The organism is Longimicrobium sp. (assembly GCF_036388275.1).
Lineage (GTDB): Bacteria > Gemmatimonadota > Gemmatimonadetes > Longimicrobiales > Longimicrobiaceae > Longimicrobium.
In genome coordinates this window covers 1-54,492 of record NZ_DASVSF010000013.1, presented here as the reverse complement: position 1 = coordinate 54,492, position 54,492 = coordinate 1, and the positions used below count along the sequence as shown (strand labels likewise).

Genomic DNA, 54,492 nt, shown 5'->3' with positions numbered 1-54,492 from the left:
TGCGCCAAAACAAATGAGAAAGCCGCGCCAAGAAAACTCTTGACGCGGCAGGCTCCTGCGTGGACTGTGAGGTTTGTCGAGGACCACACACCCCCACAGGGAGGCCTGCCGTATGTGTATACGCGATCGGCTCCTTTTGCAACTGCTGCGTCTGGTGGACTCGATCCCTGAGCCGCCCCCGCCGTCGAAGCGACAGCGGGGGCGTCCTCTTGTCTACTCCGAGCGGCTGTTCCTCAAGCTGCTCGTGATCATGGTTCTGCGACGCCTGTATCGCGTCCACGAACTCTTCAGTGTCCTTTCAGAGCCGAGCGCGGAGATCGCAGAGATCCGCGCTCTTCTCTTTCCGGACGGGAAGATGCCTGCTCGGCGTACGTTCGAGCGGCGTCTCAAGCGGCTCCCCACGACCCTGCCAGCCCTGATCGCCTGCCTGGGACACCACCTGGTCCAACTCTACCAGCCTTGGGAGCGGTGCGCCCGCGCGGTCGCGGCGGACAGCACGACCCTGCGCGCATGCGGGGCTCCCTGGCACATGAATGACCGTAAAGCAGGTGTGGTCCCCAACACCAGCATCGACACGGAGGCGCACTGGACCCGTTCCGGCTGGCACGGGTGGGTCTACGGATGGAAGCTCCACGTCGTCATCACCGTCGCGAGCGTCTGGATCCCCCTCTCGGCCCGGCTCCGCCCAGCCAACGAGGCCGACAACGTGGTCGTGCTGCCGATGCTCGACGAACTCCCGCCGGAAGTCCGCTTCGTCATGGCGGATTCGCAGTACAACTGCAAGCAACTGCACTCGGCCTGCAACCAGGCCGGTCGCCACTTGGTGGCGGGTAGTCGCAGCAAACGGCCGCGAACCGACGACGGCGCCATCGTGCGGCAGATGCTGCACTCCATCCGTCACCACAGCATCGAGAACTTCAACGGCCTCTTCAAGAACATCTTCGACTTCCGGCGCCCGGTCACCACCCGGGGGCTGGCCAACACCGCACGGCTGGCACTCGGCGCACTACTGCTCTACCAACTCGCCCTCCTGCACCGCTATCAGACGGGCGACCTGAACCAGATCGGGATCAAGGCCTTTCTTCGCAGCGCATAAGCGCGGCGGCCACATCAGGACACGAGAAATCGAAGAATTCTGTAGGGCCCTGACACTACACGAGATACATTTATGACCAACCCTCAATGAATTCGCTGCAACAAACACACGAAATCCACCTTCGTGGATTGGCTTGTTGGGGTGCAGCCGTGGGTGTGTGGCACGCCCGAGTTCGATTGAGCGGCATCCTGTCATCCGTGAGGCCCAGGCGCGCCGGACTCGCCCGCGCACCATCCCTCGCGGGCCGGAGGATCTTGCCGCGGACACGTAACAGCCCGGGCGCGGCAGCGGTCACCGGTGCCGAGGCCTTGGGTGCCGTGGGGCCCTCACCCGTCCTCGCCTAGGCTCGTCCACCCTCTCCCACAAACAGCGTGGGAGAGGGGGTACACTTCAGGGTTGAGCGCGAGGCCAAGCCATTGGTGCGCAACAATTTGTCATCCTGAGGCCCAGGCGCGCCGGACTCGCCCGCGCACCATCCCTCGCGGGCCGAAGGATCTTGCCTGGGGCACTTCTCAGCCCGGGCGCGGCAGCGGCATGGAAGCCGGCCAGAGCGGTGTGTGCCGGGGCTGGCTCGGCGCACCTCGCGTGGTGTGTGGCGGATCCCTCGGTCGCTGCGGTCTACGGTGTCAGGTCAGCTTTCACCGTGGCCGCTCCGTCGGGATGACACCGCGGCGGGGGCGCGCCACACTGCTGCGGAGTGCATCCGCGGCAGGGTAGTCCGCGAAGGCGGACATCGTGGGGTTGTTGCAGCGAATTCATTCGCCCGTGCAGGGCCGGGGACTCACCCAAGCTGGGACACTCCCCTGGATCCACAGGGCCTCACCCCGGGATGACCCGCCCTCAGTGCCGCGCGCGCCTGCGTCCCTTCGGCCCGCCCTTGCCCCCGCGGCCGCCTCTCGCGCCCTTGCGCTGACCGGACCGCCGCGGGCCGCGTCCGCCCTCGTCGCGGCCGCCGCCTCCGCCGCGGCGTCCTCCCCCCCCACCGCGCGGGCGGTCGCCGTCCTCCGCGTCGCGGGCGCGGGCGCGCGTGGCGGGAGAGGTGTCGCGCACCAACACCCGCGCCTCGTCCAGCGAGGTTGCGCGGATCGCCTCGTGCTTGCCGCGCGTCACCGTCCAGTGCAGCGGCCGGTCGAAGACGGGAAGCTCGTCCTCGTCCGCGTAGGTGAGCGCCTTCGCGGGGATCCGCGCGCGCACCACCGCCTGGCCGTCCTCGAAGGCGTAGTCCAGCGGGTACACGCGCTCCGCGATGACGATGGTGCTGGGCAGCGCCAGCCACCGCGCGCGCTCCTCCGCCGGCACCAGGTCGTCGGGGTTGATCTGCAGCGGCGTTTCCAGGAACTCGGAGTACGAGTTGACGCCCGCCAGCCGCTGCATCAGGTACTCCGTCAACTCCTTTTCCCCGACGGACGCCGTGGATCCCGCGGAGCGGCGGAAGATTTCGCGTAGCTCGCGGAGCGCCTCGCGGCTGGCGTTCAGGTCGCGGTGCTGCGCCTGTCCGCTGGCCACCGCCTCGGCCAGCACGCGGCGGCACGGGTCCGCAAGCTCCTCCGGAAAGCGGTCGATCGGCTTCTCGTCGCTGTCCAGCACGAAGCCGTGGAACTCGCGAGTGCGGATGGCGCGCAGGGGCGCGCGGCGGTGCGCCGGATCGTACGTGACCTGCGCCTCGCCAGGCTGCGCGTTCTCCCAGATCAGGTCGTACGGAAGCTGGCTCCCCGAGATGCTGCCGCGCGCGCGCCCGAACTTGTCGGCGAAGTAGTTGATCTGCCCCGCCACCACGCCGTGGCTGCTGCAGTAGCTGGTCTTAGAGACGTTCACCTCCTCGCCCCAGCTGGTCTCTTCGTCGATCACCAGGTCGAACGGCATCACCCGCGCGAGCAGCGCCTGCCACTCGCGCTCGATGCGCCCGCTCATCTTGGGCAGGGTGCGCGGCAGCGTCAGGTCCAGCCCGCGGAAGATGGAGGCGATGGCCAGGGCCGCGTCCTCGATGGAGCGCATCATCACACCGCGCTCCTCGGCCCACTCTTCCAGCGCCTGCGGATCGAAGACGTGGCGTGGCAGGCCGTAGACGGCGCCCATCGACCCGGTCTGCTCCAGCGCGTCGCGGTAGATGGCGTACGACGTCAGGTGGTCACTGCCGGGCACCACGTACTGGCCGATGTCGTTGTCCTGCTGGCGCAGCATGCGGTGAAGCGACTCGATGGACGCGCAGACCGCCACGACGGGCACCAGGTGCTCCTCGGCGTTCACCAGCAGCTCGCCCCAGGAGCGGTCTACCGGCAGCACCTCGACGGAGCGGCCGTACGGCGTCAGCCGGCCGTTGGCGATGATGCCGCGGCGCTGCAGCGTGTCCATCGCCCGGCGGTAGGCGATGCGGTCCAGCGGCACGGGAAGGTCCAGCTCGTCGGCGCGGACGCCCATGTCGGCGCAGGTCATCGCCACGCGCTCGGGGTCGCCCGCCAATTGGAAGTGCGGCTCCGTGGGCCGCAGCGCGTAGAAGTCGATCTGCCGGTCCGACAGGATCCACACCTCGCCGCCCGGCACGCGGCCGTGCACCCGTCCCGCCATCTGCAGGATCTCGTTGGCGCCCAGCGGCATCCGCGTGAGCACCGTCTTCCCCTTGTTGACGATGGTGGTGAACTGCGCGTCCTCGATGACCACCGTGTCGAGCCCGCGGATGTTCAGCGCGCTCTGCCCCGCCGCCGTCATCGACAGGACGAACGGGTGTTCCGCGCCTTCGTCCTCCAGGAACGGGCGCAGCTTGGCGACCGGCTCGCCGCCGTGGTAGAACTCGGTGAGCACGTGCCTCCACTTTTCGCTCACCTCCTTGGCCACCATCTCCGTTCCCGCGCGCGTGGGGACGAATACCGCCACGCCGCGCTTGTCCTTCACCACGTGGCGCATGAAGCGCTCGCCCAGGAAGGCGACAGGGTTGCTGGTGTTCGACACCCGCACGTCGGCTGCCATCTTGGGATCGAACGCGCTGGACTCGATGACCGCGGCGCTGCCCAGGTACTCGGCGTAGAAGCGGGGATCGACGGTGGCGGAGAGCCAGATGAAGCGGCAGCCGGCGCGCTTGGCCAGCGCCAGGCACAGCTCCAGCTCGGCGCTGGTCTGGTGGATCTCGTCGACGATCACCACGTCCGACTTGTCGATCATGTCGTCCTGCAGCCACCGCCGCGCGATGCCCGTTGTGACGATCACCACGTTCCAGGTGGGCGTCTCGGGCGTGGCCTCGCGCTCGCGGTTCACCACGCCCACGCGCAGCTCTTCGCCCACGATGGCCTGCGCGATGGGGCGGATCGCCAGCGTCTTGCCCGTGCCCGTCCCCGCCATGATCCCAAAGCCGCGGCCCGAGCGCGCCAGCTCGGCGATCTCGGCTCCGTGCTCGCGCTGCATGATCGTCTCGACGCCCGTCAGCTGCACGCCGAGTTCGATGGTCTCGCACGCTGCCCGCGTGGGCGCGATGACGACGACGCGGCCCTCGGCGGGCCGGCCGGGGTAACGCTCGCTGGGAGGTGTGGTCGGGACCTGGACCATGCGGCTTCGCTTCTCTGTCGGTGTGGCGTGTGGACCCGCGTCTCACGGCAGCAAACCGCCCGCCGCGCAACGTACGCGGCGGGCGGAAGGGCAGGAAGCAGGCCAAGGGGTTGTGCGGTTTCGACGGAGATGACAAGGCGGTTGACTCCCTCACGGCGGCAGGCATCTCTTAACATTCACCCTCGACACATTCACCCTCGACGCGGGCCGAGAACTCGCGATCGCAAGGAGATCAATCCAACTGATACTCTGCGCCCACCGTGTTCGCGTCCTTTTTACTTAAACGGTTGGTTGGCTTGAACCGCTTTTAATTGTGCCTCATACGCTTTCCTTAGCTCACGATCTCCTTCCTGACTCATGCCTTCCACCAAATTTGCTAAGCACGTAATGATCTGTTCGCGCCGTTGAGAAGAATGGGGATAGTTCAGTGCCCAATCAGCGTATGCCACTGTATGTTGAATAAAAGCTGGCCAACGGTCCTGATTAGGTTCAAGTGTGGATTGTAGGGCTTTGAGGCCATCAAGCTGGTTACGCAAAGCAGAAAAATCCTTGTCGCCGGCGGTAACCACTTGGTAATACAACCGGTTGTTAGCGATCTGCGCCTTCAACAATAAATCGTCGCCCACTACTTCATCTGCCTTGTCAAGTAGCATAAGCGCGTAGTCAGACGAAAGCTCCGGAACTAGTGGGTCAGAAGAACGGAAATGTGTATTCAGCAGCAGAATCTGTACAGCACGCTCATTCAGATAACGCGGATCATCTCGGTCGAGCTCACCCCGAAGAATGTTCCACTCCCGCTTCTGCTGTGAAGCGGTTTGAAGCAGATCGATGCCAACGTGCAGGCGTTCGACAGTAGCCATAAATTTGCGATGACAAACAGCCAACAAGAATATTGCTTCATGAGGCGAGACATCGCCGGCATCGACCCGTACAGGTGTGAGATCGCGAGCGGTCTCGATAGCACCCTTGCAGTACTGCTCCGCCAAATCCCACTCATTAACCGTTGCTATAACACAAGCCATTATCAACAAACCTTCATAGCGATCCGCGAGCATTTCAGACTCACCCGTCCTCCAGAAGAAATCGACCATCTCTCTCCATGAAAGTAGACTCACAGGATCTAAACAAAGCATTTCAGCGAAAGTAGCTCCCGTATCCGAGTACAGATGCAGGGTATACGGAAACCGCCTCAGCTTCGTACGAAGCAACGACATGCCTCCGTTTCTCTCCGCGTGCAATACATCATTTAGACGGTCCCGGTTGTTCTCATTGAGTACGCGAGCCAGCCCCCCAAGAATTCGATGCTCATGATCAACGATATCCGCGATCGCTTGGATCCTCGAATAAATAGCCTGCTTCAATTGCTCACTGTCGCGGAGCAGTGCGATAATCTCTTTTACACTACGAGGTATAACATCTATCTCGCCCGTGCGGTGTCTTCCGCCTGGTTCGCCTGATGCCGCTACTGCGAGTTGCTCCGAGGCAGCCCAGTGCTTGCGGAGTTTCGCGATGTAGGAGTCGTATACGTCGCGACCCAAACCAAAACCGGACTTCGCGAGTCCGTGCCGGATGAGGGTGCTGAAATCTGAAAGCGTCCGAAGCGTCGATTGCAACTGTTCGCGGGCATCGCCGTAATCACGACCTTCCACAGAGGCCAAGACGCTCAACACACGAGGATGCCGTAGCAAGAGCCCGCGGTTCCACAGTCCGCTATCGTGCTCTGCTTCGAACAAATTGTGCATCGTATCGCTGCGCGTAACGAGAAGCAGTCGCACTCCTTCTCGTTCGAGTTTCCTGTGGGACGACTCCAGAGTAGCCATTGCCAAAGCGTCGATTCTACAGCCACTGATCGAGCGCTTCCCACCTGATGCTCCTCGAAGCGCAGCGAACCACCGATCCACAATACGGGAGTCGAGATTTGGCGGTTCGTTCAGCAGAGCTTCCAAATTGTCGAGCCGGGAAGCTTGGAACAGCGATCGGATGCGGCGAATAGGCTGGGGTTCCGTATCCAGAAGCGAGGCACGCAACCAGCTACCATGCGTTTCCAGAAACGTGGTAAACATCCTCTCTTCATCGACAGTGGGAGCTCGATGCTCCTGTGCAATCCTTTCAGCCAACGCAGCCGCCGCTTGGAATTCTTGGCCAGTAACGTAAGTGCTAAAGCTCGGGAAAATACGCAGAGAAGAGTTGAGTGCCTCCCGCTGCTGCTCAACTACAAACGTTTGAAGCTCAAGGGCGTACGGCGCTAATAAAACAGGTTTCTCGGTCCCAGTAAAAAAGAGCCGGTCTAGTGCGATCCGCTGAGCGTACTCTGCCGTCTCTTCGGAATCATCCAGGAACAGGAATTCTCTGGCTGTTTTTGCCGGTTGTGCGTAAGCATAAATCTCAGAAAAATCGACCGCATAGCGAATTTTTTTCTTTTGAACATGCATAAACTCGAGATCTTCCAGCGCGTGGTTTACGGCTCGACCTAGACGTTCACAGTCCCGCACGTAGTTCTTCAACTCTATTCTTTCCACTTGGACCTCAGGGTCGTGAGTTCAAAATGCAACTGTAGCCAGGAACCGTTCCTCGTTTAGGAACAAGGCCTTTTCACTCCACCGCCCCGCCGTACTCAGTTGCGATTGTCTCGCACTGGAGATCCAATAACCTGACAAGTGAATTTTCCGGAAGTCGGAGTGGAATCGGAGCATGAGACTCATACTGAAGTTTGATACCTGAATCGGTGGGCAAAAGTACAACCTCGCTTACATTTGCTTTAATGAGGTGGAGCATCTCCAATTGATCGTCGCTAGTTAGTTCACCTAACTCTCTACAGAAAATCTCGATTGTAACTTGATCAACGAACTCTCCCAAGATAAGGTCCAACCGAGGAAAGTTCTCCGGAGTCTCACGAACGAACTGCAGCAACCGGGGCACATAAAACGTATAGTTATCAGGGTCGCAACAACAAAGAGCAACAAAGATCTGTCCTGTGAACCTAGGAACAAGTTCGTCGCCGCAATACAGCTTCTCCAACAGCTTCTTAACCTCAGCATCAGGAGCAAAACCGTGGAGTACGCCCAAGATACTTCCTACACCCTCGTTTATGGAATCCGAATTATAAACACCCCTCGCCGCATAGGTTTCTAGAAGCGTCCTTAATGGCGCTACAGCATCAGAAGCTTTGATATATCCGGCGAGAAAAACAACCGGCTCCAACTGCTGAATTGGATCATCAACCACCCACTCGCGGATTATACGAACAACAGCCGACTTGAATTTGGCTCGCAGGGCTGGGGGAAGTTTGTTGTGAATATCGGCAAGCTGACGCTGTGGACTAGGATCGTCGAGAATTCGGATCGGACCGAAGTCCCCACCATTGATTGCTGAGACAATCGCCAGCGCAAAATCTGGCTCTGACAGACTCGCAATAAATTCTTCAGCGGTCTGATGGACGTAGATACCCAATGATTTCCTCCGTGGCTGAAGGGCTCCAACGATCAGGCATGGTCGCCAAGAAAGCATCGGGAGACGCGTTTCTTGGGGGGGTTAATACAAGTCCAAGGTCAGCAACCGCAAAGTGATCACTAAACGGCACTCCCTCGTGAACAGCCTCCGGCGCACCTTCGTCAAGTGCTTCTGCGCCGAGATCCACTGATCGACCCCACCCATCGGCAGAAACAGTAGACCGGTATATCAGTGACGGACACCCTTCAATGAACGTGGGAGAGCACAGTCTTACTTGTTCCAAGGATCCCTCCGGATATCTCACTTCGATTATGTGCTGGTGCTGTTGTACGTGAGTCAATCCTAGCAGATCTCGGGCCTTTGTAGCATCTCGAGCGCTGCGAACTGATTCCAAAACGTCCTCGCGAGTTATCCATGCGAAACCACGCCTATTCCCGAAAGTACTAGGTTTCACCACGCCCGCAAGCCCTGCCTTCTCTAATCGCCGAAGCGCCCTCATACCGATCTTCCCCGTCACTGGAAGTCCTGCAACGCGCGGCAGAAGGTGGCGGTCACGAAAATCAAGAGCGTCCATTACGCGGCTGCTCTTTGTTGAACTCGCAGGAACTTGGTACCCGTGACAGTAGTGTCGGGCTAATACCTGCTTGAACACCTCGCAGGGATTCGCATCAGGTGCGCGATTACACCACGCGTCTTCCAACTCGCCCGCGAATGCACGCACCTCATGGACACGCTCAAATCGGTTCTTCCGGAAGTCGTGCAACAAATTCGAAAGAGTGGCAAGCCCTTCGTCCGATAAGCTCATCTGCTCCAGCCAATCGCGCAATTGATGGTACGTCTGCGTTGGCCTGCGGCTATGCTCCACCGATCTAAGTGCTATCCGACGCAGCAACCCTTTCTCGTAACGCATGTCCCTATCCACGGAAGCAGTTCGATGTAAGGCAAGCCCGAATTTCTAAATAGTCACGAAATACACTTTACGCAAGGGTGATCTGCACATCTCCTCTGGTGTTTCCTGACCAACCCGTTTTCGAGTTGCGGGTCGATCAACAGAAGGAGCTGATTGACCTCTTATCTATCGGAATGTCTGAAGGTCTCCTAATCCCGAGATCGTGACTTAGAATCGACTGTCGCGTGTAGCGCACTTCCAGCAGAAGCCCTGTAGAGTTACAGGGACAAGTGCCTTTCAGATCATATCAACACTCGGGTTCCATGGCTCTCCGATCGAGAGCTAATGCTGTCACTGAGGGCGGGGTCCGCTCTCAAGCTCATCCTTCAGAGTGAGCAACTCGCGCGCACGCTCTTCGGCAAGTCGAGCTACGGCCCTCTCCCATCCTTCTGGTGGCCGGCGGTAGGAACGCGAATCTGACGCCATGCGTGCTTGGCGGATGAGCCCGTACGATGCTTTTAACTCTCGCGCAAGGTCGGCCAGACTAACGTTCTTGGTGAGTGTGTCCGTCGCTTCGGTAAAATCCATTGCTCAACCGCTAACAGTGAGGCTGACAGCACCCCTGCCGCTAACTACATTGCTAGCGGCAGGAGCAAAAGCAAGCTGGCCGCTCCTCCGCCAAGAAGACACGGCCAGCCTCACACACGGAACGACCCGAAGGCCGCCCGCTCGCCAAAGCTACCCCTGCTGCGCGGCCAGGGTCAAGAGGATTGGAGATCGCCATGCGCAACGTCAGGAACTCCGCCGTATCCTCGCCCACCCTCCAGCCGCGGCGGCAGGCACGCACATGATGCTGACGAGCGATGCTGGCGCCCGCCCCTCGCCCATTGCGGCTGCTGGAGATGCTTTCGGACCGGTTCGGGCTGTTCGAGGCGCTGGCCTACTCCACGATCAAGCTCAATCGCTGCACCCAAGCGGACGAGCTCGCGATGGACCCGCTGGTCGCCGAAGCCGTCCTGGAATTTGGGGACGACCTGCGCAACGCCCGCGCCGCCGCGGACGAGTGGGCGGAGACCAAGGGCCTCGTGCATCCCTAAGTTCGACGGGTAGCCACAGATAAGAGGGGAATAGTCACAGCCGCGGAGCCATCATCAGCCCGCGGCTGCCTTGTCCATCGGAAACTTAGCGACGCGGCCAAGGATCCGGCGGGTCGATTGCGGGAACTGGTACCCGATCAGGGCCTGTGCCGGGGCCTTCACGGCGAGCGGGCGGTCTGGGCTGGTCACGGGGGCTCGGACGATCCTGCGGGCCAGGCGGCTCTGGACGGTTGGGCGGCCCGGGCCTGCCGGGTCGATCGCGCTCCCATTGCGCGAAAATCTTGCTCATTGGACCTCCTGTGGTGGAACGTAGAACTTCGCAGCCGGCATCTCGCGATTTACTGCATCAGCGCACTTCCTCCGCAACTTCTCATTAACTGAAGGCTCTATGGTCTTAATGTCGAGATCGTGTGCCTTGTCCAATGTCGCATCGAAGGCACGTTCCAGTTTCTGCGTGAACGCTTTAGACCGTCGAATTCCCCGGACGATGCGGTAAAGATCGTATTCTAGACTCCGCCACTTCGCCACCGCTTCCTCAAGATGCGCCACTCGGTCGGTCAGCTTCAACAGCGGCTTCAGTACAGCCAAGAAAGCAGAGACCACGATTAACGTTTTCCACACCGTTTGACCCAAAGGGGTATTCCAGATCCATAGAGCAGCAGCAGAAGAAGAAGTCGTCAATGCCAGCGCAAACTCAATCACGAAGTTGCAACGGCGGTTGAAGCTGAGCTTCGCGCAAAGATACTTGAAGTTCAGGCGGGCGGTGCGGTAAGCATCATAGACTTCCCACACCGGATGCTGGCTATTGTCTTCTGCAGTCATCGGTGGATAGAGGGCTCTGCAGTGAAAAAAACGGACTAGGATTCATATAATGACGACAACGAACCGGGATGCCAAGGCTTTCGCTTCGCGACCGCGGCCGAACACGTCGATTTGTTGGGCGGCCTACTCCACAATCGATCAGCCGCTGCACGCAGGCGGACGAGCTCGCGATGGACCCGCTGGTTGCCGAAGCCGTTCTGGAGTTCGGGGATGACCTGCGCAGCGCCCGCGCCGCCGCGGAGGAGTGGGCCACGTCGAAAGGCATCGCGCGGAGGGCAGATGCGGAAGGGGCCGATTGAGCAAAGTCGCCCCAATCCAGATAGGAACAGCCGCCGGGGACATCCCCCTGCGGCTGTTCCACATCTTGCTAGACGTTTCACCTGCTGCGGGCGGGACACACTTCGCCACGTGAGACGTATGCCGTCCCCGGACGCTCTACAGCCGACCGTACTCCTCCGGCTCGACATGGGGCCCCTTCGCCACGGATGCGGCCTGCGCCTGCCGGAGGCCGGGGGACAACCCGTCCGGCTCGTCGCCGTCCACTGAATTCAGGCGCGCCGTGATATCCGCGTCCCGGGCCGTCGTGAGAAGCCGCGCCTTGACCTCGGGCCAGGAGTGACCGAGGCTTGGATTCGCCTCCTGATCATCCAAACGGCGATCCAGCTCTTCGCGCATTTCGTCCGACAGCGCGACTGCGCTCGCCTCGGCCGCGATGCTGTCCCAGATGTCCTCAACGAGCTGAATGCGTTCCGCGACGCTCAGCTTCAGAAGCTCGGGAAGATGATTCATGCTCATCTTTCGACAGTATCCACGTAGGGTCGCGAGAACAACCCTCGTGCGATTACCTCTTTACGGGGGAGTGGCGTGGATCTCGACCGCCCGCCAGCGTTCCCGACGCGGCTCTGTGAGCGCAACGAAGTTGAAGGTCACTGCACCGAGTCCCGCGCCTACGAGCACGGACCTGCTGACAACGGGGTTGCCGATCAGCCAATCCAGGGCCATCCAGCCCACCGCACCGACTGCGGCACCCTCGATCCCCTCCCTCAATAGGACCGAAGAGAGCTCGGGCCGCCCCAGGCTTACTTCCGCGAGGGTGATGGTCCGCGTCGCAACAGGAAGTGGAACCGGTTCCCAGGACGGCTGCAGGAAAAGGGTGTCGGCCGATCTCGCGACCAGGATGCCCACGATGCTGCGTCCGGCATCGGACTGCACGCGCATCCGCGAGCCCAGTTCCAGCTCCGGCGTAGCCTGTGCTTGTACCCGGCCCGACAAGAGGACCACGAGGAAGAGCCCGAGAGGTGGGATCGTTCGCGGGCCCAGCCGAAGCGCCAGGTGAATGGAGTTGAGACGAGAAACTCGGGCGAAAAGGCGCATCAGGTGGCTCACGGATCAGGGGTGACGACGACTTCGATGCTCACCTCGATCCTGCGAGGCACATCTCTGGGAGTCAGGAAGGCGCACGCACCTGGTCAGGCCTGACGTTCACCTGACCTTGGTCGAGCGCACGCAAGACGTTCTCCCGAGAACGCGGTGCTCACCGGACACTCGGCGGTGACGGGCCTCGTCCACCCCGGCGCGCTCGGGCCTCAGCCGGCGGCGTCGTAGGCGCGGCGCAGCACGGAGAGCACCTCGTTGTCGAGCTCATCCGGCGTGGCGAGGGCAACGACGTACTGGCACATGCCCCCGGGCTTCTGCGCGACCACGCGTTCGCTCGCCACGTCGTCCTTGAGGTTGATGCCCAGTTCGGCACGGGTGGCGGTCTTGGGGCCGAGCATGGCGAACTGCTTCTTGCGGCGCAGTGCCACGTAGCCCTTCTTGGGCGCAACTTCGAAGTCGCCCCAGGGCTGGATGGCGCTCAGCACGGCGTCGTGAATGGGACGCAGGTGCGCCTTCTTGCCCGTATAGATGTCGTCCAGCGGGTCGGCGGCGCCTTGTTCGGACGACGGGGCGGCGCCCTTGCTCCCCGCCGCGGCGTGGGCGAGGGTGTTGGCATCGCCGTAGCCGAGTCCGTATGTCTCCATCAGCCACGCGCGGACTTCGCCGTGCTTCTGCTTGCCGGATACGGCGATGGCGGCGCGGTGCGCGGCGAGATCGTGGCCCGTCTTTGCTTCGATGTTGCGCAACTGCGAGGCGAGCGCCTGTTCGGGACTGCTCATGTGCACCTCTCGAGGCCGGGGGGATTGCATCGAACATCGCCAGAAACGGCGGTGCTAGCAAGCGTTTGGAGAGGACTTGATCGGAGCGGCACGCCCCAGCCGGACGCAGAGTTCTGCGGGTACGGGCTCCGCTGCACGGGCGTGCCGTACATGAACGATGCGCGCCGCGCGCTTGGCCGGCAGAAGTTTCGGGCGATCTGCGTTATCTTTATGCGCTGCTGTCCCTTCCGCGCGTCCGCCCACTCACCGATACCCGCAAGCACACCATGCGCCGCCTCACCCTGGTTCTCGCCTGCGCCGCAACGATGCTGCCCGGTGCGCTCGCCGCGCAGACGCGGAGCGCTCCCGCTCGGGCGGAGCGCAGCACGCAGCTCGAGGCGATCCGGGTGGGGCCACCCGACCGCGGTTGCGTGGTCAACCCGCGGACCGGGCTGCGTACGGCCGCCGTGTGGGAAGCGGCGCGCCAGGTGCTCATGGAGACCCAGGCCGCGGAGGCGCGGGGCGGCCTGTTCACCATCCGCCGCTTTCACCGCGAGCTGGACCGCTCCACCGCCTTCGTGCGCTCGGCACGGGAAGACAGCACCACCGAGCGCCGGGTGACTCCCTTCCGCAGCCTTCCGGCAGCCGAGCTCGCGCGCAACGGGTACGTACGGCGCGAGGGGAATGACCACGTTTTCATCGCGCCCGACGCCACCGTGCTCCTTTCCGAGGAGTTCCTGGACGGCCACTGCTTTCGCGTGGTTCCGGGGCGCCGGGCCGAAGCCGGGCTGGTGGGGCTGGAGTTCGAGCCGGTGCGCGGCAGGCGCCTCCCCGACGTGAGCGGAACGCTGTGGCTGGACCCCGCGAGCGCAGATCTGCGTTCCATGGAGTTCGCGTACACCGGGCTGCCCGGCTACGCCTACGACGAGGGCGAGGTGTGGGGCGGCCGCATGGAGTTCGCCCGCACCGCCGCGGGCGCATGGATGGTGAACCGCTGGACGCTCCGCCTTCCGTCCATGGGCGTGCCTACCGGCCTGTACGCGCGGGGGATGGGCGGCGGGAGGCTTCGCGTGGCCGTGTTCTCGGAAATCGGGGGCGAGGTTCTGCGGGCGGACGGGAGCGAGCGGGCCGCGGCGCCCGCGGGGGTAGTCGCGGGCGTGGTCTTCGACAGCGCCCAGGGCGCCCCCCTGCCGGGAGCGACCGTGGCGCTGGTGGGCACTCCGTACTCGGCCCACACGGACTCGGCGGGCGCCTTTCGCATCGCGGGGGTGCCCGCCGGCCGCTACGAGGTGGCGTTCACCCACCCGCGGGTGGATTCGGTGGGCCGGCGGGTGGCGGCGGTTCCGGTGCAGGTGGGTGCGTCCGGAGAGAGCCGGGTGAGCCTGGCCCTCCCCGCCATCCCCGCCAGCGCGCAGGTTGCCACGCGCCGCTCCGTGCAGTCGGACACGGTGCAGCTGGCCGAGGTGGTGGTCACCGCGGAAGCGCGCGACCGCAACCTGGAGGGCCGAGGCTTCTACGAACGCGAGCGAAGAGGGATGGGAGTGCACTGGTCGGGTGACGAGTTCCGGGCCAACGGCAGGGGGCGCATCACCGACCACATCTCCGGAACGCGGCGCATCTTTGCGCGGCCGGTGCGCGACGGCGACTTCGCGTTCGTTCAGAGCAACGGAGGAAAGGAGTGCTGGGTGCCCGTGTTCCTGGACGGGGTGCGGGTTCCGGCCCGTCGGCTGAACGACTTGCAGCGCGACGATGTCGTGGGCGTGGAGATCTACGAGGAAAGCGACGTGCCAGGTGAGTTCATGGTCGCGGGCCACTACGCCGCAGGTGGCGGCGGGGCGTGTGGCGCCATCGTGGTGTGGACGGTGCTGGCGCGGTAGCCGCTGGAGGTCGTAGGGCTCGCTGGGCTACTCGGTCGTGAACAACGCCCTCGTTTTCGCTTGGCCGGGTGGAGGGGTGCAGGATATCATTCATTCACACGATGAAAGGAGAGCGACATGACCATCATGAACGGTGCGTACATCAACGGCCTGGACGACGCCGGGAACAACGCGAAGACCACGGCCCAAGCGGCCGGCACGGTTACCACGGACTACATCCTGTTCAGCCTGACGGTCCTGGACACGACAGGCGACATCTGTTATGGCCTTGGCGGCACCGTCGTAGCCACCAACGGAGCCGTTACGCCGGCCGCGGCCACAATCCTCTACCCTGTCGTGAGCGCTGGCGTAACGAGTGGGCAATGCACGAGAATCTGGCTCTCTCTCGGCGGAGCCGGGTCGTGGACGCTTCCGAACCCGACGTTTACGAACATCGCTAAGATCCTCGCGGCCGGCGGCACGGCAGCCACCAACCTCGTCAGCAACCTGGCGGCACTTGCGACCAGGCTCAAGGAACTCAGCGGCAGGATCACGGCCGTGGGTTTCGACCTGGACAACGAAGACGCAGCGGTTTCAGCCGTGGTTCCCCTGGTCGTCACGCTCTACAACTACGGCATCAGCCAGTCGCCAAGGGTCGCATACCCGTTCACATTCTGCGCGTTCGGGAACGATACCGCTTGGTTCGACGCGCTCGCCAGCGTGTATTCCGGGCTCGATGGCGTTCAGCCGGTCGTCGGCATCACCCTGCAGACGTATGCCGGCGGGAGCCGCCAAGATCCAGCGGCGTGGACGCAAGCGCTGGCGACGTATCTGCAGATGCACTCCACGGGGCTGCCCAGCGCACAGGGCTTCATTCTGCCGATTCTGTCCATGGACAATACGGCAGGCCCCACGTACACACCGGCAGCGATGACCTCCAAGCTGAAATCGTGGCAGTCGGCCGGCGGGTCCTTCTGGGCCACCCAGGCTCTGTTCCAGTCGCCGCCGCCCGATAAATGGTCCGACTTCGCTTCCGCCATCGCCAGCGGCATCTCGTCCTGATGCACCTGGCCGCCCCCGGCCCGCCTTGCTGACGTACAATAAAAGCTGGGGTCGGGCGCTGGACCGCTCGTCGTGGCAGCCGCAGGTGATCCCTTCCTGCGGCTGCCGTCTTTTCGATCGTTCCCCCTGATCAGCGGCGCGGACGCCCGCACTGCCTCTCCGCACCCGGGCAGTCGCCCGGATTTGACGGTGGTCCGTTCCACCGCCCAGAATGTCGGCTGCCACTCCCGAACCAACGCCCGGATCAGCCGATGACCGACCTGCCCCGCTCCGCCGTCTTCGTCAACGCCGCCGAAGTCGCCCTGTGCACCGGCCCCGTGCGGGAGAGGCCCCATACCGATCCCGCCGCCGTGGTGTGCGGCGCGGCGGTGGCGGTCGAGGGCGGTGTGATCGTGGCGGTGGGGCCCGAGGAGGCCGTGCTGGACGACTTCCCGCACGCCGAGCGTGTGCACTGCCACGGGGGCGTGCTGACGCCCGGGTTCGTGGACAGCCACACGCACGCCGTGTTCGGACGCTACCGCACCGAGGAGTACGCGCTGCGCTGCACGGGCGTGCCGTACATGGAGATCGCGCGTCAGGGCGGCGGCATCAACGCGTCCGTCCGCGACCTGCGCGCGCGCAGCGAGGACGAGCTGGTGGAGATGGCCCTGCCGCGCCTGGCGGAGATGCTGCGCGGCGGCACCACGACGGCGGAAGTGAAGAGTGGATACGGCCTGTCGACGGAAGACGAACTGAAGACGCTCCGCGCCATCCGCCGCCTGAACGACCTTCAGCCCATCGAGCTGATCCCCACCTTCCTCGGCGCGCACGAGGTGCCGCCCGAGTACCGCGAGCGGCGGGCGGCGTACGTGGACCTGCTGGTGGAGGAGATGATCCCGGCCGTGGCGGAAAGCTGCCTGGCGCGCTTCTGCGACGTGTTCATGGAGCCGGGCGTGTTCGGCCGCGCGGAGAGCGAGCGCATCCTGCGGGCAGGCATCGAGCACGGGCTGCGGCCCAAGATGCACGCCGACGAGCTGGAGGGGAGCGGCGGGGCGGAGCTGGGGGTGGAGCTGGGCGCCGCGTCGGTGGACCACCTGGGCGACGTGTCGGAGGCGGGGATCGCCGCGCTGGCCGGCTCATCCACCGTGGCGACGCTGCTGCCGGCAACGCTGTTCTTCCTGGGGCGCCCGCGCTGGGCACCCGGCCGCGCGCTGATCGACGCGGGCGCCACGGTGGCGCTGGCGACGGACTTCAACCCCGGCAGCTCGCCGACGCCCAGCATGCACTTCGTGCTGACGGCCGCCTGCAGCCGCATGGGCCTCAGCCCGGCCGAGGCGCTGCGGGCCGCGACGGCGGGCGGCGCGGCGGCGCTGGAACTGTGCGACGGGCGCGGCACCCTGGCCCCGGGCGCCCCCGCCGACCTGGTCCTCTGGCGCGCTTCGTCCGCGGCCGAGATCCCCTACCGCCTCGCCGCGCCGATCATCGACGGCGTGTGGAAAGCCGGCGAACGGGTGGGGTGAGCGGCATCCGGCACCCTTCCCTCTACAGTGTACCCGTGAGCTCCCGCAACAAGCGGCTGCGCTGGCTCCTTCTCGTAACCGTGACGCTCGTCGCGGGGTGGTGGCTGCCCGGTGCGTTGATCGGTAACGGTGTGGAGCGATTCGCCGATCCTGCGCACCGGGTCGTCGCGGGAGAGGCTGTCGACATCGTGGGAGCGGTTTGCCTGGGCAACCCTGCATCGCGGGTGTTCGCGAGGGCGCTCCGTGTCTACAAGGTCGAAACCGCATCCGGAAGCTGCACGGTTGGCCCCGCGCCTGCGGACGGCACCGCCGACATGCAGGCGACCGTCCGCGCCTATGGCCCATTCGGAATCCCGATACGATCGGTGACCGCCACCTGCGGTGGCACTTACGTGGCATGCTGACGGGAGCGCGTGGGGTGAGCGGATTCCCGCCACCCTGCAGCGCCCCCGTTTGACTCCCGGGGGACGTCCTCAGACCGGAACGGCCGCGAGCACCTCGCTCTCCAGTCGGGCGTAGCTCCGTTCCATGCCGTCCGTCATCCCGGTGCCGAGCACCATGTCGCGGACCTCCGTGCTCGGGTAGGCGATCAGGAGCGTCATCAGGGTTCCCCCTTCGACGGCCGTCAGCGTCATCTCGTTGACGGCGCCGGGACCTTCCATCCCGATCATCCGCTCGGTGGTCACGGAGCGATGGGGCGGCTCGGATTCCAGCAGCTCTCCCTCGAAGCCGAAGCGCTGTGAGCCATCCACCGCCTCCCATTCGTACCGGTACGCGCCCCCCACCGCCGACGCGACCTCGCACACCGGCATCGTCCATCCATCCGGCCCGAGCAGCCACACCTTGATGAGCTCGGGATCGTGGTGCGCGCGCCACACCTGGTCCACCGTCCCACGGATGACGCGGCTGATGCGAACGCGGGTGTCGTCCAGGATCTGCGCATCGGTGGCGCGCCCCGCCGCGAACGACGCAAGGTCGGCGAGCACGTCGTCCATCTGCCCGAGCGCCGACTGCATCCCCTCGACGATGCCCATCTCCACCAGCTTCTCCATCGCCTCCAGCCCGGGGAAGTACGTCACACCCGTGAACCGGGAGCCGCCGGCGGTCTGCTCGAACGTGAAGATCATTCGCATGACCGGCATCGACTCGTCGACCCGGCCATCCTGGTGCGCGAAGCCGTCCTCCACCTCGATCCGACGCCCCGGCTCGATGGCCAGGAACCGGAACCAAGCATGCGCGGTGCTGCCGTCCGGCCCGGTCATGTGGTACTCGGAACGGCCCCCGACGGCCATGTCGTGGCGGGTGAAGGTGGCGGGCCAGGTTTCCGGGCCCCAGAACCTTTCCAGCTGGCGGGGGTCCGCCCATGCGTCCCACAGGCGCTCCAGCGGCACCGGATAGTCGCCGACCACGGTGAGGGTGAGCGCTTCGGGGTTGGAGGTAACGGACGTAATCGGCATGGCTCACTCCGGGGTGGTGGGTTCGGCGAGTACCGCATCGAGCTGGCTGAAGCGCGCCCGCCACAGCCCCTCGAAGTGGGCGAGCAGCTCGCGCGCTCGGCCGATGCGGTCAGGGTTGCCGCGAACGATGCGTTCGCGGCCGTGCGGTTGCTTGGTCACCAGTCCAGCTGCCTCTAGCGCGGCGACGTGCTTCTGGACCGCCGCGAACGACATGTTGTACCGCGCCGCCAGGGCGGAGACCGACATGGGCTCCCCGGCCAGCAGGCGCGCGACGATGTCGCGGCGCGTCGCATCGGCGAGCGCGCGGAAAAGGCGGTCCAGGTCCGCATCGCTGAGTGGGTGACGTACAACCATATGGTTGTATATAACCGCGCGGCTCCCCGCACGCAAGCGTGTTGCGCGGCCCATCGCGTCGGCTCGACAGACGCAACCGGGCGGCCCCACGATAACGGCCGAGATGCGGGGGTGGCACTGGACGGAAGCGCGCCCGCTCGCGACATTGGTTTTCCCGCCCACCGGGACCCCGGGGCGCACTCACCCCGCACCGCCACGGCCGGATGCACGACTTTTCCACCAACTTCGCCAACCTGCTGAAGGCGCGCTTTCCGTTTCTCTACGTCCCCACGTGGGAAGAGGAGCGGGTGGTGTCGGTCATCCGCCAGGTCGCTGGCGACGTGTCGAAGATCCGCACGCCCCGCCGGGTGTTCACGTGGACGGAAACGCAGGGGCTGCGCTCCGACGGGTGGAGCGCGCCCGAGGGGACGGAAGAGCTGCTGCAGGCGCTGGACGTCATCGAGGACTTCGTGGAGCCGTCGGTGTTCGTGCTTCACGACGTGCATCCGTACTTCGGCAGCGAGCAGCGCGGGTGCGACCACACGGTGGTCCGCAAGCTGCGAGACCTGGCGCCGGTGCTCAAGGGCGGGCAGGCGCCGCGCAGCGTGGTCTTCGTATCACCCACGCTGCACCTGCCCATGGAGCTGCAGAAGGACGTCACCGTGCTGGAATTCGTGCTCCCCACGGCCGACGAGATCCGCACGGTGCTCGACGGGATCATCCAGGCCAACCAGGGGAGCGGGCGCATCACGATCGACCTGCCGCCGCAGGACGCGGAGCGGCTGGTGAAGGCGGCGGTGGGCCTTACCCTGCACGAGGCGGAGAACGCCTTCGCGCGCGCCATGGTGGGCGACGGGCGGCTGGACGCGCGCGACGTGGAGACGGTGCTGGAGGAAAAGCGGCAGACCATCCGCAAGAGCGAGATCCTGGAGTTCATCGCCAGCGACCTGGACATCGCCGACGTGGGCGGGCTGGAGAACCTCAAGCGGTGGCTGCAGAAGCGGAACAGCGCCTGGATGGACGAGGCGCGCGACTACGGCCTGCCCTCACCCAAGGGCGTGCTGATCACCGGCGTTCCCGGGTGCGGAAAGAGCCTGCTGGCCAAGTCCATCGGCTCGGCGTGGCAGTTGCCGCTGCTGCGCCTGGACGTGGGACGCGTGTTTAGCGGACTGCTGGGGAGCAGCGAGCAGAACATGCGCACCGCCATCGCCACCGCCGAGGCCATCGCGCCCTCCATCCTGTGGATCGACGAGATCGAGAAGGGGTTCGGCAGCGCGGGCGACATGGACGGAGGCACCTCTACGCGCATCTTCGGCTCGTTCCTCACCTGGATGCAGGAAAAGACCAAGCCGGTGTTCGTGATCGCCACCGCCAACAACATCAACTCGCTCCCGCCCGAGCTGCTGCGCAAGGGGCGCTTCGACGAGATCTTCTTCGTAGACCTGCCCACCCGCACGGAGCGCAAGCAGATTTTTTCCGTGCACCTGGCCAAGCGCCTGAAGAACCGCGCGGTGCAGGGCGACTTCGCGATCGACGACCAGACGTGCGAGTACCTGTCGGGCCTCACGGAAGGCTTCGTGGGGGCGGAGATCGAGCAGGCGGTGATCGCGGCGCTGTTCGAGGCGTTTTCCGAGCGGCGCGCCATCCGCATGGCCGACTTCGAGTGGGTGATCAAGAACACGGTGCCGCTCTCCGTCACGCAGGCGGAGCAGATCCGCGCCATCCGCGCTTGGGCCTCCATTCGCGCCGTGGCCGCCACGCCGCGCGAGGGCCGGGCCGAGTACCAGGTGGCGGGCGACTCGCCGAACGACGGCGGGCCTGTTCCGCCCCCCGCCGGGGCCGCGCCCGCGCCCCCGGCCGACATCAGCGAAGCGCGCGGCGGCCGCGCGGTGGACTTCTGAGAGGACGCCATGGGTGTTTCGCTCCTGCTGGTCCCCATCATCATCGCCGCCGCCGATGCCATGCCGCGCCTGTTCGCGGGGAGCGACGAGAGCGAAGGCCGCGTGCTGCGCCTTCCCACGCGCATCAAGGACGCGGAGCTGCTCCGCGCGGCGCTGCACGACTACGGCTGCGCGTCGGTGGAGGAGGCGGGCAGCGTGCACAGCCTCCTCGATACCGCGCAAATCGTATTTCAGCCTGGCGCGGAGGGGCGGCACGACGCCGTGTTCGTCGGCACCGTGACCGACGAGCGGGCGCGGGCGTTCGTCGACGCGGTGGAGCACGAGTATGCGCGGCTGGTCCAGGCGCGCGTGTACGAGCGGCTGAAGCAGAAGGCCGCGCAGCGGGGGATGAAGCTGGAGCGCGAGAAGGTCGACGCCGACGGCTCGGTGGTCCTGCGCTACGCCATGCCGGTGAGGGCGGGCCGATGAGCGAGGCGTTCACCGTTCGCATCTTTCCCGACGGTACCGTGCAGGCCGAGGTGCACGGCGCCAAGGGAAAGCGCTGTACCGACTACATCGCCATCCTCGAGGAGCTGCTGGAGGCCGAGACGGTCGATTCCGCGTACACGGCGGAGTACCAGCAGGCCGAGCACGTGCGGGCGGACGACGTCCGGACTGACGAGGTGCGCCGGCGCCAGGTGCGGGGGAGCTGAGCGATGGCCGTCACGAATCGCGGGGCGGCGTGGGAGTGGGGCCAGTCGTGGTGGATCCTGCTGACCTTTTGCTTCGGCCTGCTCTCCGGCCCCGCGTTCCTGTACGCCGGCCGGAAGACGCGCACCCGCAAGTGGGTGATCGCCGGCTTCTTCTACCTGGTGAGCTGGGTGGCGCTCGGGCTCCTGCCCACCAAGCCGAAGACGCCGCCCGCCGGTGCGCCGCCGCCCGCGGTGGCGGAGCCCGCGTCGCCCATCCCGTACAGCGAAACGGCGAACGAGGTGGTCGGCGGGATCTTCATGACGCTGTGGCTCGTCTCGATGGTGCACGCGGTGTGGGTGCGCAACGAGTACCTGCGGCGGCTGGACACCGTGCACGGCACCGACCCGTACGCACACCTGCGCCGCGAGGTGGCGGAGGAAGCCGAGTTCCACGACGTTCCCGCGGCGCCGTGGGCCCTGTTCGAGGGCGGCCCGCCTCCGCCGCCACCGCCGGCCCCGGCGCTTCCGCCTCGCCCCGTACAGCCGGTGCACGCCGAGCCTGCCGGCACCGCGGTAGACCTGAACAACGCGCCGGAAGACCAGCTGGCGGCGCTCCCCGGGATCGGCCCGGTGCTGGCGCGGCGGGCCGCGGAGGAGCGGCGGGCGCGTGGCGGGTTCGGCTCGCTGGAAGAGTTCGGCGCGGTGCTGGCGCTGAAGCCGCACATCCTGGAGCGACTGCGCCCCCGGGTGGTGCTGGGTACGCCCCCGACGCCTTCCGCTCCCCCGGCTCCCGGCACGGGCAGGCGCGTGGTGGATTTCTGATCCTCCCCCCACATCCACACGCGCGGCCCCGGCGGGCGCGGCGCTCCGGCAGGTGAAGCGAGATGGCGATCACGAAACGCGGGTTGGGGTGGGAACTGCTGCAATCCGCCTGGGTGCTGGTACCGCCGGCGAGCGTGGGAATGCTTGCGTGGGCGGCGTTCCTGTACGCCGGGATCCGGGCGCGCCACCGTCCCTGGATCGTGGCGGCTGCCGTCTACTTCCTCGGGTTCGTCTCCGCGCTCGCGCTCACGGACAACAGCGACAACTGGACGGGCCTCATCGTCGTGGCGCTCTGGTTCGTCGGCACGGTGCACGCCTTCATGGCGCGCCCGGAGTTCCTGATCCGCCTGGACGCAGATCTGTCCGGCGACGCAAGGCGCAGCTCGCCGGCACCGCGAGCCACCCGCGTCATGCCGGTCGACGCCACATACGCTCCGTTGACGCCCCCCGCCGCACCTTGGCCGAGCGCCCCCGCGTCCTCACCTCAGGCGTCCGCGCTCGTGGACCTGAACGCGGGGCCCGAGGCCGCCATCGCCGCGCTTCCGGGGATCGGGCCAATTCTCGCCCAGCGCGCCGTGGAGCTGCGCGAGGCCCGCGGCGGGTTCGCATCGGTAGAGGACTTCGCGGACGCGCTGGACCTGAAGCCGCACATCCGGGAGCGCATCCGGCCGCTCGCCTTCACCACGCCCCGCGCCGCGCCGCCGCGTCCGACGGGCCGGCGGGTGGATTACTGACGTGCAGCTGCGCATCGCCCGCTTCCTTGCGTCCACCCGCGTGGAGGGCCCCGGCGAACGCGCGTGCGTCTGGGTGCAGGGATGTCCCATCCGCTGCGCAGGGTGCGCGGTGCCGTGGACCTGGCCGGAGGACGGCGGCGAAGCGGTTTCGGTGGAAGACCTGGCCCGGCGCATCCTGGACGGGCCGCCGGTGGAGGGCGTCACCTTCGCGGGCGGGGAGCCCTTCGCCCAGGCGGGCCCGCTGGCGCAGGTGGCGGCGCTGCTCCGCGCGGAGGGACTTTCCGTGCTCACCTACAGCGGCTACACCATCGAATCGCTCCGGCGCGGCGCCCGCGCGGACTGGGACGCGCTGCTCGACGCGACGGACCTCCTGGTGGACGGCCCCTTTCTCGCGGGCCGCACCGGCGGCGCGGCGGGGCTGGCCGGCTCCAGCAACCAGCGGCTCCACTTCCTGACGCCGCGGTACGCCCACCTGCGCGACGAGCTGCAGTCCGATCCACAGCGGATCGAGGTGAGGCTGGGCGCGGATGGCGAGATCCTGGTGAACGGAGTCGTGTCTCCCGACGCACTGGAGGCGATGCTGGACGGCCTGGCCTGCGTGGAGCCGCCCTCCCGCGGGGGCCGCTGAAGCAACCGGCCTGCATCCACACGAAACCCGGGAGGATGGATGCTCTACATGGTGCTGGAGGACTTCCGGGGTGATCCCGCTCCCGTCTACCGGCGGTTCCGCGACCGCGGCCGGCTTGCGCCCGAGGGGCTGCGATACGTCAGCAGCTGGGTGACGCCGGACCTGCAGCGTTGCTTCCAGGTGATGGAGTGCGACCGGCGCGAGCTGCTGGACGAGTGGATCGACCAGTGGAAGGACCTGGTGGACTTCGAGGTGATCCCCGTGCTCACGTCCGCCGAAGCCGCCGCGCTGATGGGGCCGAGGCTGTAGCGAGCCTCGCTTCCCAGAGGAGTGGGAGAACTGCTGTCCAGATCGGTCTGACGTTGGCGCATGCCGCGGCCACCCCCCTCTCCCTGCCTCTCCCCCATAAACCCCATGGGGGAGAGGAGAATTCGATCGGGGTTCGAGTGGCTGCCGGTGCATGCCTTGAGAGCCCCCTCCCCCCGGCCCCCGTCCCCCGCTGCGCAGGGGAGGGGGAGACCTGAACTGCGCTTCGGCTGGCCACGTGCACTCGACTGGCTCCCTTCCCCCGCGCAGTTTGCGGGGGAAGGGTTGGGGATGGGGGGCGCCCGCCCGAGCGCCGGGCCTGCCACCAGCGCACACGACCCTGGGGTGTACCCCCTCGCCCACGCTGTTTGTGGGAGAGGGTGGCACGCGTGTCAGCGCGGCCGGTGAGGGCCCCACGGCAGCCGGGGCCCAGGCACCGATGACCGCTGCCGCGTCCTGGCTTGTACGTGTCAGCGGCTAGATCCTTCGGCCCGCGACGTGGGTGCTACGGGCCGGTACAGCGCGCCTGGGCCTCACAGGATGACAGATGCCCGCGGCGGAGCTACTGGTTCCCTCCGCACTTCCGCACTTCCGCACTTCCGCACTTCCGCACTTCCGCACTTCCGCACTTCCGCACTTCCGCACTTCCGCACTTCCGCACTTCCGCACTTCCGCACTTTCGCACTTTCGCACTCACGCACTCCCCCGCTACCCCTCCTGCCCCGCCGCCGACACCCGCCCATCCCGGGCCTTGGCCGCGCGGCCGGCGCGGATGGAAACCCACACGCCCGCGAAGATGAGCAGCGTCGCCGGGATCATCCGCGGCGAGGGGCGCTCGCCCAGAAAGGGGATGGCGAGCGACGCCGTCATCACCGGCTGGATGTAGACGAACATGGCCACCAGGCTGGCTTCCGCGCGGGCGAGCGCCCACACGTTCAGGTAGTACGCGGCCACCGTCGGCACGGCCACGATCCACGCCAGCGCCGCCCACGTGGCCGCGCCCATCCCGCCCACCTCGCGCATGGCCGGCGCGATCCCCCAGGGAAAGATGCCGACGACCCCGAACACGAACACCCAGGTGATCACCGTCAGCGCGTTGTAGCGGGCCAGGATGCCGCGCGAGATCACCAGGTACACGGAGTACGCCGTGACGTTGCTGAGCGCCAGCAGGTTTCCCAGCACGCTCCCCTGGTGAAGCCCCACTCCCACCAGGAGCAGCGCCCCGCAGCCGGCGAGGGCGATGCCCAGCCACTTGGCGGGGGTGGCGGACTCGTGCCGCATGAGGATGGCCACCAGCAGCGTCAGCGCCGGGCCGGCCGTCACCAGCGTCTGCGCGGCCGTGGCCGTGGTCATCGTCAGCGCGGTGATGTACAGCAGCTGGTTCAGGATTACGCCGAACACGGAGTACAGCGCCAGCCGCAGGTAGTCCGCCCGCGACCTGACGCGCTGGCCGCCGGTGGCGAAGTGGATGGCGAGGAACAGCACCGCGGCGCCCGTCACGCGCAGCAGCGCCAGCGCCGGGCTGGAAAGGTCGCGCAGGGCGATCTTCACGGCGATGGGGAGCGTGGCGAAGAACACCTGCACCAGGATGAGCGCTACGTATACGGACGAAGGACGCAAAGCGATCCGGCTTGTCGAGAGTAAAAAGCTCCGGCCCCGCCACGACGGCGGGACCGGAGTCCGGGTGATACGCCGCGGATCGCGATGCGTGCCCCCGTGCGATGCGGACGAGGCGAAACGCCGCCCTGTCCCCCGCGTTCGCCGGTGCGTATCTTGCCGCCGCAGCAGCACCGTCAGCAGCCAGTCACCAATCCGGAGGAACGATGAGCGAGACGCACGAGCACGATCACGGGCACGGGGAAGAAGGGTTCGGGGTCGCCCTCGGCTTCCGTATCTTCGAGGCGGAAGGCGAAATCTACATGGCCGAGGCCGAGATCTCGTCGTACGTCGACGACCCCAACGCGCTGGGCGCCACGCTGGTGTTCCACTCCCTCAGCAACCTGGACCCCACGGCCGCCCCCGACGAGGACGAGGACGACGCGGGATGGCGGGTGGACATCGACGACGAGCTCACCCGCGACGAGGCCGGCGCCACGCGCGAGCAGTTCCACGGCATCCTCCGCCAGCTGGCCGGTCTCAGCGAGGACGACCTGCGCCGCTACCTGACCGCGGCCCGCGAAGAGCAGGGGATGGACGAGGAGTAACCGCGGCCACGCGGCGGATGGACGAAAGCGGGGGCGAGCCAGGTGCTCGCCCCCGCTTCGTTCCAGGCGTATGCGGTCAGAACGGGCGCAGAAGGAGGAAGACGAACGAGGCCAGGCCGATGGCAACGATCGCGTGGCGTACGCGCTGCTGGCTGACGCGCTGGGCCATGCGCGATCCCGCGTACCCGCCCAGCAGCCCGCCCGCGACCATCGCCAGCGCCACCGGCCAGTCCACGATGCCGCTGAGCGCAAAGATGACGGCGGCCACCCCGTTCATGCAGCTGGCGCCCCAGTTCTTGAGGCCGTTCATGCGGTGGATGTTGGTGAAGCCCATCATCCCCAGCCCCGCGAGCATCAGGATGCCGACTCCCGCACCGAAGTAGCCGCCGTACACTCCGATGGCGAACTGCCCCGCGGCGAACAGCCAGGGGGCGGCCTCGGGATCGCGGCCGTCCGGCACCTCCGTGGCGGTCGGCGGCGCGGCGGCACTCCCGCGCAGGCGGCGCATCAGCGGGGCCTGCCCCAGGAACAGGAGCGTGGCGCCCAGCACCAGGAACGGAACGATGAGGGCGAAGCGATCGGGCGGGGTGCGCAGCAGAAGCCACGCGCCGAGCACCCCGCCCGCGATGCTGGGCAGGGTAAGGCGCAGCACCCAGGCACGGGCGCCGCGCAGCTCGCCACGATAGCCCCACATGCTGCTCAACGCGCCCGGCCACAACGACACGGTGCTCGTGGCGTTCGCCGTCAGCGCGGGGACGCCCAGCCCCACGAGGGCCGGAAAGGTGACGAGCGTGCCGCCGCCGGCGATGGCGTTGATGCCGCCCCCCAGCACCGAAACCAGGAACACGGCGGCCAGCGCCAGCGCGGAGAGAGGTTCGTAGGCCATCAGGAAAACTGCCGGCTTGTCTTCATGCGGGCAAGCGGCAGTTTTCCTGGCGACTCGCTTCTTGCTGCCGCGGGCCGCAAACAGCGACGCGAGGCCCGGTCCTGGCCTCGCGTCGAAGGTGTGGAATGCGGACGAGCCTCAGCCGCCGGTGCGCGGCCCGTTCTTGCCAGTGACGTCCACCTTCGCGGTGTCGGCCTTGGGCTCGATCTCGTTCCCCGCGGGGTCTCCCGTGTGGGTCTCGGGCTCGCCGCCGCACGCGGCCAGGGCAAAGGCCAGCAGCAGGATCAGTTTCTTCATCCTCTCACTCCGGTTCGTTGGGGAGTCCGCCGCCGAACAGCAGTTTGTGCGCCCGTGCGTACACGGAGCGCGCCGCGACGACGCGCGGTGAGGTTCCGCGGCAGGCCACGCGCCCCGCCCGCAGCGCCGCCAGGAAGCCCTCCCGCGTCATCTCGAAGGGCGGCACCTCCACGTACGCGGTGCCGATCTCCCCCGCGGAATGCGCGTCGCTCCCCGCGCCCAGCGGCTTGCCGCGCGCGCGCGCCCACGCCTCGCCGCGTTCGTTGACCCCGGCGCCCCAGCTGCGCGCGTTGTGCGCCTCCACGACGTCCACCAGGTCTGCAACGGCGTCCAGGTGCTCGCCCCCGCCCCGCCGGCGCACGTCGAACGGGTGCGGCGCGTACACCACCCCGCCCTGCGCGCGGATGTTCTCGCACGCCTCGCGCAGCGGCGTGTTGCGGGCGATGCGCTCGGAAAGGAAGATGCCGATGATGTCCGGCCCCTCGCGCGTGCGCACCTCCTCACCCGCGATCACGCGGTCCGGGGCGCGGTCGCGCAGGCGCAGCGCCGCGTGCAGCTCGTCGTGGTCGGTGATGACCACGCGATGGATGCCGCGCCGGTCCATCGCGGCCAGGATGCCGTCAGGATCGTTCAGCGAGTCGTACGAGGCGCGGGTGTGCACGTGCATGTCCACGCGCAGCCATCCCTCAGCCACCCGCGTCGGCCCGGGCGACCAGCGCCGCCCACACGTCCGTCGCGCGCCGCTGCAGGTCGCCCAGCGAGCGCGTGTTCTCGATCACCACGTCCGCGCGCGCCCGCTTGAGCTCCGCCGGCATCTGCGCCGCCATCATCCGGCGCGCCTCGTCGGGCTCCAGGCTGCGGTCGCCCACCAGCCGCATCAGCCGCGTCTCTTCCGGCGCGTCCACCAGCACCACCACGTCGAACTCGTCCGCCATCCCCACCTCGAACAGCAGGGGAACGTCGGCCACCACCAGCGGCTCGCCACGGGCCGCGGCGTCCTGGAAATAGTCGTCGCGGAGCGCGGCGACGGCGGGATGGACGATGCTTTCCAGCCGCGCACGGGCGTCGGGGTCTGCGAAGACGATCTGCCGGAGCGCCGCGCGGTCCAGCGTTCCGCCTTCCTCCAGCACCCACGTGCCCCACTCCGCGGCGATGGCGGCGTGCGCGGGGGTGCCGGGCTCCACCGCCTGGCGTGAAAGCTCGTCGGCGTCGATCACCGTCGCGCCCAGCTCCCGCCACGCGCTGGCGACGGTGGACTTGCCCGCCGCGATGTTTCCCGTCAGCCCAACTTTCAGCATGATCGTCCGTGTCTCAAACGGCTCGGTGCGGCGTGCGTGCCGCGGTTCGATGGCGCGGGAATGGTCAGGTCCCGGCGCGAGGCGCCGGCTCCGACAGGATGTCGTCGGGGGTGCCGCGCACCCGGTCGCGGCCGCTGGACCCCACCTGGTACGTACGCCGGCTGACCGTCAGGTAGTACGGCTGCCCCCACGAGTCCACCGCCGACTTCCCGCCTTCGAGCTTGCTGATGAACGTGTGGAAGTCCCTGGGCCTGGGCAGCTCTCGGTCGGCGGAGATCTCCCGCGCCGTCAGCCGCTGCAGGTCGTGCACGCGGTTGCGGGTGTTCCACTCGTACAGGGGGTTCAGCGCCGGCTCCATGTACCCCGACGCGCGGTCGCGCAGCGGCTTCACCAGCACCACGGCGGCCACCACCAGCAGCAGGATCCAGAACAGCTTGGACGTCATCCACCTCTCCAGTCCGTCGATGTAGGCGCGTCAGCCCGCCGCGAAGCGCGCGGGGCTGGGCGCTTCTTCCGCCACCGCCGCGCGGCCGGCGGCGGCGAGCCGGTCCAGGTGCGCCAGCGTTTCGCGCAGGGCCAGCATGCGGGTAGAAACGCTCATCTCGCGCCCGGGATAGCGCAGGTCCACCACCTGCCAGCAGGTGCGCGGCTCGGCGCCGAGCAGCCCCGCCACCGTCTCCGTTTCGCCGTTCGCCGCGTCGCGCAGCTCGCGGATGCGGCGGACCCCCTCCTGGGGAGCACCGTGGCCGGGGAGGACGAGGGACGGTGACAGCGCCTCCAGCCGGTCCAGCGCGTGCACGTAGTCCGCCACCGGGTCTTCCCGCTGCCGGTTCACGCCCAGCGTGGGGGTGATGCGCGGCAGCACCACGTCGCCCCCGATCACCACGCCGTCCGCTGGCCGATGCAGGGAAACGTGCCCCGCGGTGTGCCCCGGCGTCCACAGCCAGCGCCACCCGGGCGCGCCGGGCAGGTCGCCCCCATCGCCCGCAAGCGAAAGGTCCACATGCACGGCGGGCGCCAGCGGCTCGGCCGATCGGCGCGCCTCCTCCACCGCGCGCACCACCGGGTCCGGCGCGCCGCACCGCCGCAGCAGCGCGGCGCGGTACTCCGCCTCGTCCTCGGGCTCCGCGGCGGCGTGGGCCATCCGTTCGGCATCCAGCTGCCCCATCAGCACCGGCGCGCCACACGCGCCGCGTACCCGGGCGGCCAGCCCCACGTGGTCCATGTGCATGTGGGTGATCACGTGCAGCGCCACAGCGGCCCATCCACCCGCCACCGCGCGGACACCCGCGTCCAGCGCCTCCCACGCCGGGTCCGTGTTCAACCCGCCGTCCACCAGCACCAGGCGCCCATCGTCCAGCGCGGCCACGTAGGCGTGCACCTCCGATGGCCGAAACGGAAGGGGCGTGGTGATGCGCCAGACGCCCGGGGCTACGGAAAAGGCCGGCCCGTCGTGGGCCGCGAGGTGTGCGATCGGGCCGATGATGAGCTCCGTGCGTGGCGTGCGGCGAATGGGTGTATCCGGGAAATATGCAGGCGAACGCCGTGGAGGCAAGCAAACGCTTGGGGCAGACGGGGAGAAGCGGGGAGGAAGACGGGTGTGGCGGGGAGGTCGGAGCGCTGGAATTCGTGGTCAGGAAGGGGCTCGGGGGAGGTTGGGACGGCCAGGTCGACCGGGCATCCCGCGGGGGGTGCGCGAACCCGGCCGGGCCTTGTCCGCGCCGCGGGCCGCGCTAGTTTCCCGCGGAGAGCGGGGGAATGATCGAGGCCCGGCGGTGAAGCCGGGCCTCGCGCGGGTCAGTCGCCGCCGCCCACCGTGCCGCCGCAGTCGGGGCAGAGCGACATGATGCAGGTGATCCCGCCGCAGTTGGTGAAGCCACTATGCGCCATCACGGTGCCCTGCTCGGCATCATCGGCAGCGACCGCAAAGCTCTGTACGTTCAGCGACTCGATCTCCAGCTTCAGCTTCTTCATGGGTACGCAACTCCACGTAGAGGGGGGAACATCCGGTGGCGCCGGACGGCAGCGAGATTCATGCCTGGCACCCGGATGACGACGACTCCTGCATCGGCGGATTCGCCCCGCGACCGGCGTCCCGTGCGTGCGCTGGGGCTGTACCTGGCGGCGGTGTTCATCGGCGGCGCACTACTGGCGCCATGGCTGTACTGGACGGTGCACTCGCTGGCGGAATCCGTTCCCGCGATGGAAAAAATCTCGCGGATGAAGTTCTCGCGGTACCTGAACCGCGGGTTGCTGATCACCGCGCTCGCCGGCCTGCCCGTCTTCATCCGCGCCGCGGGCATCCGCAGATGGCGCGACGTGGGCGTCGCACCGGGGCTCGTACGGTGGAAGGGCTTCGCCGCGGGGTTCGGGCTGGGGTTCACCTCGCTCGCCGGCGTCTGCGCCGTCGCGCTGCTGGCGGGCGGGCGAATCCTGAAGGACCGCACGGCGGGCGAGCTCGCGGCGCAGTTCCTGGGCGTGCTGGCGACGGCGCTGATCGTGGCCGTCATCGAGGAACTGCTCTTCCGCGGCGCCATCTTCGGCAGCCTGCGCCGGGCGATGCGCTGGCCCGCGGCGCTCGCGGTGAGCAGCGGCATCTACGCCATCACGCATTTCATGGAGCGGGCGGCCAACCCGGCGAAGGTCGACTGGCTTTCCGGAATCCGCATTCTGCCCACCACCCTGGCGGGGATGACGGAGGTGCGGACGCTGGTCCCCGCGGTCCTCAGCCTGGCGCTCGCCGGAACCATCCTGGGGCTGGCGTACCAGTGGACGGGCGACCTGTCGGCCTCCATCGGCATCCACGCGGGGTGGATCTTCTGGCTGAAGTTCTACGGCTTCGCCACGCGCCGCTCGCCCGGGGCGGACGAGTGGTTCTGGGGAACGGGCAAGGTGGTGGATGGATGGATGGCGCTCGTCGCGCTGGTGGTGGTGCTGGCGGTTCTCCTGCATCTGAACGGGATGCGAAGCAGATTGGATTCCGCCACGGCGCCGACCTCATGAGCGTAGCCGCCGCAAGAATCTGGATCATCAGCCTAAAATTTGTCATCCTGAGTCTTTCACCGTCCTCCGGCCGACCCTGAGGGATGAAAAGGGCTCGCGGGCGCCGTTTATGATTTGGACGAACTGGACTTTTTCTATTCAGGCCCAGGCGCACCACATTCGCCCGCGGCATGACCTGCCCGGGCCGAAGGATCTACTCCGAGACACCTCTCAGGCGGGGCGCGGCAGCGATTCGGTCGTTTGGGACTCGGATCTTCGGACTGTGGAGCCGCCCCAGGCCTGCACGGGCGAATGAATTCGCTGCAACAACCACACGAAGTCCACCTGCGTGGACTGGCTTGCCCGGTGTGCGTGCTGCTTCGGTGCGCGGCCCTGGATCCGTCGATTGCTGCGCGGGCTTCACGGCCTCGTGAAGAAAACACTACGGGAGAGAGCGGCCGATGCGGATGCTCGGAGAGCGGGTGTTCCACAGCCACCCGGAGATCCTGGGAGGAACTCCGGTGTTCTGCGGCACGCGGGTACCCGTAGAGATACTGATGGAGTGGCTGGAAGGTGGGTACAGCCTCGATGAATTCCTGGAGAACTTCCCAACAGTAACTCGGGACCAAGCCGTCGCCTTCCTGCAGCAGGCCACCCAAGCCGCACTCGCTCGGATATTGTGACGATGCACTTCCGCTGACACTGGCCCGAGACGTGCCGCGCGGATATGTTGCACGCAGTTTTCCCGGGCGGCCGAGCATCATCGCGCCGCCCGCGTTTTGACGTTGAGACCACGCGATTCAGCCATGGCCCTCACGACCAAGAAGAAGCCCAAAGCCGACGCCGCGCCCGCGCTGGATCGCGAGACGCTGCTCGGACTTTATCGCACGATGCTGCTTTCCCGCCGTCTCGACGACAAGGAAATCCAGCTCAAGCAGCAGAACAAGATCTTCTTCCAGATCTCCGGCGCGGGCCACGAGGGCATCCAGGTGGCCGCCGCGGCGCACGCCCGCCCCGGGTACGACTGGTTCTACTTCTACTATCGCGACCGCGCGTTCTCGCTGGCACTGGGGATGACCGCGCTCGACCAGCTGCTGCAGGCGGTGGGCGCCGAGGCCGACCCGTCGTCGGGCGGCCGGCAGATGCCCTCGCACTGGGGCCACCACAAGCTGAACATCGTCAGCACGTCGTCGCCCACGGGGACGCAGTTCCTGCAGGCGGTGGGCACGGCCGAGGCGGGCGTCCGCTCGCAGAAGCTGGGCGAGCCGCTGGTGGAGGCCACCCGCGCGCACGGCGATGAGGTGGTCTTCGTCACCACGGGCGACGGCACCACCTCCGAGGGCGAGTTCTGGGAAAGCCTGAACTCGGCGAGCAACCTCAAGCTCCCCGTCGTCTACATCGTCGAGGACAACGAGTTCGCCATCTCCGTTCCGGTAGAGGTGAACACGGCGGGCGGCAGCATCAGCAAGCTGGTCGTCGGCTTCCCCGACCTGTACATCCAGACCTGCGACGGCACCGACCTCTGGGAAAGCCACGAGGTGATGGGGCGCGCGGTGGAGTACGCCCGCAGCCGCAAGGGCCCCGCGCTGGTGCACGCCAAGGTCATCCGCCCGTACAGCCACTCGCTGTCGGACGACGAGAAGTTCTACAAGACCGACGCCATGCGCGCCGACGAGGCCCTCCGCGACCCCATCACCCGCACAGCCACGCGGCTGGTGGAACTGGGGATGGCTACGGCGGACGATCTGGCGCAGATGGAGGCCGAGGTGAACGCCGAGGTGCAGCGCGCGACCGACGAGGCGCTGGCGTCGCCGCAGCCAGACCCGTCGACCGCCATGCTGTACCTGTTCTCGCCCGACGTGGACCCCACGGCCGAGCAGTTCGACACCGAGGACGATCCGCGGCCGTCGGGCGGCGAGACCACGATGGTGGACCTGATCAACTCCACGCTGCGCGACGAGATGCGGCGCGACCCGCGGATCATGGTGTTCGGCGAGGACGTGGCCGACGTCAGCCGCGAGGAGATGATCAACGACGTCAAGGGCAAGGGCGGCGTCTTCAAGGTGACGGCCGGGCTGCAGCGCGAGTTCGGCGGCACGCGCGTGTTCAACTCGCCCCTGGCGGAAGCCAACATCGTGGGCCGGGCGATCGGGATGGCGCTGCGCGGGCTGAAGCCGGTGGTCGAGATCCAGTTCTTCGACTACATCTGGCCGGCGATGATGCAGATTCGCGGCGAGCTGGCCACCATGCGGTACCGCAGCAACAACACCTTCGCCTCGCCCGTGGTCATCCGCACCACCTACGGCGGATACCTGAAGGGCGGCAGCATCTACCACTCGCAGACGGGAGAAAGCCTGTTCGCGCACTGCCCCGGGCTGCGGGTGGTGCTGCCGTCGAACGCGACGGACGCGGCGGGGCTGCTGCGCACGGCTATCCGCTGCGAAGACCCGGTGCTGTTCCTGGAGCACAAGCACCTGTACCGCCAGGTGTACAACAAGGGGCAGTATCCCGGCCCCAACTTCATGATCCCCTTCGGCAAGGCGAAGAAGGTGCGCGAGGGCACCGACGTCACGGTGGTCGCCTGCGGCGCGCTGGTGCAGCGGTCGCTCGTGGCCGCCAAGGTGGCCCAGGAGCGCCACGGCATCAGCACCGAGGTGATCGACCTGCGCTCGCTGGCGCCCTTCGACATGGAGAGCATCGCCGAGTCGGTGAAGAAGACCAATCGGGTGATCGTCGCGCACGAGGACTCGCTCTCGTGGGGCATCGGCTCCGAGATCGCGGCCCGCATCGCCGACGACCTGTTCCCCTGGCTGGACGCGCCGGTGAAGCGCGTGGCGTCGATGGACACGTGGGTGGCCTACGCGCCGCAGGTGGAGCGCGCCATCCTGCCCGAGCCCGAAGACGTGCTCGCCGCCATCGAAGAGATCAAGGCGTACTGACCTGATCGCCCTGCAGAAAGCCCCCGCCCGGACGAGTTCCGGGCGGGGCTTTTTCGCGTCCATATCCGCCCCCGCACGGTCCCTGGCGTACGAAGCCCGCCCCTTCCAAGCCACAGGCGCGACGGAGTTTACGCTGCACCTTGCGGTGGGTATGCCCTGCGGGACAGGATGGCACTTCGTCCACTTGTCTCCCGCGAAAGCCTTCCGCGCGGTTCACATCAACGTTAACTTCGGATGCGCGACATCGAGTGGTACCGCACCGCATCCGGGCGCTCACCGGTTCAGGAGTTTCTGCGCAGCCTCACGGTAGAGGCTAGCTCAAAGGTGGCACGCGCCCTCGAAGATGTCAGGAATCTGGCTCATGTCCCGCCGAAGCTCATGAAGAAGTTGCGGGGTACGGACGAGCTGTGGGAAGTTCGAGTCCAGCACGGCGGGAACGCTTACCGTCTCCTGTGTTTTTTTCGATGGCCCGAAGCTGGTCGTGCTCCTTAGCGGGTTCTCGAAGAAGACCGAGCGAGTGCCAGTGTTGGAACTGGAAGTAGCACACCGGCGGCGGCGAGACTACCTGAACAGGAGGGAGCAGCGTGGATGATCTGGATCGCTTCATCGCCGAAACCGCTCTGCAACATCCCGAGTTCCGCGAGAGCTATGATCGCGGCTACCAGGCGTTCCACCTCGGCCTCCTGCTCAGGGCGGCGCGCGACGACGCGAAGCTCACGCAAGCACAGGTGGCCGCGCGGCTGGGCACGCACAAGTCGGCCATCAGCCGAATGGAGAACCACGCGGAGGACATCCGCCTTTCCACGCTGCAGCGCTATGCACAAGCGGTGGGATGCATCCTGAAGCTGGAGTTGATGCCGGAATCCGAGGGTACGGTCGAGAAGGCCATCCGCGGATACCAGGAGGAACTGGCGGCGGCCCCGCCCGCCAGCGTCCGCACGCGCCGTTCGAAACCCGCAGCCCAGTACGCGGAACATGGCGACTAAGCTCGACAAGCCCATCAAGCGTGAGCTGGACATCGAGGGCACCACCTACACGGTGACGATCTCGCCCGAGGGGGTGCAGGTGGTGCAGAAGGGAAAGCGGAAGGGGCTCTCCGTCTCGTGGACGTCGTTCGTGAACGGCGACGCGGCGCTCGCGGCGGAACTGCGCGCCTCGCTGGAAGCGCTTCCGCAACGCTGAACCAGCAACGAACTGCTCGTACGTAACTGCCGGGCCCTCCTCCACGATCCGATCGGGCCAGAGGTGGTACCAGTTTATGACCGCATATTGACAGGGAGCACACCCATGCGCGATCGTCCAGAGCGTAAACACGGGAGAGAGCGCATGCCTGCACAAAACAAGAAGCTCGGTGCCTTCGTACGGCGCCTCGCCCATCGGCGCCCACGTTTGGCCGATGCGGCGACGTACCTGTTCGGCTCGCCGAAAAACGCGGCGCGACTGCGAGAAGCAATCGACGACTCGCGCGCCAACCGCAACATGGTTCCATTCACGTTCGACGATCTGCGCCGGGAACTCCGTGGCGGGGCGTCGTAAGGGAGCCAAGCAGACTCCCCGCGCTCCCGCTGGTCCGCCAGAGACGCCGGCCAGGTTTCCGCGCCTGCACCCACGCTTTCTGGAAGACCTGCGGTTCTGGGTTCAGACCGATCCACGCGTGGCGGACCGAATCGTACGACTGGTCGAGGAAACCGCGCGTGATCCGCGGGCGGGAATCGGCAAGCCGGAGCCGCTCAAGGGCGAACACGGCGTGTGGTCGCGCCGAATCACAGAGGAGCATCGCCTGACGTACCGCATGTCGAGCGAGCACGTCGACTTCCTCCAAGCTCGATTTCATTACGGACGCTCGAGTTGAACAGCTACACAAGTGCGCTGTCCCCGGTGAGGGATGGCGGCTATTGTTCGTAGCTGCCGCACCACGCCTCCCCGCGGCCCGCTGGCCCTTTCCCAACCCACAGGAGCCCTCCATGCCACTCTCCGGAAACGTTACCCCCGCACCTGCGGGACTCCGCGGCTTCGACGCCAACACCCCCGTCAACGCGGAGGCGGCCCAGGCGTTCTGGGACGCCGGGTACCGCTTTGCGCTTCGCTACGTGGGACGCACACAGATGGCCTCGTACGACCTGACGACGGCCGAAGCGGAGATCCTGCTGAACCAGGGCTTCGGGTTGATGCCCGTGCAGCACGTGCTGAACCCGGGGTGGCAGCCCACCACCACGCTGGGCCAGGAGTACGGGGCGAACGCCGCCAAGTTCTCGCAGCAGATCGGCTTTCCGCCCGGAGTAAACGTGTGGTGCGACCTGGAATCGGTCTCGAACGACGCCAGCGCCGCCGACGTGATCGGCTACTGCAACGCCTGGTACACGGCCGTCGCCGACGCCGGGTACGTCCCCGGCCTGTACGTGGGCTACCAGCCGGGGCTCACGGGCAAGCAGCTGTACGGCTCGCTGAAGTTCTCCAGCTACTGGGCGGCGTACAACGTCGACGGGGTTTCCAATCCCAAGCCCCGAGGCTGGCAGCTGGTACAGTTGGTGGGCGGCGGCACCATCGGGGGGCTGAGCACCGAGGTGTACGACGCCGACGAAACGCGGACGGACGGCAAGGGAGGCACCGCGGTCTGGATCCAGCGCTGACCCCCTCCGTCGCGCCCGCGGCGGAAACAGGAGCCTTGGCAGCTACTCCGGCCAGGGCTCCGAAACTCACTTCCGCCCAACCACGTACGGCTCCGTTGACAGGGGCCGGGAGCGCCGGTAGCTTCGACGTCAAGTGTTCCCGCCCCATCCCCGATCCACCCTTCCGGGGAACCTCTTCGTGACGACCGTATTTCTGGCTTGCGCCGTCCTGGGCGGCGGTGTCCTGGTTCTACAGCTCGTGCTCAGCATGCTGGGCGTGGTGGAGCACGACCTTGGCTTCGACCACGGCGACTTTCACGCGGGCGAGGCGGCCGACACGCTGAACCTGAAGAGCGTCCGCGCGCTTTCCGCCGGGCTGGGCTTCTTTGGCCTGGGCGGGCTGTTCATCCAATCGCTTGGCCTGCCGGCCCTGCTCGCCCTGTTCGTTGGGCTGGCAGTCGGATCGGGGGCGGCGCTGGGCGTGGCGGCGGCGACGCGTGCCATGCTGCGCATGGAAAGCGACGGCTCTCTGCAGATGCACAACGCCATCGGCGAGTCCGGACGCGTTTACCTGAGCATTCCCGGGGGGCGCTCCACCCCGGGCAAGGTGCACCTGACGGTGCAGGGCCGCACGCTGGAGTGCCTGGCCATTTCGGAGCAGCCCCTGGCCACCGGGGCGAACGTGGTCGTCGTGGACATCATCGGTCCCGGCACCGTCGAAGTGGCTCCCTCACCCTCGTATGGAGGTCTTCTCGATGTCCCCTCTTAAGCTGGGCGCGGTGCTCCAGATGGACCCCGGCGCCATCATGGGCGGCGGCGCGTTCCTGCTCGTTGTCACCGTCATCGGGCTGCTGTTCTTCGCCACCTCGCGCTACCGCCGTTGCCCCGCCAACAAGGTGCTGGTGGTGTCGGGTTCGGTGGGCCGCGGCAACTCGGCCAAGTGCATCTCGGGCGGGGGCACCATGGTGTGGCCCATCTTCCAGGAGTACGACTACCTGAGCCTGGAGCCCATCCAGATTGACATTCCGCTGAAGGACGCGCTCTCGTTCGAGAACATCCGGGTGAGCGTGCCCAGCGTGTTCACGGTCGCGATCGGCACGGAGCCCGAGATCCAGCAGAACGCGGCCATCCGCCTGCTCAAGCTGACGCCCGAGCAGATCAAGCGGCAGGCGCAGGACATCATTTTCGGCCAGCTGCGCCAAGTGATCGCGTCCATGCGCATCGAGGAGATCAACCGCGACCGCGACTCGTTCCTGCACAACATCCAGACGTCGCTGGAGCCCGAGCTCAAGAAGCTGGGGCTGGTGCTGCTGAACGTGAACATCACCGACATCAACGACGAGTCGGGGTACATCGAGGCCATCGGCCGCAAGGCGGCGGCCGAGGCGGTGCAGAAGGCCCGCGGCGACGTGGCCGACCAGGAGAAGATGGGCGAGATCCGCGTGGCCGACGCCGAGCGCGAGCGGGTGATCCAGGTGGCCAACGCCCACAAGCTGCGCGAGATCGGCATCCGCGAGGCCGCGCGCGAGCAGGCGGTGCGCGTGGCCGAGCTGGACAAGGAGCAGAAGGTGGGCGAGCAGACGGCCGCCTTCGAGCGCGACATGGCGGTGAAGGAGGCTGAGCAGCTGAAGCGCGTAGCCGTCGCCAATGCCGACGCCAAGGCCATCGCCGGCGAGGCGCAGTCGCAGGCGCAGATCGTGGCCACGCAGGCCCAGCTGAAGGTGCGCGAGGCCGAGGCCTACCAGGTGGCCGAAACGCGCAAGCGCGAGGCCGAGGCCGCCGTGCAGGAGTCGCAGAACCGCGCCATGGCCAAGGCCGCGCTGGCCGACGCCGAGCGTGTGGAAGCCGAGCGCCGCGCCCAGCTGGAAGCGCCGGCCAAGGCCGAGAAGGCACGCACCATCGTCGAGGCCGAGGCCGCGGCGGAAAAGCGCAAGCTCGAGGCGCAGGCCGAGGCGGCAGCCATCTACGCCAAGCTCGAGGCGGAGGCGCGCGGCCAGTACGAGATCATGGCCAAGAAGGCCGAGGGCCTGAAGCTGATCGTGGACGCCTGCGGCGGCAGCAAGGAGGCGTACAGCATGCTGATGCTGGAGCACATCGACAACCTGGCCCAGACGGCCGCCACCGCCATCAGCAACATCAAGATGGACAAGGTGGTGGTGTGGGACGGCGGCAACGGCAAGGCCACCGGCAGCTTCCTGCAGGGGCTGGCGGGCACGCTGCCGCCCATGATGGACGTGATCCAGAACATCGGCGGGGTGGAGCTGCCGTCGATGTTCGGGCGGCTCGTAGAGGAGCCGGAGGCGGTGCCCACCGACCTGGTGCCGGTCACGAAGATCATCGCCGAAGACGGCACCGCGACGACGGCGGCGGCCCCGGCCAACTGATCCGGCCGGGCAGGTAGATGACCGAAGCGGCGGCACCCTCGCGGGTGCCGCCGCGAGTCGTTCGGGCCTGCGCCATTGTCATCCTGAGGAGCGGCCACATCGAACCAGCCCGTACGCCAAACCGCGCAGCGACCGAAGGATCCGCCACATACCTGGCCGACGCCCCGCGGCCCGGGCTTTCATCGTAGCCGACGATCACCAACGGACGAGCCCCGACGTAGAGCGTGCATGGGGGCTCATCGCGCCGTGTGTGGCGGATCCCTCAGTCGCTGCCTGCTACCGTGTAGAGGCAGGTTGGCCGGGGCCGCTCCATCGGGATGACATCACCCCCGTTGCCGAACCGGGATCGAATTCTCCCCTCTCCGCATGCGCAGCATGCGGGGAGGGGCCGGGGGAGGGGCCCCCAGCGGCATGCGCCGGCAGTTCGTCGAGACGCGAACCCTCAGCGTTGTGTGGGCGGCCGGAGCGTGGCGGGAAGGACGATCCGCCGCTTCGGGAGCACCCACAGGAGCGCGCCGGCGGCGTAGACCTCGCGCGCCACGCCGGTCAGCGGCGGAACCAGCAGCAGGAGCAGGTAGCCGGCGGCGAACACCACTTCCTTGCGGCGGTTGCGGCGAATCCCCTGCTCCGACTCGCGGCGCTCCATCAGGCCCGTGATGTCGCCGCGGCGCTCGCTGACCTCCGCCAGCCCCGCGGCGGCGGTGGACTCCATCCAGGCGACGCCCAGCCGGGCCACCGAGCGGATGAGCCGGTTCAGCAGCGCCAGGCAGCCGGCGATGGCCAGCACGGGGAGCACGATCCTCAGGAAGTCGTTCATCCGCACAGTCTGGCCGTCCGCCGCCCGTTTCGCAATCCGGGCGCGCGGACGCTTTTGCCGTTACGAAGCGCGGCCGATGTCCAGCACCTCGGTGATCACCGAGCGAATCCCCCAGTCCTCCGCCTCGGCGCAGCTGCTGAACCACAGGTCGATCTTGTTACCGCGCACCGCCCCGCCCGTGTCCATGATCACGAACACCCCGATCAGCCGACCGTCCGTGTGCGACACGCGGACGACGGAGCCCAGCGGCAGCACGTTGGGATCGCCCGCGGCGATGCCGTCGCGCACGCGCACGCCGGTGCGCGTGGTGCCGCGCAGGCAGTACGCGGTGGAGCGCATCTCCACGCGCCGCTCCACGCCCACCGAGCGTGACTCCGCACGCGGCAGATCCATCCGCGCGGGCGCCGCCGCCTGGACCACGGACGGCGACTCAGCCAGCGGGGTGCGCGGCGCCTCTGCCGTGGCCGCCGCCCGCGTGGTATGAGCGGAGCCGGTATTCCGGGCCTGCGCATCGGCGGCGGGGGCGGAGGCGAGCAGCAGGGCGGTGGCGATCAGGAAACGAGTCATGCGAAACCTCCAGATGGGGTCAATCAACGGCGACCAGGGGGTGCTCGCCGCGGAACAGCGCCGACGAGCGGTAGCGCGCCATCCCGTGGTGCACCAGCAGCTTGATGAGCACGGCCAGCGGAACCGCGATCAGCAGTCCCAGGAATCCAAGGAAGAAGCCGAACACCGACAGCGCCAGGATCACCCACACCGGATGCAATCCCACGGATTCGCCCACGATCTTGGGGCCGAGCACAGCGCTGTCCAGCACCTGCACCACGGCGAACACGATGCCGATCTTTCCCAAGCTCCACAGGATGTCGTTGGAGAAGATGGCGATGATCAGCGCCGGAATTAGGCTGGCGACCAGCCCCATGTACGGCACCACGTTGAACACGCCGGCCACCACGCCCAGCAGCAGCGCGTACGGAAAGCCTAGCAGCATGAAGCCCAGCCAGGTGAGCACGCCCACAGCCGCAGCGGCGATCAGCTGCCCGCGCATGTAGCTGGCGAGCAGCCGATCGTACTCGGTGGCGAACGCCACCACGCGGTCGCGGTACGTCGTCGGGATCAGGTCACGGAGTCGCGCGACGATGCTGGGCCAGTCGCGCAGCAGGTAGAAGGTGAGGATCGGCGTCAGGAACACGTAGCCCAGCAGGGTGAGCACCGTCCCCAACCCGCGGCCCAGCCCCAGCACGCCGCGCCAGATTCCGTTCGCCAGCACCGCCTGCCGCTGCTGCATCCACGCCATTACCGCTTCCGGCTGGATGGACTTCATCCGCTCCAGCAGCATCTGCTCATCGAGCCCCGGCACGTCGCGGCTTGCCAGCGTGGCCTGCCACTGCTCCAGCCGCAGCGTGGCCGTCTGGATCAGCTGCGGCGTGCCGCGGATGAACTCCGCGATCTGCGCGCTCAGCGCTGGAATCCCCAGGAAGAAGACCAGGAAGATGATCAGCAGCGCGGGCAGGGCCAGGAGCATCGTGGCCGTGTTGCGCGACAACTTTCGCCGCTCCAGCCGCGCCACCAGCGGGTGCTGCAGATACGCCAGCACCACCGCCAGCACGAAGGGCGCGAGCAGGAACCCCGTCGTATGGAGGATCCACATCATCGTCAGCCCCACCGCCGCGCTGACGATCAGCAGGTGGTGCCGCGTTCCCGAATACGGCTGCATCAGGAACAGCAGCAGCAGGAACAGGATGAACGGGTTGAGGATGCTCTGCACGCTGTACAGAAAGAACCCCACCACCAGCAGCACGATCACCCAATGGAACGCACGCCAATTGAAGCTGTCGGATGGATTGTCGATCATCGATTCTGAAGGCACGGAAAACGTGATGGCGGGCTGGTACAGTAGCACCCGAGGGCCGCCCGGGCCAGAGCGGAGGCTCCGCCGGGCTGGCGCACATCGTGCATAAGCCACTCCGCTCCAAGCACTTAGGCGCTTACAGCGGAGGGATGCGAAGATGGGTCTACTGGGAATGCTGCGGCCGACGCGCCGCGACGCCAAGACGATGATGCTGATGGGCGCGGCCAACTGGGCGGCGCGCCGCTACGGCGGACGCAGCACGGGCACCAGCCGGGCCATCAGCCACGCGACCTGGGCGCTGCCCCTCGGCATGATGCTCGCCGACCACCTGCGCAACCGCCGCGCCCGCTGACGAGCCGCCGGCGAACGCACGAAAGGCCGCCTTGCGAGGGGCGGCCTTTGTTTTTGTGCATCGGAGCGACGCCCGGCGCATGCGGCAGGCGCCCCCCATCCCCAACCCTTCCCCCGCAAACTGCGCGGGGGAAGGGAGCCAGTGTGGTGCGCGTCTGTGGGTGCCGCGTGCACCCAACCCGAACGCCCACACGGCTTGTCATCCTGAGGCCGAGGCGCACCGAACCGGCCCGCAGCATAACCGTCGCCGGCCGAAGGATCTAACCGCGGATACGAACTAGCTTGGACGCGGTAGCGCACACGGCTGCCCTCAAGACACAACGAGCCACGCCGACGAGCATCAAATCCCGTAGTGCACCATCAGAGTCAATATCCCGAAGATGATGGCCGCAGACGCTCCGGCTGCACCCTGCGCCGCTCTCTCTCGATCGAGCACACTCCACTCGCGATGCTCACCCTTCTTGTCCGTCCACCAGATCCACAGGAGGTAAGCGACACCTCCGCAGATCATCAGTGTGCCTCTGAGCGGTGCGGTCATACAACATCTATCGTATCAGGACCTGGACAAGTTTCATTGAGCATCCCCCGCCGACCGCGCCGAATGAGCACCGTCGTCCCCGCAACGCACACCACAAGGCAGGCGCCTGCGATGATCTCGTAGATCAGCGCAATCCGCCACCAGTACGCACGGCCAGTCGGCGTGCCGTCCGCCGTTCCGAAGGAGCCGGCCATGAACGCGCCGGAACACGCGTACAGAATGCCCAGCAGTCCGACTGACAGGGCGAGCCAGGGAAGAACGCGGCGGGTGCGGGATGATGGTGCGTCGGGGTGGCTCATCCGGGGGAGTCGTCAGGCGGCGCGGTCGGCCAAAACGGCGACTTCTGCCTCAAGGCGCGGCCCTAGGCGGTCCCGCTCGACCTCCAGGTCATAGTGCGCCTGCAGATTCAGCCAGAACCGCTCGCTCGTCCCGAAAAACCGCGCAAGGCGCAACGCGGTTTCCGCAGTCACCGTCCGCTTTCCACGCACGATGCCGGCGATCCGCCGCGCCGGTACGCCGATGTCACGCGCGAGGCGGGCCTGTGAGAGTCCGAGAGGGCGCATGAACTCCTCACGGAGAATCTCCCCCGGGTGAATCGGCGGCAGCGTGGGTGAATGCTTCACTATAGCACCCTCTCGTTTCCGTACGCATATCAGAACACGCAGAAACCTCTAATCGTCCTTCTCATCCAGCAGACTGCGCAGCCTGAAGACGAGATACTGAATCTGGTTCGCCCGCTTCTCCAATCCCGCAGCGAGTTGCGCAACACTCTCACGCTGAGGTGTGCGCGTACCTGAAAGCCACGCAACAAGGGCTGCACGGCTCAATTCTGTGTCTTCGGCGATCAGAGTGCGCGGAAGCCCGCTCTCCTCGATCACCTCGCGGACAACCCGCTGCATCTTCTCCGGTCGGGCCAAGAGTCTCCTAGGCGTGCTCTGATTCGTTGACAGAATGCCGTGCGCTGATTAGCATACGCACAGCAGAGTCAATCAGTCCCTCAGTGCTGCTGATGCTGCATTGTATGGGTGTCCAGAAGAAGCCGCAAACGCCTACAGGAGCGTACCATGAGAACAGGAGCGCCCAAGAAGCAAGCCTCGCCCATGCGATGGCTGGAGATGCTGTCGGATCGGTTCGGCGCGTTCGAAGCCGTCGCGCACTCAACCATCAAGCTCGCCCGGTACGCACCCGAGGACGAGCTATCGATGGATCTGCTGCTGGCGGATGCGATTCTGGAGTTTGGGGATGATCTACGGGAAGCGTCCGCGGCTGCCAACGAGTGGGCGCGGATCAACTCGGGCGGGAAGAGGTGAACGCAAACTGCTCTGATCATTGGATCGTAGCCGGGCGCGTAGCGGGCTAACGTAGGGACACCTAATCCTGGTCGTGCCCCGGACCCGTGATACCCCGCTTCAACTTCCGGAAAATCTCGGGGAGATTCACTTTGAACCCCTTACCCTCGAGTTGGGTTAGAGTAACCATCCCTCCAAGGATAGGTTCGTCCTCAGCCGTCGATTCAGAGTCGGACTTCGGTAGCGACACCAGCCGGTTCGCTTCGGCTGCAGCTGCAATCACTTGCTGGTACTGGTAGTTCGCCAACGACAATGCCTGATTTTCAGCATCCAGCGCCCGGATTTCTGCTCGGTTAGCGCTCGCCACCGCCTTGAGCAGCGTGATCTGCCCTTTCAGATGGTGGATGTTGGCCTGCAACTGGAGCACGGCGATGTCGGGGGAGTCCCCGACGGCGACCTCTAGACCGGGCGTTGACGGAAGTTGTAAATAGATGGCTAATGCTTCCCTTATCCGGTCAAGGGCCTCCGCGCCTTCGTGCGGCCGAACACTGAACAGTACCTGTTGGCGCGGTGGCGTACATCCCCCTCAGCTTCTATTCCTAGGTCTCTGAGGAATTGCACGAAGTAGAGCAGGTACTGCTCGCATGCAGTGCTCAACGCCGGCGGGAAATCGAACAATGTAACGAGAGTATCCCGCTGCGCCTCCGCCGAGAGTACAGCGCGGGCATGGTCCAGCATTGGAAGGACCACTGCAGTCCAGTACGTGAGTTCTTTGGAAAGCGCTTGGGTGGGATCGCGGATGGTGATTGCGAATGCAAATCCGCTCAGAACAGTTGTAATTGTGTCGTCTCGCCTGTGGTCCAGGAAGTTTAAACCTGATACGCCGTTGCGTTTCGCGACCTCCTCAACGGATTTACGGAAATCGAATAACGAGAACGGCCCCGCCCAACGTTCGGGATCAACAACGAAAACAAGGTGCGCCGAGACGACCGCTTCACCGTCGAACCGCACCTCCGCCCAGAGCCGAAGTTCGGGCCACGGTCGATCAAGCGCGATGGTAAGCTCAGTGAAATGCTGTGCTAATTCCTCAGTAGCATAGCTCGTGACGGCAGAAGCGTCAGCACTCTCATAGAGGCTCGCGGTGATTGGCCCCGTTCCTTTCGGATGGTTATGGGCCAATGAGCTTTCGAGTATTCGGCCGTTTACCACTAATCGCGGCGGAACATTATCTCTGTCGATACCAAACTCTAGCATATTGGTCTAAGATCTGGTGGGAGAAACCTCAGCGGCATGGTGTGGTAGCAGCGGCGCTGATCGAAGGGCGTGCTCTGGTCCGCGGCGGATCAGCCCGGCTGAGTCAAGCGTCACTCGCCGATGCTTGCGCGCGTGCGGCTCTCGCCCCCCTCAAACTCGTGAATGGCCGCCTCCACCTCGTCCGCGTCGGCATAGTCACCCAGCAGGCGCTCGGCGGCCAGGACCAGCACCTCGCGGGCGTTGTCGTACGAGATGGACTGGATGGCCTCGTCCAGAGGAAGCCAGATGCACTCCGTGATGCCCTCCTCCTGCTGCGGGCAGGTTTCGCCCGCCGGGCACTCGATCAGGTAGAAGTGGCAGAACTTGTGGATCAGCTTGCCGCGGAAGCGAAAGAACCAATCGATGGTGCGCAGCCGCGGCCCCAGGCGCAGTTCCGTCAGCCCCGTCTCTTCCGCCACCTCGCGCAGCGCAGCCTCCGACGCGCTTTCGCTCTCTTCGACGTGCCCCTTGGGAAAACCCCAGTGGTGGTACGCGTCGCGGATCAGCAGCACGTGCGCACGGCCGTCGTTCCAGCGGTAGATCACACCGCCGGCACTGGTCTCGATGACGGCCCGGGCACGGGCGCTGCCTCCGCGGCGGCGCTTAGGCACGCGTAAGCTCCTCCACGATCTGCACGGCGTTGGTCGCGGCGCCCTTCCGCAGGTTGTCCGCCACCACCCACAGGTGAAGCGTGCGCGGCAGGAACGGATCGCGCCGCACCCGCCCGACGAATACCTCGTCACGCCCCGCCAGCTCCAGCGGCGTGGGATACGCCTTGGCCCCGCCCTGTACCACGATGCCGGGGAACGACGCCAGCGCGCGCGTCGCTTCCTCCACCGACAGGTCGCGCTCCGTCTCCACCGTCACCTGCACCGAGTGGCCCACGTCAACGGGCACCCGTACGCAGGTGGCCGCGACGGGCAGATCGGGAAGCGAGAGGATCTTGCGCGTCTCGTTGACCATCTTGCGCTCCTCCCCCGTCCACCCCTCCTCGTCGAAGTCGCCGATCTGCGGCACCACGTTCCCCGCGATCGGCCGCGCGAACGGCGACTCGCCCGCCTCGCCAGCCAGTTCGTGGCGAAGAGCGTCGCGCCCCGTCTCCCCCGCCCCGCTGACCGACTGGTACGTGGTCGCGATCACCCGCGTCAGCCCGGCGGCCTGGCGGATGGACTCCAGCGCCACGACCATCTGGATGGTGGAGCAGTTGGGATTGGCGATGATCCCCCGCGGCCGTTCGCGCGCGGCGGCCGCGTTCACCTCGGGCACTACGAGCGGCACCTGCGGGTCCATCCGCCACGCGGACGAGTTGTCAATCACCACCGCGCCCTCGTCCGCCGCGCGCGGACCCCACTCCTTGGACCGATCCGCGCCTGCAGAGAACAGGGCGAAGTCCACGCCGCGAAACAGCCCCGGTGCAGGCGCCTGGCAGGTCCACTCGCGCCCGCCCCACTCGATGGAACGCCCGGCGGAGCGCGCGGAGGCCAGCACCGTCAGGCGGTCGATGCGCAGGCCGCGCTCGGCGAGCACCTGCAGCATGGTGCGGCCCACGGCGCCGGTGGCGCCCAGCAGCGCGACGTGCATCAGGCGGCGCCCGTCAGAGCCCGGTCCAGCCCGAAGCCCGCATGCAGCGCGCGGAGCGCCTCGTCCTCGCGGTCGTCGGGAACCAGCAGGGTGATGGAGATCGAGGAAGTCGATACCGCCTCCACCTCCACGCCGACGGAAAGCAGCGTGCGGAAGGCGGCCGCGTACACCCCCGGCCGCCCATGCATGCCGCTGCCGACCAGGGCGATGCGCGCCAGCCCGGTGCGCGCCTCGATGGCGCCCACACCCCCCAGCGCCGTCCCCACCCGCTCCGCGATCTCGCGCGCCCTCACCACGTCGTCTTCGCGGATGGTCAGCTGCACCACCACCCCGCCGCCTGCCTCGGGAGTTTCGGTGATCATGTCGACGCTGACGCCCGCCTCGGCCAGGGCCACGAGCAGGTCCGTGGGCGTGCGCATTCCCGCGGGAAGGCCGCGGATGATCAGCTTGGCGTGCCCGCGCGACGACGCGATGCCGGTGAGGACCAGGTCTTCCATGCCCGTCGGGTTCTTGGTGATCAGGGTGCCGCGCGTGCTCTCGTCGTCATCGGGCGTGTCGACGAACGACGACAGCACGCGGATGTCTACGCCGTAGCGCGCCCCCATGTCCACGGCGCGCGCGTGCATCACCTGCGCGCCGGCGGTGGCCATCTCCAGCATCTCCGCATGCGAGATCTGGGGAATGCGCCGCGCGCCGGGCACGCGCCGCGGATCGCAGGTGAAGATGCCGTCGACGTCGGTGTAGATCTCGCACCGGTCCGCCCCCAGCGCGCACGCCAGCGCCACGGCGGTCGTGTCCGATCCGCCGCGGCCCAGCGTGGTGATCTCGCGCGCCGTGCTGACGCCCTGGAAGCCGGCGACGATGGCGACCGCGCCGGCGTCCAGCGTTTCGCGCACCCGTTCGGCGCGCACCTCCACGATGCGCGCCGCCGTGTGCGTCTGGTCGGTGATGATGGCGGCCTGGCTGCCGGTCAGCGAGCGTGCCTCCACCCCCTCGCGGCAGATGGCCATCGCCAGCAGCGCCATGGAGATGCGCTCGCCCGCCGTCAGCAGCATGTCCATCTCGCGCGGATGCTCCGCCGCCACCCGGTCGGACCCGGTGACGGCGCCGGCGAGCATGATCAGGTCGTCCGTGGTGTCGCCCATGGCCGAGACGGCAACGACCACGTCGTCCCCGCGCCGCCGTGCGCGGGCGACACGGGCCGCCACGGCGCGAACGCGCTCCGGCGACCCGACCGAGCTACCCCCGAACTTCTGTACGACCAGCGCCATGGACGTCAGAACACCTGCAGCTCGCCCACGTACTTGCCGGGGTTGGCCTGGATGTCGGCCATCAGCCGCTGCATGGTCACGATCAGGCGCTGCGTTTCTTCGAAGAGCGCCGGGTCGGTCAGCAGGCGCCCCAGCGAGCCCTCCTGGCTCTGCAGGCTGGTGAGCAGGGTGTTGAACGAGGTCATGGCCGCGCGGGCCTCGGCGATGGTCGGCGCGATCTCCGCCAGCCCGGGCTGCATGCCGGCCAGCATCTCGTTGAGCGTGGTCGCCGTCTGGCCGAAGGTGCCCAGGGTGGTGTTGGCGCTGGTCACCAGCCCGGGCACGCCCGACGCGGCGCCCTGCAGCTCGGTGCTGAGCGCGGCGAAGTTCTCGCTGGCGCGGCGGGCGTTGGCCATGATGGCCTGCACGTCGCCGCCCTGCATGCTGCCGCGCACCGCCGCCATGGTCTGCCGCGCCTCGACGGACGCCAGCCGGATGTTCTCGGTGGTGGCGAGCACGTTGGTGCCCACCTTTCCGTAGGTTTCCATCTGGGCGCCCATGAAGCCGCTCAGCTGCTCGGTGGCGCCTTCGACGTTCTCGATGGTCTCGCGGATCTTCACCGCCGTCTCGGGGGTGAACGCGATCTGGATGCGCTCCGAAAGCAGCTCGATGTCGCTGGCGATGCGCGCGGCGACGGCGGTGAGCTCGGTGATGTCGGGAAGCGACGCCCCCGGAAGCACGTCGCGCCGCGGCGCGGTGGTGAACGCCAGGTCGGGAAAGTCGGGCTGCGACACGATCACCGCCTGCCAGCCGCCGAACATCGACTCGCTGGAAAGCAGCACCCCCGGGTCGTTGGGCATGGTGATGTCCTGGGTGATCTCCAGGTCCACGTACACGCCCGTTCCGCGCGGCGCCAGGTCGATCTTGGCCACGCGCCCGATGTTCACGCCGCGGTACTTCACCGGGTTGCCCACAGTCAGCGCGCCGACGTTGCTGAACGACGCGGTGACAACGCGGTCCGAGCCGCCCCACTTGCGGCCGCTGAGCCACACCGCTCCCGCCACGGCGGTGACGATCCCCAGGATCACCACCAGTCCCACCATCGCCTCGTTCTTCAGCCTCATCGGTCCCTCCGCTGCAGGCCAGGTGGCCCGCGGTGTCCGTGATCCACGTTCCGCTCGTCCCCCGTCCCCCGGTCCCCGCCGTCCTCGGCCGCCGCCCGCGTGGCCTCCTCGATCATCTCGGGGCGGCCCTCGACGAAGCCCCGCACGATGGGGTTCGACGAGTTGCGGATCTGGTCCGGGGTTCCTTCTTCCACCACCACGCCCTCGTACAGCATGGCGATGCGGTCGCTGACGTTGTACGCGCTCTTCATGTCGTGGGTGATCACCAGGCTGGTGACCCCCAGGTCTTCCTTCATCTTCAGGATCAGCCGGTCGATGACCTCGGTGGTCACCGGGTCCAGCCCGCTCGTCGGCTCGTCGTACAGCAGGTACTTGGGGCGGTACGCAATGGCCCGCGCCAGGCCGGCCCGCTTGCGCTGCCCGCCCGAAAGCTCGGAGGGAAGGCGGTTCTCGAATCCCTTGAGGCCCACGCGGTCCAGCGACTCGCTGACGCGCTCGGCGATTTCCTTGCGCCCCACGCCGCCCTTCTTCACCAGCCCCATCTCCACGTTCTCCTGGATGGTCATGCTGTCGAAGAGCGCGGCGAACTGGAACACGTAGCCCATCTCCAGCCGCAGCTTGTACAGGTCTTCGCGTTTCATGGTGGGGACCTCGTTGCCGTCCACCACCACCGAGCCCTGGTCGGGCATCAGCAGCCCGGCGATGTGCTTGAGCGTCACCGACTTGCCCGCGCCTGAAAAGCCCACCAGGGCCACGGTTTCGCCCTCTTCCACGTTCAGCGACAGCCCCCGCAGGATCTGCTTGGGGCCGAACGCCTTGTGGATGTTCGTCAGCTCGATGCTCACTGCTGCAGCAGGGTTGCGGCCCAGAAGGCGTCCAGCACCAGGATGAGCACGCTGGCGATGACGACGGCGCGCGTGGTGGCCACGCCCACGCCCTCGGCGCCGCCCTGCGTGTTGAAGCCCTGGTAGCAGCCGACGATGGTCACCACGAACCCGAAGGAGATGGACTTGATGATGTAGAACGTCACGTCGAACGGGTCGTAGAACAGCCGCAGTCCGAACTGGAACTGCTCGCTGCTCATGTCGAGCATGTTCAGCGCCGTGATCCACCCGGCCGCGATGCCCACCACGTTGGCGAAGGTGACGATGACGGGCACCATCAGCGTGCCGGCCACCACCCGCGGCACCACCAGGTACGACACCGGGTTGTACGCCATGGTTTCCAGCGCGTCGATCTGCTCGGACACGCGCATCGTCCCCAGCTCGGCCGCGATGTTGGCGCCGATGCGGCCGGAAAGCGCCAGGCCGGTGAGCACGGGCCCCAGCTCCAGCATCACCGTCTTCCCCACCAGCGTGCCCACGAAGTACAGCGGGATGGCGCCGGTGAAGGTGTACGAGGCCTGCAGCGCCATCACGATTCCCGTGAACGCCGACAGGAAGAGCGCGATGGGGAGCGAGTTCACCCCCAGCTTGCGCATCTGCAGCACGGTCAGCCCCAGCCACGTGCCCACGTCGCCCATGGAGCGGCCCGCCTCGTAGACGAAACGGCTGAAGCGGCCGAAGTCCGAGAGCAGGCCGACCGTGGTGCGGCCGACGACGTCGAGGGGAGTTGTCCAGTTCATCCGGGAAATGTACGGGGGATGGGCAGGGTTCGGCCAGAACTCCGCCCCGGTGGTGTGCTCACGCGTGGGCTGTGGCCCGCAAAAAAGGCCCGGACCCAGAATCCGGGCCCGGGCCGCGCCGCCGGCGAAGCGGCCGGTTCAGCCGCCGCGCGGGCGCGATCCCAGCACCTCCGGCCATTCGCCAGGCGCAAAACGAATGCCGGTGAAGAACTGGCCGAACTCGCCGTACAGCGCGCTCGCCTCGTCGAACCTCATTTCGGTGACGATGCGCTTGAACTCCAGGGGGTCGCGGGCGAACAGGGTGACGCCCCATTCCCAGTCGTCGAGCCCGATGCTGCCGGTGATCACCTGGAACACGCGCCCGGAGAAGGTGCGCCCCGTCATCCCGTGCTCGCGCATCAGCCGGCTGCGCTCGTCCACGGGAAGCGCGTACCAGTTGAGGGTCTCGCCCCGGCGCTTGCTCATGGGGTAGAACGACACGTACTTCATCCCCTCGGGCACCTGCGGATACAGCCGCGACTTCACGTGGGCCGCCGCGCCCTCGGCCTCCATCGCCTCCTGGATGATCCGCTTGTACTCGTCAGATCCCGGCTTCGCCTCCTGGGCGGCCTGCGCGGTGGCGTGGTACAGCCCCGCCTCGGTCACCGACAGGTAGTCGTACTCGCGAACCAGGTGCACGCCCAGCTCGCTGTCGTACACGCGGCGCTGCACCTCGGCCAACTCGTCGAGCGTAGGGCGAAAGTGCACGAACAGCCAGTCGCCCCCGCCGCCCACGAGCTTGAAGGCGGCGCTCCATCCCCCGTCCTGTCCTTCAGCCCCTTTGGCCAGTTCGGCGAAGAGCGCGGCAGCTTCTTCCGCCACCGCGGCCCGGTCCTCCGCCGGCAGCGCGCGAAGCTTGGCCCAGTCGGCCGAGAACACCTGGTGAAGCGCGTACCACCCTTCGAGCGTGGCCGGTGCGATCTGTCCCATCGTTCCGCAGTCCTGAGAAATCCCTGGCGATGGCGAGCAAGATACGGGGCTGTGGCGTGCACCGCGAGCATGCAACGGCAGGGGGTCACGCAGTTCAGCAGATCCAGCCCCGGCACGGAACGCGTATACGATATACGATGTTTGTGGAGCGTTCCCGAAACTCCTGGCTGGCAACGGGTTACGAACCAGGACACCGGCTCCGCACAAGGTGGCCTGAGTCGTGCGGGACTTGCGCGAGAAGTGAATTCCGCTCATCTTTAATGGTCCCAGTAGCGCTAAGTCGTTGGATCACCGCAGGTTGCCGGAACTGATGGCACACTCGTCAGCCCCCGGGGCCTGCATGCGCAACCCTATCGCCAGCGATCACATGAATGAATCCGTCGCGCACCCGTTGATCATCCAAGGCGGGATGGGGGTGGGGGTTTCCAACTGGGTGCTGGCCAAGGCGGTGTCACTCCGCGGCCACCTGGGCGTGGTTTCGGGCACGTCGATCGATTCGCTTCTCGTCCGCCGGCTGCAGGACGGCGACATCGGCGGGCACGTACGCCGCGCCATGGCGGCGTTCCCCTGGCCCGACGTATCGGGCGACGTGCTGATGAAGTACTTCCGCCCCGAGGGCCTGGCCCCGGGCGAGCCGTACAAGGAAATCCCCATGTACCGGCAGGTGGTCACGAAGGTGCGCGAGCAGCTCACCATCCTGTCCGCCTTCGTCGAGGTGTGGCTGGCCAAGGAAGGGCACGACGGCGTGGTGGGCATCAACCTGCTCACCAAGGTGCAGATGCCCAACCTGGCCACGCTGTACGGCGCCATGCTGGGCGGGGTGGACTACGTGCTGATGGGCGCCGGCATCCCCAAGGAGATTCCCGGCGTGCTGGACCGCTTCGCCCGGCACGAGCCCGCGTCCATGAAGCTGGAGGTCGAGGGGCTGGGCCGCGACGAGACGGCGCTGCTCTCCTTCGACCCGCGTGTGCATTCCGAGCAGCCGCCCGAAGGGATCAGGCGCCCGTACTTCCTGCCCATCATCGCCAGCAACTCGCTGGCGACCATGATGGCGCGCAAAGCCTCGGGCCGCGTGGACGGCTTCGTCATCGAGGCCCCCACGGCCGGCGGGCACAACGCCCCGCCCCGCGGCGAGCTGGTGCTGAACGAGCGCGGCGAGCCGCAGTACGGCGCGCGCGACGAGGTAGACCTGGCGAAGATGAGGGAGCTGGGCCTGCCCTTCTGGCTGGCGGGGAGCGCGGGCTCGCCCGAGAAGCTGGCCGAGGCGCTGGCCGCGGGCGCGGCGGGCATCCAGGTGGGCACCCTGTTCGCCTACTCCGACGAGTCGGGGATCACCGCCGAGCTCAAGCGCAACGTCATCCGCCAGGCGCAGGAAGACCGCATCGACGTGCTGACTGACGGCCGCGCGTCGCCCACGGGCTTTCCCTTCAAGGTGGTGCAGCTCGGCGAGACGCTTTCGCACCCCGAGACGTACGCCGAGCGCAAGCGGGTGTGCGACCTGGGCTACCTGCGCTATGCGTACAAGCGCGAGAACGGCCGCATCGACTATCGCTGCGCCGCCGAGCCGGTGGACACCTACGTCAAGAAGGGCGGCGAGCTGGAGAACACCGCCGGGCGCAAGTGCCTGTGCAACGCGCTGTTCGCGGTGATCGGCAAGGGGCAGCGCCGCGCGGACGGCTACGTGGAAAAGCCGCTGATCACCAGCGGCGACGAGCTGAAGAACCTCCGCCGCTTCATCGGCGCCGACCGCGCCGACTACACGGCCGGCGAGGTGATCGACTACCTGCTGAGCGGCATCAAGAACATGATGCCCAACCTGCAGCAGCGCTCACACGAGGCGGCGGCTCACTGACACGGGCTGGATCGGATCGACGGGCGGGCCGCGCGAGTGTTCTCGCGAGGCCCGCCGC

62 protein-coding genes are annotated in these 54,492 nt (G+C 66.9%); 29 read left to right on the top strand and 33 right to left on the bottom strand.

The genetic code is table 11. The features are described from left to right. Positions 1–136 precede the first annotated feature (136 nt). On the top strand, positions 137–1,096 hold the full coding sequence (locus VF632_RS05085) for a transposase (RefSeq protein ID WP_331021775.1): 960 nt from the start codon (positions 137–139) through the stop codon (positions 1,094–1,096). 840 nt (positions 1,097–1,936) lie between these two features. Here the strand turns inward: VF632_RS05085 and VF632_RS05080 are convergent. From VF632_RS05080 to VF632_RS05070, 3 genes are all read right to left on the bottom strand, one after another. Further along, on the bottom strand, positions 1,937–4,633 hold the full coding sequence (locus VF632_RS05080) for a hypothetical protein (protein ID WP_331021774.1): 2,697 nt from the start codon (positions 4,631–4,633) through the stop codon (positions 1,937–1,939). A gap of 275 nt (positions 4,634–4,908) precedes the next feature. Further along, entirely contained in the window at positions 4,909–7,137 is a 2,229-nt protein-coding gene (locus VF632_RS05075) for a hypothetical protein (protein ID WP_331021773.1), read from the bottom strand. An 88-nt stretch (positions 7,138–7,225) separates the two neighbouring features. Next, positions 7,226–8,083, bottom strand: coding sequence for a hypothetical protein (locus VF632_RS05070; protein ID WP_331021772.1), 858 nt, complete (start codon positions 8,081–8,083; stop codon positions 7,226–7,228). Between the two features lie 1,752 nt (positions 8,084–9,835). On the opposite strand from VF632_RS05070, the gene VF632_RS05065 reads away from it, so the two are divergent. Then, positions 9,836–10,069, top strand: a complete 234-nt coding sequence (locus tag VF632_RS05065) for a hypothetical protein (RefSeq protein WP_331021771.1) — start codon at positions 9,836–9,838, stop codon at positions 10,067–10,069. Positions 10,070–10,354: 285 nt separating this feature from the next. On the opposite strand, the gene VF632_RS05060 is transcribed toward VF632_RS05065, so the two are convergent. Beyond that, a complete protein-coding gene (locus tag VF632_RS05060) occupies positions 10,355–10,891 on the bottom strand; it encodes a hypothetical protein (RefSeq protein WP_331021770.1) in 537 nt (178 codons plus the stop codon). Positions 10,892–11,061: 170 nt separating this feature from the next. Here VF632_RS05060 and VF632_RS05055 point away from each other — a divergent pair, with 170 nt between their 5' ends. Further along, complete coding sequence (locus VF632_RS05055) at positions 11,062–11,190, top strand: hypothetical protein (protein ID WP_331021769.1); 129 nt, start codon at positions 11,062–11,064, stop codon at positions 11,188–11,190. 136 nt (positions 11,191–11,326) lie between these two features. Here VF632_RS05055 and VF632_RS05050 read toward each other — a convergent pair whose 3' ends face one another. The 3 genes from VF632_RS05050 to VF632_RS05040 all read right to left on the bottom strand — a co-directional run bounded on the left by VF632_RS05050 (position 11,327) and on the right by VF632_RS05040 (position 13,047). Beyond that, positions 11,327–11,680 carry an addiction module protein gene (locus tag VF632_RS05050; protein WP_331021768.1) on the bottom strand — a complete coding sequence of 118 codons (354 nt, stop codon included), beginning with the start codon at positions 11,678–11,680 and terminating at the stop codon, positions 11,327–11,329. 60 nt (positions 11,681–11,740) lie between these two features. Next, positions 11,741–12,277, bottom strand: coding sequence for a hypothetical protein (locus VF632_RS05045; protein WP_331021767.1), 537 nt, complete (start codon positions 12,275–12,277; stop codon positions 11,741–11,743). A gap of 200 nt (positions 12,278–12,477) precedes the next feature. Continuing rightward, positions 12,478–13,047 (bottom strand): DUF5655 domain-containing protein, encoded by a 570-nt coding sequence (locus tag VF632_RS05040; protein WP_331021766.1) that lies wholly within the window; start codon positions 13,045–13,047, stop codon positions 12,478–12,480. Positions 13,048–13,313: 266 nt separating this feature from the next. Here VF632_RS05040 and VF632_RS05035 point away from each other — a divergent pair, with 266 nt between their 5' ends. From VF632_RS05035 to VF632_RS05020, 4 genes are all read left to right on the top strand, one after another. Next, positions 13,314–14,903 (top strand): carboxypeptidase regulatory-like domain-containing protein, encoded by a 1,590-nt coding sequence (locus VF632_RS05035; RefSeq protein WP_331021765.1) that lies wholly within the window; start codon positions 13,314–13,316, stop codon positions 14,901–14,903. Between the two features lie 117 nt (positions 14,904–15,020). Further along, positions 15,021–15,944 carry a hypothetical protein gene (locus tag VF632_RS05030; protein ID WP_331021764.1) on the top strand — a complete coding sequence of 308 codons (924 nt, stop codon included), beginning with the start codon at positions 15,021–15,023 and terminating at the stop codon, positions 15,942–15,944. Positions 15,945–16,195: 251 nt separating this feature from the next. Further along, positions 16,196–17,443, top strand: a complete 1,248-nt coding sequence (hutI, locus tag VF632_RS05025) for an imidazolonepropionase (protein ID WP_331021763.1) — start codon at positions 16,196–16,198, stop codon at positions 17,441–17,443. Between the two features lie 35 nt (positions 17,444–17,478). Continuing rightward, positions 17,479–17,847, top strand: coding sequence for a hypothetical protein (locus tag VF632_RS05020; RefSeq protein ID WP_331021762.1), 369 nt, complete (start codon positions 17,479–17,481; stop codon positions 17,845–17,847). 69 nt (positions 17,848–17,916) lie between these two features. Here the strand turns inward: VF632_RS05020 and VF632_RS05015 are convergent, their stop codons facing one another. Together VF632_RS05015 and VF632_RS05010 are read right to left on the bottom strand one after the other, a co-directional pair. Next, positions 17,917–18,900, bottom strand: a complete 984-nt coding sequence (locus VF632_RS05015; RefSeq protein ID WP_331021761.1) for an SRPBCC family protein — start codon at positions 18,898–18,900, stop codon at positions 17,917–17,919. A 3-nt stretch (positions 18,901–18,903) separates the two neighbouring features. Further along, the gene (locus VF632_RS05010; RefSeq protein WP_331021760.1) at positions 18,904–19,254 is read right to left on the bottom strand and encodes a metalloregulator ArsR/SmtB family transcription factor; all 351 of its coding nucleotides are present in this window, start codon (positions 19,252–19,254) and stop codon (positions 18,904–18,906) included. Positions 19,255–19,457: 203 nt separating this feature from the next. On the opposite strand from VF632_RS05010, the gene VF632_RS05005 reads away from it, so the two are divergent. The 7 genes from VF632_RS05005 to VF632_RS04975 all read left to right on the top strand — a co-directional run bounded on the left by VF632_RS05005 (position 19,458) and on the right by VF632_RS04975 (position 24,298). Next, entirely contained in the window at positions 19,458–21,134 is a 1,677-nt protein-coding gene (locus VF632_RS05005; RefSeq protein ID WP_331021759.1) for an AAA family ATPase, read from the top strand. Between the two features lie 9 nt (positions 21,135–21,143). Next, entirely contained in the window at positions 21,144–21,602 is a 459-nt protein-coding gene (locus VF632_RS05000; RefSeq protein WP_331021758.1) for a hypothetical protein, read from the top strand. Next, the gene (locus VF632_RS04995; RefSeq protein WP_331021757.1) at positions 21,599–21,826 is read left to right on the top strand and encodes a DUF2997 domain-containing protein; all 228 of its coding nucleotides are present in this window, start codon (positions 21,599–21,601) and stop codon (positions 21,824–21,826) included. Before VF632_RS05000 ends, VF632_RS04995 begins: the two co-directional genes overlap by 4 nt. Before the next feature lie 3 nt (positions 21,827–21,829). Next, on the top strand, positions 21,830–22,627 hold the full coding sequence (locus VF632_RS04990; protein ID WP_331021756.1) for a ComEA family DNA-binding protein: 798 nt from the start codon (positions 21,830–21,832) through the stop codon (positions 22,625–22,627). Positions 22,628–22,689: 62 nt separating this feature from the next. Then, a complete protein-coding gene (locus VF632_RS04985; protein WP_331021755.1) occupies positions 22,690–23,361 on the top strand; it encodes a helix-hairpin-helix domain-containing protein in 672 nt (223 codons plus the stop codon). A 1-nt stretch (position 23,362) separates the two neighbouring features. After that, positions 23,363–23,989, top strand: a complete 627-nt coding sequence (locus tag VF632_RS04980; protein WP_331021754.1) for a 4Fe-4S single cluster domain-containing protein — start codon at positions 23,363–23,365, stop codon at positions 23,987–23,989. A gap of 39 nt (positions 23,990–24,028) precedes the next feature. Then, positions 24,029–24,298, top strand: coding sequence for a DUF3303 domain-containing protein (locus tag VF632_RS04975; protein ID WP_331021753.1), 270 nt, complete (start codon positions 24,029–24,031; stop codon positions 24,296–24,298). 705 nt (positions 24,299–25,003) lie between these two features. On the opposite strand, the gene VF632_RS04970 is transcribed toward VF632_RS04975, so the two are convergent. After that, positions 25,004–25,915: a DMT family transporter gene (locus VF632_RS04970; protein WP_331021752.1), complete on the bottom strand. Its 912-nt coding sequence runs from the start codon at positions 25,913–25,915 to the stop codon at positions 25,004–25,006. A gap of 203 nt (positions 25,916–26,118) precedes the next feature. Between VF632_RS04970 and VF632_RS04965 the strand changes: the two genes are divergently transcribed. Continuing rightward, the gene (locus VF632_RS04965; protein ID WP_331021751.1) at positions 26,119–26,499 is read left to right on the top strand and encodes a hypothetical protein; all 381 of its coding nucleotides are present in this window, start codon (positions 26,119–26,121) and stop codon (positions 26,497–26,499) included. A 76-nt stretch (positions 26,500–26,575) separates the two neighbouring features. On the opposite strand, the gene VF632_RS04960 is transcribed toward VF632_RS04965, so the two are convergent. The 7 genes from VF632_RS04960 to VF632_RS04930 all read right to left on the bottom strand — a co-directional run bounded on the left by VF632_RS04960 (position 26,576) and on the right by VF632_RS04930 (position 30,954). Continuing rightward, entirely contained in the window at positions 26,576–27,385 is an 810-nt protein-coding gene (locus tag VF632_RS04960) for a sulfite exporter TauE/SafE family protein (protein ID WP_331021750.1), read from the bottom strand. A gap of 138 nt (positions 27,386–27,523) precedes the next feature. Continuing rightward, positions 27,524–27,682 (bottom strand): hypothetical protein, encoded by a 159-nt coding sequence (locus tag VF632_RS04955; RefSeq protein ID WP_331021749.1) that lies wholly within the window; start codon positions 27,680–27,682, stop codon positions 27,524–27,526. A 4-nt stretch (positions 27,683–27,686) separates the two neighbouring features. Next, a complete protein-coding gene (locus VF632_RS04950) occupies positions 27,687–28,376 on the bottom strand; it encodes a PHP domain-containing protein (RefSeq protein ID WP_331021748.1) in 690 nt (229 codons plus the stop codon). Then, complete coding sequence (gene coaE / locus VF632_RS04945) at positions 28,369–28,980, bottom strand: dephospho-CoA kinase (protein WP_331021747.1); 612 nt, start codon at positions 28,978–28,980, stop codon at positions 28,369–28,371. Before coaE ends, VF632_RS04950 begins: the two co-directional genes overlap by 8 nt. 64 nt (positions 28,981–29,044) lie before the next feature. Further along, positions 29,045–29,425, bottom strand: a complete 381-nt coding sequence (locus tag VF632_RS04940; RefSeq protein WP_331021746.1) for a hypothetical protein — start codon at positions 29,423–29,425, stop codon at positions 29,045–29,047. A 30-nt stretch (positions 29,426–29,455) separates the two neighbouring features. Continuing rightward, entirely contained in the window at positions 29,456–30,361 is a 906-nt protein-coding gene (locus tag VF632_RS04935; protein WP_331021745.1) for an MBL fold metallo-hydrolase, read from the bottom strand. Positions 30,362–30,777: 416 nt separating this feature from the next. Then, positions 30,778–30,954, bottom strand: a complete 177-nt coding sequence (locus tag VF632_RS04930) for a hypothetical protein (protein ID WP_331021744.1) — start codon at positions 30,952–30,954, stop codon at positions 30,778–30,780. 75 nt (positions 30,955–31,029) lie between these two features. Between VF632_RS04930 and VF632_RS04925 the strand changes: the two genes are divergently transcribed. The 11 genes from VF632_RS04925 (at position 31,030) to VF632_RS04880 (ending at position 39,894) form a co-directional block, all read left to right on the top strand. Next, complete coding sequence (locus VF632_RS04925) at positions 31,030–31,983, top strand: CPBP family intramembrane glutamic endopeptidase (RefSeq protein WP_331021743.1); 954 nt, start codon at positions 31,030–31,032, stop codon at positions 31,981–31,983. Between the two features lie 440 nt (positions 31,984–32,423). Next, on the top strand, positions 32,424–32,645 hold the full coding sequence (locus VF632_RS04920; RefSeq protein WP_331021742.1) for a DUF433 domain-containing protein: 222 nt from the start codon (positions 32,424–32,426) through the stop codon (positions 32,643–32,645). Between the two features lie 123 nt (positions 32,646–32,768). After that, on the top strand, positions 32,769–34,901 hold the full coding sequence (locus VF632_RS04915; protein ID WP_331021741.1) for a dehydrogenase E1 component subunit alpha/beta: 2,133 nt from the start codon (positions 32,769–32,771) through the stop codon (positions 34,899–34,901). A 234-nt stretch (positions 34,902–35,135) separates the two neighbouring features. Continuing rightward, positions 35,136–35,393, top strand: coding sequence for a type II toxin-antitoxin system RelE/ParE family toxin (locus tag VF632_RS28020; RefSeq protein WP_349263967.1), 258 nt, complete (start codon positions 35,136–35,138; stop codon positions 35,391–35,393). Positions 35,394–35,485: 92 nt separating this feature from the next. Then, entirely contained in the window at positions 35,486–35,887 is a 402-nt protein-coding gene (locus VF632_RS04910; protein ID WP_331021740.1) for a helix-turn-helix transcriptional regulator, read from the top strand. Next, positions 35,877–36,083 (top strand): hypothetical protein, encoded by a 207-nt coding sequence (locus tag VF632_RS04905; protein ID WP_331021739.1) that lies wholly within the window; start codon positions 35,877–35,879, stop codon positions 36,081–36,083. Before VF632_RS04910 ends, VF632_RS04905 begins: the two co-directional genes overlap by 11 nt. Positions 36,084–36,227: 144 nt before the next feature. Continuing rightward, a complete protein-coding gene (locus VF632_RS04900; RefSeq protein WP_331021738.1) occupies positions 36,228–36,437 on the top strand; it encodes a hypothetical protein in 210 nt (69 codons plus the stop codon). Then, the gene (locus tag VF632_RS04895) at positions 36,421–36,753 is read left to right on the top strand and encodes a Txe/YoeB family addiction module toxin (protein ID WP_331021737.1); all 333 of its coding nucleotides are present in this window, start codon (positions 36,421–36,423) and stop codon (positions 36,751–36,753) included. Before VF632_RS04900 ends, VF632_RS04895 begins: the two co-directional genes overlap by 17 nt. 112 nt (positions 36,754–36,865) lie before the next feature. Then, positions 36,866–37,531, top strand: a complete 666-nt coding sequence (locus VF632_RS04890; RefSeq protein ID WP_331021736.1) for a glycoside hydrolase domain-containing protein — start codon at positions 36,866–36,868, stop codon at positions 37,529–37,531. A gap of 178 nt (positions 37,532–37,709) precedes the next feature. Beyond that, positions 37,710–38,279 carry a hypothetical protein gene (locus VF632_RS04885; protein WP_331021735.1) on the top strand — a complete coding sequence of 190 codons (570 nt, stop codon included), beginning with the start codon at positions 37,710–37,712 and terminating at the stop codon, positions 38,277–38,279. Then, positions 38,266–39,894, top strand: a complete 1,629-nt coding sequence (locus VF632_RS04880; RefSeq protein ID WP_331021734.1) for a flotillin family protein — start codon at positions 38,266–38,268, stop codon at positions 39,892–39,894. The genes VF632_RS04885 and VF632_RS04880 overlap by 14 nt, the downstream gene beginning before the upstream one ends. Before the next feature lie 442 nt (positions 39,895–40,336). Here the strand turns inward: VF632_RS04880 and VF632_RS04875 are convergent, their stop codons facing one another. Genes VF632_RS04875 through VF632_RS04865 form a run of 3 tightly spaced genes read right to left on the bottom strand, consistent with a single transcriptional unit; the run spans position 40,337 to position 42,566 of the window. After that, positions 40,337–40,711 (bottom strand): hypothetical protein, encoded by a 375-nt coding sequence (locus tag VF632_RS04875; RefSeq protein ID WP_331021733.1) that lies wholly within the window; start codon positions 40,709–40,711, stop codon positions 40,337–40,339. A 60-nt stretch (positions 40,712–40,771) separates the two neighbouring features. Continuing rightward, the gene (locus VF632_RS04870) at positions 40,772–41,278 is read right to left on the bottom strand and encodes a 3D domain-containing protein (protein ID WP_331021732.1); all 507 of its coding nucleotides are present in this window, start codon (positions 41,276–41,278) and stop codon (positions 40,772–40,774) included. A 19-nt stretch (positions 41,279–41,297) separates the two neighbouring features. Further along, the gene (locus VF632_RS04865) at positions 41,298–42,566 is read right to left on the bottom strand and encodes an AI-2E family transporter (protein ID WP_331021731.1); all 1,269 of its coding nucleotides are present in this window, start codon (positions 42,564–42,566) and stop codon (positions 41,298–41,300) included. A 154-nt stretch (positions 42,567–42,720) separates the two neighbouring features. Between VF632_RS04865 and VF632_RS04860 the strand changes: the two genes are divergently transcribed. After that, positions 42,721–42,915 (top strand): hypothetical protein, encoded by a 195-nt coding sequence (locus tag VF632_RS04860; RefSeq protein WP_331021730.1) that lies wholly within the window; start codon positions 42,721–42,723, stop codon positions 42,913–42,915. A 339-nt stretch (positions 42,916–43,254) separates the two neighbouring features. Here VF632_RS04860 and VF632_RS04855 read toward each other — a convergent pair whose 3' ends face one another. The 4 genes from VF632_RS04855 to VF632_RS04840 are packed head-to-tail and all read right to left on the bottom strand — an operon-like array spanning position 43,255 to position 44,369. Next, positions 43,255–43,452 carry a hypothetical protein gene (locus VF632_RS04855; RefSeq protein ID WP_331021729.1) on the bottom strand — a complete coding sequence of 66 codons (198 nt, stop codon included), beginning with the start codon at positions 43,450–43,452 and terminating at the stop codon, positions 43,255–43,257. Then, positions 43,449–43,751, bottom strand: a complete 303-nt coding sequence (locus VF632_RS04850; RefSeq protein ID WP_331021728.1) for a hypothetical protein — start codon at positions 43,749–43,751, stop codon at positions 43,449–43,451. Before VF632_RS04850 ends, VF632_RS04855 begins: the two co-directional genes overlap by 4 nt. A 12-nt stretch (positions 43,752–43,763) precedes the next feature. Next, positions 43,764–44,075 (bottom strand): HigA family addiction module antitoxin, encoded by a 312-nt coding sequence (locus tag VF632_RS04845; RefSeq protein WP_331021727.1) that lies wholly within the window; start codon positions 44,073–44,075, stop codon positions 43,764–43,766. A 48-nt stretch (positions 44,076–44,123) separates the two neighbouring features. Next, the gene (locus tag VF632_RS04840) at positions 44,124–44,369 is read right to left on the bottom strand and encodes a hypothetical protein (RefSeq protein WP_331021726.1); all 246 of its coding nucleotides are present in this window, start codon (positions 44,367–44,369) and stop codon (positions 44,124–44,126) included. A 183-nt stretch (positions 44,370–44,552) separates the two neighbouring features. On the opposite strand from VF632_RS04840, the gene VF632_RS04835 reads away from it, so the two are divergent. After that, complete coding sequence (locus VF632_RS04835; RefSeq protein WP_331021725.1) at positions 44,553–44,762, top strand: hypothetical protein; 210 nt, start codon at positions 44,553–44,555, stop codon at positions 44,760–44,762. A 61-nt stretch (positions 44,763–44,823) separates the two neighbouring features. Here the strand turns inward: VF632_RS04835 and VF632_RS04830 are convergent, their stop codons facing one another. The 9 genes from VF632_RS04830 to hemQ form a co-directional block, all read right to left on the bottom strand. Then, positions 44,824–45,168 (bottom strand): hypothetical protein, encoded by a 345-nt coding sequence (locus VF632_RS04830; protein ID WP_331021724.1) that lies wholly within the window; start codon positions 45,166–45,168, stop codon positions 44,824–44,826. Positions 45,169–45,248: 80 nt separating this feature from the next. Then, on the bottom strand, positions 45,249–45,995 hold the full coding sequence (locus tag VF632_RS04825; protein WP_331021723.1) for a hypothetical protein: 747 nt from the start codon (positions 45,993–45,995) through the stop codon (positions 45,249–45,251). Positions 45,996–46,105: 110 nt separating this feature from the next. Next, the gene (locus VF632_RS04820; protein ID WP_331021722.1) at positions 46,106–46,645 is read right to left on the bottom strand and encodes an NUDIX hydrolase; all 540 of its coding nucleotides are present in this window, start codon (positions 46,643–46,645) and stop codon (positions 46,106–46,108) included. After that, complete coding sequence (locus tag VF632_RS04815) at positions 46,638–47,615, bottom strand: aspartate-semialdehyde dehydrogenase (protein ID WP_331021721.1); 978 nt, start codon at positions 47,613–47,615, stop codon at positions 46,638–46,640. The genes VF632_RS04820 and VF632_RS04815 overlap by 8 nt, the downstream gene beginning before the upstream one ends. Then, positions 47,615–48,886, bottom strand: coding sequence for an aspartate kinase (locus tag VF632_RS04810; protein ID WP_331021720.1), 1,272 nt, complete (start codon positions 48,884–48,886; stop codon positions 47,615–47,617). The genes VF632_RS04815 and VF632_RS04810 overlap by 1 nt, the downstream gene beginning before the upstream one ends. A gap of 5 nt (positions 48,887–48,891) precedes the next feature. Next, complete coding sequence (locus tag VF632_RS04805; RefSeq protein ID WP_331021719.1) at positions 48,892–49,989, bottom strand: MlaD family protein; 1,098 nt, start codon at positions 49,987–49,989, stop codon at positions 48,892–48,894. Further along, positions 49,986–50,834: an ABC transporter ATP-binding protein gene (locus VF632_RS04800; protein ID WP_331021718.1), complete on the bottom strand. Its 849-nt coding sequence runs from the start codon at positions 50,832–50,834 to the stop codon at positions 49,986–49,988. The genes VF632_RS04805 and VF632_RS04800 overlap by 4 nt, the downstream gene beginning before the upstream one ends. Beyond that, the gene (locus VF632_RS04795) at positions 50,831–51,613 is read right to left on the bottom strand and encodes an ABC transporter permease (protein ID WP_331021717.1); all 783 of its coding nucleotides are present in this window, start codon (positions 51,611–51,613) and stop codon (positions 50,831–50,833) included. Before VF632_RS04795 ends, VF632_RS04800 begins: the two co-directional genes overlap by 4 nt. Positions 51,614–51,751: 138 nt before the next feature. Further along, positions 51,752–52,582 carry a hydrogen peroxide-dependent heme synthase gene (hemQ, locus tag VF632_RS04790; protein WP_331021716.1) on the bottom strand — a complete coding sequence of 277 codons (831 nt, stop codon included), beginning with the start codon at positions 52,580–52,582 and terminating at the stop codon, positions 51,752–51,754. Between the two features lie 367 nt (positions 52,583–52,949). On the opposite strand from hemQ, the gene VF632_RS04785 reads away from it, so the two are divergent. Further along, the gene (locus VF632_RS04785) at positions 52,950–54,434 is read left to right on the top strand and encodes a nitronate monooxygenase (RefSeq protein WP_331021715.1); all 1,485 of its coding nucleotides are present in this window, start codon (positions 52,950–52,952) and stop codon (positions 54,432–54,434) included. Positions 54,435–54,492: the final 58 nt, after the last annotated feature.

Bases quoted from the DNA above. Each gene is read 5' to 3' on its own strand.
- VF632_RS05080 (WP_331021774.1), bottom strand. From the start codon at position 4,633: ATGGTCCAGGTCCCGACCACACCTCCCAGCGAGCGTTACCCCGGCCGG.
- VF632_RS05065 (WP_331021771.1), top strand. From the start codon at position 9,836: ATGCTGGCGCCCGCCCCTCGCCCATTGCGGCTGCTGGAGATGCTTTCG.
- VF632_RS05060 (WP_331021770.1), bottom strand. From the start codon at position 10,891: ATGACTGCAGAAGACAATAGCCAGCATCCGGTGTGGGAAGTCTATGAT.
- VF632_RS05055 (WP_331021769.1), top strand. From the start codon at position 11,062: ATGGACCCGCTGGTTGCCGAAGCCGTTCTGGAGTTCGGGGATGACCTG.
- VF632_RS05050 (WP_331021768.1), bottom strand. From the start codon at position 11,680: ATGAATCATCTTCCCGAGCTTCTGAAGCTGAGCGTCGCGGAACGCATT.
- VF632_RS05040 (WP_331021766.1), bottom strand. From the start codon at position 13,047: ATGAGCAGTCCCGAACAGGCGCTCGCCTCGCAGTTGCGCAACATCGAA.
- VF632_RS05035 (WP_331021765.1), top strand. From the start codon at position 13,314: ATGCGCCGCCTCACCCTGGTTCTCGCCTGCGCCGCAACGATGCTGCCC.
- VF632_RS05030 (WP_331021764.1), top strand. From the start codon at position 15,021: ATGACCATCATGAACGGTGCGTACATCAACGGCCTGGACGACGCCGGG.
- hutI (WP_331021763.1), top strand. From the start codon at position 16,196: ATGACCGACCTGCCCCGCTCCGCCGTCTTCGTCAACGCCGCCGAAGTC.
- VF632_RS05015 (WP_331021761.1), bottom strand. From the start codon at position 18,900: ATGCCGATTACGTCCGTTACCTCCAACCCCGAAGCGCTCACCCTCACC.
- VF632_RS05010 (WP_331021760.1), bottom strand. From the start codon at position 19,254: ATGGTTGTACGTCACCCACTCAGCGATGCGGACCTGGACCGCCTTTTC.
- VF632_RS05005 (WP_331021759.1), top strand. From the start codon at position 19,458: ATGCACGACTTTTCCACCAACTTCGCCAACCTGCTGAAGGCGCGCTTT.
- VF632_RS05000 (WP_331021758.1), top strand. From the start codon at position 21,144: ATGGGTGTTTCGCTCCTGCTGGTCCCCATCATCATCGCCGCCGCCGAT.
- VF632_RS04995 (WP_331021757.1), top strand. From the start codon at position 21,599: ATGAGCGAGGCGTTCACCGTTCGCATCTTTCCCGACGGTACCGTGCAG.
- VF632_RS04990 (WP_331021756.1), top strand. From the start codon at position 21,830: ATGGCCGTCACGAATCGCGGGGCGGCGTGGGAGTGGGGCCAGTCGTGG.
- VF632_RS04985 (WP_331021755.1), top strand. From the start codon at position 22,690: ATGGCGATCACGAAACGCGGGTTGGGGTGGGAACTGCTGCAATCCGCC.
- VF632_RS04975 (WP_331021753.1), top strand. From the start codon at position 24,029: ATGCTCTACATGGTGCTGGAGGACTTCCGGGGTGATCCCGCTCCCGTC.
- VF632_RS04965 (WP_331021751.1), top strand. From the start codon at position 26,119: ATGAGCGAGACGCACGAGCACGATCACGGGCACGGGGAAGAAGGGTTC.
- VF632_RS04960 (WP_331021750.1), bottom strand. From the start codon at position 27,385: ATGGCCTACGAACCTCTCTCCGCGCTGGCGCTGGCCGCCGTGTTCCTG.
- VF632_RS04955 (WP_331021749.1), bottom strand. From the start codon at position 27,682: ATGAAGAAACTGATCCTGCTGCTGGCCTTTGCCCTGGCCGCGTGCGGC.
- coaE (WP_331021747.1), bottom strand. From the start codon at position 28,980: ATGCTGAAAGTTGGGCTGACGGGAAACATCGCGGCGGGCAAGTCCACC.
- VF632_RS04940 (WP_331021746.1), bottom strand. From the start codon at position 29,425: ATGACGTCCAAGCTGTTCTGGATCCTGCTGCTGGTGGTGGCCGCCGTG.
- VF632_RS04930 (WP_331021744.1), bottom strand. From the start codon at position 30,954: ATGAAGAAGCTGAAGCTGGAGATCGAGTCGCTGAACGTACAGAGCTTT.
- VF632_RS04925 (WP_331021743.1), top strand. From the start codon at position 31,030: ATGACGACGACTCCTGCATCGGCGGATTCGCCCCGCGACCGGCGTCCC.
- VF632_RS04920 (WP_331021742.1), top strand. From the start codon at position 32,424: ATGCGGATGCTCGGAGAGCGGGTGTTCCACAGCCACCCGGAGATCCTG.
- VF632_RS04915 (WP_331021741.1), top strand. From the start codon at position 32,769: ATGGCCCTCACGACCAAGAAGAAGCCCAAAGCCGACGCCGCGCCCGCG.
- VF632_RS28020 (WP_349263967.1), top strand. From the start codon at position 35,136: ATGCGCGACATCGAGTGGTACCGCACCGCATCCGGGCGCTCACCGGTT.
- VF632_RS04905 (WP_331021739.1), top strand. From the start codon at position 35,877: ATGGCGACTAAGCTCGACAAGCCCATCAAGCGTGAGCTGGACATCGAG.
- VF632_RS04900 (WP_331021738.1), top strand. From the start codon at position 36,228: ATGCCTGCACAAAACAAGAAGCTCGGTGCCTTCGTACGGCGCCTCGCC.
- VF632_RS04890 (WP_331021736.1), top strand. From the start codon at position 36,866: ATGCCACTCTCCGGAAACGTTACCCCCGCACCTGCGGGACTCCGCGGC.
- VF632_RS04880 (WP_331021734.1), top strand. From the start codon at position 38,266: ATGTCCCCTCTTAAGCTGGGCGCGGTGCTCCAGATGGACCCCGGCGCC.
- VF632_RS04875 (WP_331021733.1), bottom strand. From the start codon at position 40,711: ATGAACGACTTCCTGAGGATCGTGCTCCCCGTGCTGGCCATCGCCGGC.
- VF632_RS04870 (WP_331021732.1), bottom strand. From the start codon at position 41,278: ATGACTCGTTTCCTGATCGCCACCGCCCTGCTGCTCGCCTCCGCCCCC.
- VF632_RS04865 (WP_331021731.1), bottom strand. From the start codon at position 42,566: ATGATCGACAATCCATCCGACAGCTTCAATTGGCGTGCGTTCCATTGG.
- VF632_RS04860 (WP_331021730.1), top strand. From the start codon at position 42,721: ATGGGTCTACTGGGAATGCTGCGGCCGACGCGCCGCGACGCCAAGACG.
- VF632_RS04855 (WP_331021729.1), bottom strand. From the start codon at position 43,452: ATGACCGCACCGCTCAGAGGCACACTGATGATCTGCGGAGGTGTCGCT.
- VF632_RS04850 (WP_331021728.1), bottom strand. From the start codon at position 43,751: ATGAGCCACCCCGACGCACCATCATCCCGCACCCGCCGCGTTCTTCCC.
- VF632_RS04835 (WP_331021725.1), top strand. From the start codon at position 44,553: ATGCGATGGCTGGAGATGCTGTCGGATCGGTTCGGCGCGTTCGAAGCC.
- VF632_RS04825 (WP_331021723.1), bottom strand. From the start codon at position 45,995: ATGCTAGAGTTTGGTATCGACAGAGATAATGTTCCGCCGCGATTAGTG.
- VF632_RS04815 (WP_331021721.1), bottom strand. From the start codon at position 47,615: ATGCACGTCGCGCTGCTGGGCGCCACCGGCGCCGTGGGCCGCACCATG.
- VF632_RS04810 (WP_331021720.1), bottom strand. From the start codon at position 48,886: ATGGCGCTGGTCGTACAGAAGTTCGGGGGTAGCTCGGTCGGGTCGCCG.
- VF632_RS04805 (WP_331021719.1), bottom strand. From the start codon at position 49,989: ATGAGGCTGAAGAACGAGGCGATGGTGGGACTGGTGGTGATCCTGGGG.
- VF632_RS04795 (WP_331021717.1), bottom strand. From the start codon at position 51,613: ATGAACTGGACAACTCCCCTCGACGTCGTCGGCCGCACCACGGTCGGC.
- hemQ (WP_331021716.1), bottom strand. From the start codon at position 52,582: ATGGGACAGATCGCACCGGCCACGCTCGAAGGGTGGTACGCGCTTCAC.
- VF632_RS04785 (WP_331021715.1), top strand. From the start codon at position 52,950: ATGAATGAATCCGTCGCGCACCCGTTGATCATCCAAGGCGGGATGGGG.